Source organism: Thaumasiovibrio subtropicus (assembly GCF_019703835.1).
GTDB classification, from domain to species: domain Bacteria; phylum Pseudomonadota; class Gammaproteobacteria; order Enterobacterales; family Vibrionaceae; genus Thaumasiovibrio; species Thaumasiovibrio subtropicus.
This window is the reverse complement of the sequence record NZ_AP023054.1, coordinates 1844867-1902537: the sequence shown is the minus strand read 5'-3', so window position 1 is coordinate 1902537 and position 57671 is coordinate 1844867. Positions and strand designations below refer to the sequence as shown.

General features: G+C 45.2%; 56 protein-coding genes, 7 pseudogenes and 1 riboswitch (2 of these 64 running past the window's edge). Of the genes and pseudogenes, 38 read left to right on the top strand and 25 right to left on the bottom strand.

From position 1 onward, the window contains the following. The 4 genes from glpK to glpD form a co-directional block, all read left to right on the top strand. On the top strand, positions 1–726 hold the 3' portion of the coding sequence (gene glpK / locus TSUB_RS08615) for a glycerol kinase GlpK (protein WP_414718377.1). Its footprint begins 777 nt before the window's first position; 726 of the gene's 1503 nt are visible here — the last part of the coding sequence; its start codon lies beyond the left edge, outside the window; the stop codon is at positions 724–726. A 71-nt stretch (positions 727–797) separates the two neighbouring features. Then, positions 798–2480, top strand: a complete 1683-nt coding sequence (locus tag TSUB_RS08610) for a VRR-NUC domain-containing protein (protein WP_087024954.1) — start codon at positions 798–800, stop codon at positions 2478–2480. Positions 2481–2913: 433 nt separating this feature from the next. Beyond that, positions 2914–3810 carry a hypothetical protein gene (locus TSUB_RS08605; protein ID WP_087024952.1) on the top strand — a complete coding sequence of 299 codons (897 nt, stop codon included), beginning with the start codon at positions 2914–2916 and terminating at the stop codon, positions 3808–3810. Positions 3811–3818: 8 nt separating this feature from the next. Then, entirely contained in the window at positions 3819–5321 is a 1503-nt protein-coding gene (glpD, locus tag TSUB_RS08600; protein ID WP_087024950.1) for a glycerol-3-phosphate dehydrogenase, read from the top strand. Here glpD and TSUB_RS08595 read toward each other — a convergent pair. Together TSUB_RS08595 and TSUB_RS08590 are read right to left on the bottom strand one after the other, a co-directional pair. Continuing rightward, positions 5318–6388: a DUF3080 family protein gene (locus TSUB_RS08595; protein ID WP_159065011.1), complete on the bottom strand. Its 1071-nt coding sequence runs from the start codon at positions 6386–6388 to the stop codon at positions 5318–5320. The two genes, glpD and TSUB_RS08595, sit on opposite strands and share 4 nt — an antisense overlap. Positions 6389–6573: 185 nt before the next feature. Then, on the bottom strand, positions 6574–8919 hold the full coding sequence (locus TSUB_RS08590) for a YgiQ family radical SAM protein (RefSeq protein WP_414718327.1): 2346 nt from the start codon (positions 8917–8919) through the stop codon (positions 6574–6576). Positions 8920–9126: 207 nt separating this feature from the next. On the opposite strand from TSUB_RS08590, the gene TSUB_RS08585 reads away from it, so the two are divergent. From TSUB_RS08585 to TSUB_RS08570, 4 genes are all read left to right on the top strand, one after another. Continuing rightward, positions 9127–9411, top strand: a complete 285-nt coding sequence (locus tag TSUB_RS08585) for a hypothetical protein (protein WP_087024946.1) — start codon at positions 9127–9129, stop codon at positions 9409–9411. Between the two features lie 4 nt (positions 9412–9415). Beyond that, a complete protein-coding gene (locus tag TSUB_RS08580; protein ID WP_087024944.1) occupies positions 9416–9823 on the top strand; it encodes an ArsR/SmtB family transcription factor in 408 nt (135 codons plus the stop codon). A 420-nt stretch (positions 9824–10243) separates the two neighbouring features. Beyond that, entirely contained in the window at positions 10244–10924 is a 681-nt protein-coding gene (locus TSUB_RS08575) for a Tim44 domain-containing protein (RefSeq protein WP_087024941.1), read from the top strand. Next, complete coding sequence (locus TSUB_RS08570) at positions 10921–11382, top strand: hypothetical protein (protein ID WP_087024939.1); 462 nt, start codon at positions 10921–10923, stop codon at positions 11380–11382. The genes TSUB_RS08575 and TSUB_RS08570 overlap by 4 nt, the downstream gene beginning before the upstream one ends. A gap of 16 nt (positions 11383–11398) precedes the next feature. On the opposite strand, the gene TSUB_RS08565 is transcribed toward TSUB_RS08570, so the two are convergent. Further along, a complete protein-coding gene (locus TSUB_RS08565; protein WP_192867877.1) occupies positions 11399–12277 on the bottom strand; it encodes a LysR family transcriptional regulator in 879 nt (292 codons plus the stop codon). 225 nt (positions 12278–12502) lie between these two features. Between TSUB_RS08565 and TSUB_RS08560 the strand changes: the two genes are divergently transcribed. Next, on the top strand, positions 12503–13708 hold the full coding sequence (locus tag TSUB_RS08560) for an MFS transporter (protein ID WP_087025773.1): 1206 nt from the start codon (positions 12503–12505) through the stop codon (positions 13706–13708). Positions 13709–13762: 54 nt separating this feature from the next. Here TSUB_RS08560 and TSUB_RS08555 read toward each other — a convergent pair whose 3' ends face one another. Then, positions 13763–15649, bottom strand: a complete 1887-nt coding sequence (locus TSUB_RS08555; RefSeq protein ID WP_087025777.1) for a methyl-accepting chemotaxis protein — start codon at positions 15647–15649, stop codon at positions 13763–13765. Positions 15650–16158: 509 nt separating this feature from the next. Here TSUB_RS08555 and TSUB_RS08550 point away from each other — a divergent pair. Together TSUB_RS08550 and TSUB_RS08545 are read left to right on the top strand one after the other, a co-directional pair. Further along, positions 16159–16824 (top strand): hypothetical protein, encoded by a 666-nt coding sequence (locus TSUB_RS08550; RefSeq protein ID WP_087025784.1) that lies wholly within the window; start codon positions 16159–16161, stop codon positions 16822–16824. A 316-nt stretch (positions 16825–17140) separates the two neighbouring features. Then, positions 17141–17329, top strand: a complete 189-nt coding sequence (locus TSUB_RS08545) for a DUF4250 domain-containing protein (protein WP_087025786.1) — start codon at positions 17141–17143, stop codon at positions 17327–17329. Between the two features lie 104 nt (positions 17330–17433). On the opposite strand, the gene TSUB_RS08540 is transcribed toward TSUB_RS08545, so the two are convergent. Beyond that, positions 17434–18345 (bottom strand): LysR substrate-binding domain-containing protein, encoded by a 912-nt coding sequence (locus TSUB_RS08540; RefSeq protein ID WP_087025789.1) that lies wholly within the window; start codon positions 18343–18345, stop codon positions 17434–17436. 105 nt (positions 18346–18450) lie between these two features. On the opposite strand from TSUB_RS08540, the gene metE reads away from it, so the two are divergent. Next, a complete protein-coding gene (gene metE, locus TSUB_RS08535) occupies positions 18451–20709 on the top strand; it encodes a 5-methyltetrahydropteroyltriglutamate--homocysteine S-methyltransferase (RefSeq protein ID WP_087025791.1) in 2259 nt (752 codons plus the stop codon). Between the two features lie 289 nt (positions 20710–20998). Here the strand turns inward: metE and TSUB_RS25270 are convergent, their stop codons facing one another. Continuing rightward, complete coding sequence (locus tag TSUB_RS25270; protein WP_246616452.1) at positions 20999–21142, bottom strand: hypothetical protein; 144 nt, start codon at positions 21140–21142, stop codon at positions 20999–21001. Between the two features lie 441 nt (positions 21143–21583). On the opposite strand from TSUB_RS25270, the gene TSUB_RS08525 reads away from it, so the two are divergent. From TSUB_RS08525 to TSUB_RS08515, 3 genes are all read left to right on the top strand, one after another. Further along, a complete protein-coding gene (locus tag TSUB_RS08525) occupies positions 21584–22066 on the top strand; it encodes a hypothetical protein (RefSeq protein WP_013571667.1) in 483 nt (160 codons plus the stop codon). 336 nt (positions 22067–22402) lie between these two features. Further along, a complete protein-coding gene (locus TSUB_RS08520; RefSeq protein ID WP_221274509.1) occupies positions 22403–23023 on the top strand; it encodes a toll/interleukin-1 receptor domain-containing protein in 621 nt (206 codons plus the stop codon). A gap of 128 nt (positions 23024–23151) precedes the next feature. Next, a complete protein-coding gene (locus TSUB_RS08515) occupies positions 23152–23472 on the top strand; it encodes a hypothetical protein (RefSeq protein WP_087018766.1) in 321 nt (106 codons plus the stop codon). A 269-nt stretch (positions 23473–23741) separates the two neighbouring features. Here the strand turns inward: TSUB_RS08515 and TSUB_RS08510 are convergent. Beyond that, a pseudogene (locus TSUB_RS08510) lies at positions 23742–23909 on the bottom strand (IS110 family transposase); the annotation flags it as partial. A gap of 91 nt (positions 23910–24000) precedes the next feature. Here TSUB_RS08510 and TSUB_RS08505 point away from each other — a divergent pair. The 3 genes from TSUB_RS08505 (at position 24001) to TSUB_RS25265 (ending at position 25093) form a co-directional block, all read left to right on the top strand. Next, complete coding sequence (locus TSUB_RS08505; RefSeq protein WP_087018764.1) at positions 24001–24228, top strand: hypothetical protein; 228 nt, start codon at positions 24001–24003, stop codon at positions 24226–24228. Between the two features lie 82 nt (positions 24229–24310). Then, positions 24311–24646, top strand: coding sequence for a transposase (locus TSUB_RS08500; RefSeq protein ID WP_159064854.1), 336 nt, complete (start codon positions 24311–24313; stop codon positions 24644–24646). A gap of 60 nt (positions 24647–24706) precedes the next feature. After that, entirely contained in the window at positions 24707–25093 is a 387-nt protein-coding gene (locus TSUB_RS25265) for an integrase core domain-containing protein (RefSeq protein WP_414718326.1), read from the top strand. 199 nt (positions 25094–25292) lie between these two features. On the opposite strand, the pseudogene TSUB_RS08490 reads toward TSUB_RS25265, so the two are convergent. Beyond that, positions 25293–26111 (bottom strand): annotated as a pseudogene (locus TSUB_RS08490) (IS110 family RNA-guided transposase); the annotation flags it as partial. Between the two features lie 379 nt (positions 26112–26490). Continuing rightward, positions 26491–26691: pseudogene (locus tag TSUB_RS08485) on the bottom strand (IS110 family transposase); the annotation flags it as partial. A 102-nt stretch (positions 26692–26793) separates the two neighbouring features. On the opposite strand from TSUB_RS08485, the pseudogene TSUB_RS08480 reads away from it, so the two are divergent. Together TSUB_RS08480 and TSUB_RS08475 are read left to right on the top strand one after the other, a co-directional pair. After that, positions 26794–27896, top strand: a pseudogene (locus tag TSUB_RS08480) (ISAs1 family transposase). Between the two features lie 296 nt (positions 27897–28192). Further along, on the top strand, positions 28193–28525 hold the full coding sequence (locus tag TSUB_RS08475) for a hypothetical protein (RefSeq protein ID WP_087025378.1): 333 nt from the start codon (positions 28193–28195) through the stop codon (positions 28523–28525). Positions 28526–28547: 22 nt separating this feature from the next. Here TSUB_RS08475 and TSUB_RS08470 read toward each other — a convergent pair. Then, positions 28548–28748 (bottom strand): annotated as a pseudogene (locus TSUB_RS08470) (IS110 family transposase); the annotation flags it as partial. A 357-nt stretch (positions 28749–29105) separates the two neighbouring features. Between TSUB_RS08470 and TSUB_RS08465 the strand changes: the two are divergent. Beyond that, complete coding sequence (locus TSUB_RS08465) at positions 29106–29363, top strand: type II toxin-antitoxin system Phd/YefM family antitoxin (RefSeq protein WP_087025375.1); 258 nt, start codon at positions 29106–29108, stop codon at positions 29361–29363. Then, entirely contained in the window at positions 29351–29653 is a 303-nt protein-coding gene (locus TSUB_RS08460) for a type II toxin-antitoxin system RelE/ParE family toxin (RefSeq protein ID WP_087025372.1), read from the top strand. Before TSUB_RS08465 ends, TSUB_RS08460 begins: the two co-directional genes overlap by 13 nt. 43 nt (positions 29654–29696) lie before the next feature. On the opposite strand, the pseudogene TSUB_RS25025 reads toward TSUB_RS08460, so the two are convergent. Beyond that, positions 29697–29896: pseudogene (locus TSUB_RS25025) on the bottom strand (IS110 family transposase); the annotation flags it as partial. Positions 29897–30160: 264 nt separating this feature from the next. Between TSUB_RS25025 and TSUB_RS08455 the strand changes: the two are divergent. The 4 genes from TSUB_RS08455 (at position 30161) to TSUB_RS08440 (ending at position 32792) form a co-directional block, all read left to right on the top strand. After that, positions 30161–30655, top strand: a complete 495-nt coding sequence (locus TSUB_RS08455; protein WP_246616337.1) for a hypothetical protein — start codon at positions 30161–30163, stop codon at positions 30653–30655. A 501-nt stretch (positions 30656–31156) separates the two neighbouring features. After that, positions 31157–31477 carry a hypothetical protein gene (locus TSUB_RS08450; RefSeq protein ID WP_087025363.1) on the top strand — a complete coding sequence of 107 codons (321 nt, stop codon included), beginning with the start codon at positions 31157–31159 and terminating at the stop codon, positions 31475–31477. 170 nt (positions 31478–31647) lie between these two features. Beyond that, the gene (locus TSUB_RS08445; protein WP_087025360.1) at positions 31648–31974 is read left to right on the top strand and encodes a DUF2834 domain-containing protein; all 327 of its coding nucleotides are present in this window, start codon (positions 31648–31650) and stop codon (positions 31972–31974) included. A 362-nt stretch (positions 31975–32336) separates the two neighbouring features. Beyond that, on the top strand, positions 32337–32792 hold the full coding sequence (locus TSUB_RS08440) for a macro domain-containing protein (RefSeq protein ID WP_087025356.1): 456 nt from the start codon (positions 32337–32339) through the stop codon (positions 32790–32792). Between the two features lie 99 nt (positions 32793–32891). Here TSUB_RS08440 and TSUB_RS08435 read toward each other — a convergent pair whose 3' ends face one another. Together TSUB_RS08435 and TSUB_RS08430 are read right to left on the bottom strand one after the other, a co-directional pair. Next, positions 32892–33170 carry a type II toxin-antitoxin system RelE/ParE family toxin gene (locus TSUB_RS08435; protein ID WP_087025353.1) on the bottom strand — a complete coding sequence of 93 codons (279 nt, stop codon included), beginning with the start codon at positions 33168–33170 and terminating at the stop codon, positions 32892–32894. Continuing rightward, positions 33167–33451 carry a type II toxin-antitoxin system TacA family antitoxin gene (locus TSUB_RS08430; RefSeq protein ID WP_087025350.1) on the bottom strand — a complete coding sequence of 95 codons (285 nt, stop codon included), beginning with the start codon at positions 33449–33451 and terminating at the stop codon, positions 33167–33169. Before TSUB_RS08430 ends, TSUB_RS08435 begins: the two co-directional genes overlap by 4 nt. Before the next feature lie 380 nt (positions 33452–33831). Here TSUB_RS08430 and TSUB_RS08425 point away from each other — a divergent pair, with 380 nt between their 5' ends. The 11 genes and pseudogenes from TSUB_RS08425 (at position 33832) to TSUB_RS08380 (ending at position 43475) form a co-directional block, all read left to right on the top strand. Next, entirely contained in the window at positions 33832–34527 is a 696-nt protein-coding gene (locus TSUB_RS08425; RefSeq protein WP_087025346.1) for an SDR family NAD(P)-dependent oxidoreductase, read from the top strand. A gap of 302 nt (positions 34528–34829) precedes the next feature. Further along, a complete protein-coding gene (locus tag TSUB_RS08420; RefSeq protein WP_087025343.1) occupies positions 34830–35603 on the top strand; it encodes an NERD domain-containing protein in 774 nt (257 codons plus the stop codon). A 162-nt stretch (positions 35604–35765) separates the two neighbouring features. Further along, positions 35766–36038 carry a nicotinamide mononucleotide transporter gene (locus TSUB_RS08415; RefSeq protein ID WP_087025340.1) on the top strand — a complete coding sequence of 91 codons (273 nt, stop codon included), beginning with the start codon at positions 35766–35768 and terminating at the stop codon, positions 36036–36038. 245 nt (positions 36039–36283) lie between these two features. Next, complete coding sequence (locus TSUB_RS08410) at positions 36284–37306, top strand: hypothetical protein (protein WP_087025337.1); 1023 nt, start codon at positions 36284–36286, stop codon at positions 37304–37306. A 546-nt stretch (positions 37307–37852) separates the two neighbouring features. Further along, positions 37853–38386 carry a hypothetical protein gene (locus TSUB_RS08405; RefSeq protein ID WP_221274507.1) on the top strand — a complete coding sequence of 178 codons (534 nt, stop codon included), beginning with the start codon at positions 37853–37855 and terminating at the stop codon, positions 38384–38386. Positions 38387–39195: 809 nt separating this feature from the next. Next, positions 39196–40297 (top strand): annotated as a pseudogene (locus TSUB_RS08400) (ISAs1 family transposase). Between the two features lie 171 nt (positions 40298–40468). Then, positions 40469–40921: an HIT family protein gene (locus tag TSUB_RS08395; RefSeq protein WP_087022667.1), complete on the top strand. Its 453-nt coding sequence runs from the start codon at positions 40469–40471 to the stop codon at positions 40919–40921. 95 nt (positions 40922–41016) lie between these two features. After that, positions 41017–41391: a hypothetical protein gene (locus TSUB_RS08390; RefSeq protein ID WP_087022672.1), complete on the top strand. Its 375-nt coding sequence runs from the start codon at positions 41017–41019 to the stop codon at positions 41389–41391. 128 nt (positions 41392–41519) lie between these two features. After that, positions 41520–41897 carry a DUF7674 family protein gene (locus TSUB_RS08385; protein WP_087022675.1) on the top strand — a complete coding sequence of 126 codons (378 nt, stop codon included), beginning with the start codon at positions 41520–41522 and terminating at the stop codon, positions 41895–41897. Positions 41898–42197: 300 nt separating this feature from the next. Further along, positions 42198–42326, top strand: coding sequence for a hypothetical protein (locus TSUB_RS25190; protein WP_281422907.1), 129 nt, complete (start codon positions 42198–42200; stop codon positions 42324–42326). Between the two features lie 342 nt (positions 42327–42668). After that, positions 42669–43475, top strand: coding sequence for a BRO-N domain-containing protein (locus TSUB_RS08380; RefSeq protein ID WP_087022681.1), 807 nt, complete (start codon positions 42669–42671; stop codon positions 43473–43475). Between the two features lie 129 nt (positions 43476–43604). Here TSUB_RS08380 and torA read toward each other — a convergent pair whose 3' ends face one another. The 11 genes from torA to TSUB_RS08325 all read right to left on the bottom strand — a co-directional run bounded on the left by torA (position 43605) and on the right by TSUB_RS08325 (position 56215). Continuing rightward, positions 43605–46070 carry a trimethylamine-N-oxide reductase TorA gene (gene torA / locus TSUB_RS08375; protein WP_087022683.1) on the bottom strand — a complete coding sequence of 822 codons (2466 nt, stop codon included), beginning with the start codon at positions 46068–46070 and terminating at the stop codon, positions 43605–43607. Between the two features lie 15 nt (positions 46071–46085). Beyond that, the gene (torC, locus tag TSUB_RS08370) at positions 46086–47273 is read right to left on the bottom strand and encodes a pentaheme c-type cytochrome TorC (protein WP_087022686.1); all 1188 of its coding nucleotides are present in this window, start codon (positions 47271–47273) and stop codon (positions 46086–46088) included. Between the two features lie 61 nt (positions 47274–47334). Next, the gene (gene torE, locus TSUB_RS08365; protein ID WP_087022688.1) at positions 47335–47502 is read right to left on the bottom strand and encodes a trimethylamine N-oxide reductase system protein TorE; all 168 of its coding nucleotides are present in this window, start codon (positions 47500–47502) and stop codon (positions 47335–47337) included. A gap of 136 nt (positions 47503–47638) precedes the next feature. Then, positions 47639–48241, bottom strand: coding sequence for a TfoX/Sxy family DNA transformation protein (locus tag TSUB_RS08360; protein WP_087022691.1), 603 nt, complete (start codon positions 48239–48241; stop codon positions 47639–47641). Positions 48242–48364: 123 nt separating this feature from the next. Then, positions 48365–48464, bottom strand: a riboswitch (cyclic di-GMP riboswitch). A 179-nt stretch (positions 48465–48643) separates the two neighbouring features. Continuing rightward, a complete protein-coding gene (gene purR / locus TSUB_RS08355) occupies positions 48644–49648 on the bottom strand; it encodes an HTH-type transcriptional repressor PurR (protein WP_087016094.1) in 1005 nt (334 codons plus the stop codon). A gap of 337 nt (positions 49649–49985) precedes the next feature. Then, positions 49986–50642, bottom strand: a complete 657-nt coding sequence (torD, locus tag TSUB_RS08350; RefSeq protein ID WP_246616336.1) for a molecular chaperone TorD — start codon at positions 50640–50642, stop codon at positions 49986–49988. A gap of 370 nt (positions 50643–51012) precedes the next feature. Further along, on the bottom strand, positions 51013–52662 hold the full coding sequence (panP, locus tag TSUB_RS08345; RefSeq protein WP_087016092.1) for a pyridoxal-dependent aspartate 1-decarboxylase PanP: 1650 nt from the start codon (positions 52660–52662) through the stop codon (positions 51013–51015). Between the two features lie 261 nt (positions 52663–52923). Beyond that, positions 52924–53922, bottom strand: a complete 999-nt coding sequence (locus tag TSUB_RS08340) for a DUF2860 family protein (RefSeq protein WP_087016090.1) — start codon at positions 53920–53922, stop codon at positions 52924–52926. A 15-nt stretch (positions 53923–53937) separates the two neighbouring features. Then, on the bottom strand, positions 53938–54453 hold the full coding sequence (locus TSUB_RS08335; RefSeq protein WP_087016088.1) for a hypothetical protein: 516 nt from the start codon (positions 54451–54453) through the stop codon (positions 53938–53940). 174 nt (positions 54454–54627) lie between these two features. Further along, positions 54628–54723, bottom strand: a complete 96-nt coding sequence (locus TSUB_RS08330; RefSeq protein ID WP_087016085.1) for a MetS family NSS transporter small subunit — start codon at positions 54721–54723, stop codon at positions 54628–54630. A gap of 1 nt (position 54724) precedes the next feature. Further along, complete coding sequence (locus TSUB_RS08325; protein ID WP_087016083.1) at positions 54725–56215, bottom strand: sodium-dependent transporter; 1491 nt, start codon at positions 56213–56215, stop codon at positions 54725–54727. 694 nt (positions 56216–56909) lie between these two features. Here TSUB_RS08325 and cydH point away from each other — a divergent pair. Then, positions 56910–56999, top strand: coding sequence for a cytochrome bd-I oxidase subunit CydH (gene cydH, locus TSUB_RS08320; protein ID WP_107924937.1), 90 nt, complete (start codon positions 56910–56912; stop codon positions 56997–56999). A gap of 56 nt (positions 57000–57055) precedes the next feature. Here the strand turns inward: cydH and TSUB_RS08315 are convergent, their stop codons facing one another. Further along, on the bottom strand, positions 57056–57671 hold the 3' portion of the coding sequence (locus TSUB_RS08315; protein WP_087016081.1) for a manganese-dependent inorganic pyrophosphatase. The gene runs 290 nt beyond the window's last position; the window shows 616 of its 906 coding nt (coding positions 291–906); the start codon falls outside the window, past its right edge; it ends in the stop codon at positions 57056–57058.

Genomic DNA, 57671 nt, shown 5'->3' with positions numbered 1-57671 from the left:
GCGAAGAATACCTATGGTACTGGGTGTTTCTTATTGATGAATACGGGCAAAACCAAAGTCACTTCAAGTAATGGTCTACTGACAACACTGGCGTGTGATCGTGAAGGAAAGCCTTGCTATGCACTTGAGGGCGCAGTGTTCATGGGTGGCGCGTCGGTACAGTGGCTAAGGGATGAGTTAAAAATCCTTCAGAACGCGTCAGATTCTGAGCGAATGGCAACCGCGGTTGAATCATCCAATGGGGTTTACGTTGTGCCCGCATTTACGGGTTTGGGTGCACCTTATTGGGATGCGTATGCGCGCGGCACAATTGTTGGGCTCACTCGGGGGAGTAACGACCATCACTTAGTACGGGCGACATTGGAAAGCATTGCTTATCAAACCCGAGATGTTCTTGATGCCATGCAAGTCGACTCCGGAATTTCATTGCAATCATTGCGCGTTGATGGGGGCGCAGTCTCCAACCGGTTTTTAATGCAGTTTCAAGCTGATTTATTGAACATTGAGGTATTACGGCCAAAAAACATCGAGGTAACCGGTTTAGGCGCTGCTTACTTAGCGGGGCTTGCTGTGGGGGTTTGGCCAAATATCGAAGCCTTGCGCCATTACATTAGTATTGAAGCGAAATTCGAGCCGGATGATGATGAGTCGAAACGATTGCTGCGTTGTAGAGGATGGCAGCGGGCGGTTAAATGCGCACAAGTTTGGGCTAGCTTAGAGGAGTGATACCAAGACTTCCTCAACAAAAGGGCTGAATCATGCTAGTCTCTCCATACTGTTTATAAATACAGGTTAGCATGATGCCCGTCACCACCACGTCTTCTCCTCGCGTTTTACCCGATCTCCCAGTTGATTATTACCTTAGCAACTTCTTGATATTGCTCGATACCGTCAGCAAAAGAGATCGTGATTTGTTGAGTGATACTGAACTGGCGTGGATCGATGGCTTTTACAAGTTAACCAAGAATGCACAATGTTTGTTAGTTCGGCTCTTAATGCGCAAGGGAGAGTGGTTTCGGGAAGATAAGTTACGTTACGACGAGGTCGACATCCCTGTTGCCATAAGGGTATTAGAAGCGAGTGGCTATGTATCTTGTGCCTCTCGTGTTCCCTGTGAGTTGGTTTTAAGGATGGCAACTAAACCAGAATTACCCAGTCTCTTCCCTGAGATCACCTTGCCAAAATCTGCCAGCAAAGGGCAGTGGGTTGAGGCTGTAGGCATAGCGTATTCGAGGGATCAAGAGATTGCATACCCTTTGATACGCCTGATAAACAGTGAACTGCTCTCCGTCTTGCTGTTGCTATTTTTTGGCAACTCCCGTCAGGACCTCACCCAATTTGTTTTATCCGATCTCGGTATTGAGCGTTTTGAGCGCTATACGCTAGATAAAGCAGGTCGCTTGTTTGAATCGCGTCAACATATTGATGATTGGCTCTCTTTGTCTGAACTTAACGATGCGTATTGGGACTTAGTTGAGTTGAAAAACAGGGCAGGTATTGTTGCGTTGAGCGACTTTTTGCCGCCTCAATTTGATTGGTCGCCATTGGAGCGAAAACGTGCTCGCTTAGCGAATCATATCGCCCGAGAAATGGAACGGCAGGGCTATGTTGATGCGGCCATCGCACTTTTTTCGCAAACAACACGTCCCCCCAGTCGCGAGCGTCGCGCTCGAATGCTGATCAAGCAGCAACGGGAGGCCGATGCGTTGCCACTGTTACGTGAGATGTTGTTGGAAAGCCATGATGAAGACGAGCAAGAAGTGGCACTGCGTATTCTGAAACCTCTGGCGAAGAAATTACCACAAGCAGACCCGCTGGTTCTCGGTTATCCCGAGGCTACGCAGCACTTTACACCGCAGCAAACCGCACTTGAGCTCGACCTCAAATCACAACGTGTTGAACTCGCGGTGGCCGAACACTATCAAGCGCAGGGTTGGCAAGTGTGGTTCAGTGAAAATCTCTTGTTGAATGGTCTGTTTGGTTTAGCTTTCTGGGACATCATTTTCTCTGCTCAGAAGGGGGCATTTCTTAATCCTTTTCAACGAGCGCCTTATGATATGTATCGCCAAGAGTTTATCGATAAACGTCAGTCACACATTGATGAACGACTTGCGGATGTGATCGCGGGCGATGTTGATTACCTAGCAGTATTTGAGGCGAAGCAAGGCATAAGTAACGATTGGGTGGCATGGCAAGCCATTGAGAAGGATCTGATTTCACATGCGATCGATGTGATGCCGCCGGTCCTGTTAGCCAAGCTATTTGAGCGGCTATTGGTCAACGTGAAGCAAAATCGTACGGGAATGCCGGATCTCTTTATGGTGCGCGGTGACGAGTGGTGTTGGGCCGAGGTTAAAGGCCCCGGTGATAAGTTGCAGAACAATCAAATACGCTGGTGTCGCTGGTTTGAGCAGCATCAGGTGCCTTACCAAGTGGTCTATGTGACCGCACAGAACGATAAAAAATCTGAGAGGCTCTAAGCAATTTCCTCAGTAAAAGAATAGCCTAGCAGATTCTACGACTACGCTTTTAGTAAATCCACATCCCCTGATGGGATGTGGATATACTCAAACCACTTCAAGATGCAGGATTCAGAAGCGGCCTAGCGCGTCGAAGTCAAGGCAAAGGTGTGAAGGAATGGATTTCCCTTTCAAACACCTTTAACGCAGAAATCGGGGCGCTAGTCGCTTCCCGAAGGGCGAGTTTTCTAGGCTCGCCACCGTCGTTACTGTTTTTTGATTTAGTCCACTAGATCTTCAAAACAGTGTCTTGTTGACAAGCCTAGAAACTCTCGCTGAACAAACATCTTGAAGTGGCTTGAGTATATATGCGTTGATAGGATATAGACCGGATTTCAAGGCTCGCTTTCTATCCTCTCAAAACGATTGGCAACGTCGATGAAAGAGGCTAAGTATGGGACACCGCAGTCGCGCCACTGCCCAAACACTATTGGTATTCTTCCTACTGTTCTGTTCTTCAAGGGGATACAGCAGTGAACATTATGTTACCTATCACCAAGACGAAGGAGAGTACATTCCTGGTGCAACCTATAGCTATTTCTACATCAGTTCAGAGCATGTCAACTATGCGGAATCGCTAGGCGCAATTCCGGTACGCTCAGATGCCACGGTAAGAAATATGGCCGTGCACACAGGCGGTGTCTACGATATCAATCGACTCTATGCGTTTTCAGTTGATGCCCACAGTACGTTTTATCCCACCGCGTCAGAAGAACAATGGACACGAGATGGCGTCGGTGTCTATCAACGCAACCAGTTTGAGTTCAGTAGTACAACAACCAGTTTGTTGCTCCATTATAAGTTTGATCCAGGATGGCGCATCTTGGCGGGCACATCCTTTATGTACACAGTGTATAAACGGTCTGATGTCTTGCTGCCATCGCAAGCCGGGCCTTTTCAAAGTGGCGTGATCGAAGAAAAATCGAGTGAATTTGTCTTTATCACGGGGGCTGCTTATGAACATGGCACCTTGGGTGACCAATGGCGGTATGGTGGCAAGGCCACTTTCGGGCTGCCAATTTGGTCCATTACAGAGAGCTCACTTTATCCGGGGCTAGAGTTTGATCACCATGGTTATTTACTCGGGCTTGAAGGCAATGTTTCCTATCAAATTGTTTCTAACCTGCATATCGCGATGTTTGGTCAGTTAACCTATCGAATCCGTGATGAAGAGCCGCCACAAGCTTGGCGTGGGGATCTGGGGGACGGGGAAAAGAACTATTTGGTCTCGTTACCGAAAGGTGAGACCAGCACCCTGAATCTGGGTGTTGGCCTGTTGTGGTCGTTTTAGGAGATAGAATGGCAGAGGACGTGCTTGATCTGATTGTGGTGGGGGGAGGAATCAACGGCGCGGGCATTGCTGCTGAGGCGCAAGAGCGCGGGCTCAATGTCGGACTATTTGAAGCGCGGGATTTTGCAGGCGCAACCTCATCGGCAAGTTCAAAGTTGATCCATGGCGGCTTACGTTATCTAGAAAATTATGAGTTTAAGATGGTCGCCGCCGCGTTAGCGGAGCGTGAAGTGTTACTTCGCAAAGCCCCACACATTGCGCGTAGCATGCGTTTTCAATTACCGCACAAATCCCAATTACGTCCGTTCTGGCTAATTCGCTTGGGGTTGTTTCTCTATGACTCTCTCGCGGGGCGTCAGTTACTTGAAGCGAGTAAATCGGTGCAATTTACCGCTGAATCTGGATTGAAACCGCATTTAATCCGAGGCTTTGAGTATTCAGACGGTTGGGTAGACGATGCTAGATTGGTGTTGCTAAACGTCAAGCATGCACAAAACCTTGGCGCTGAAGTGAGAAATTACTGCCGAGTTGAGAATGTCACCCAGCAAAACCAGCAGTGGGTCATCACATTGACTGATCAACGAACGCAACAGGTCTTTCAGCGTCGCTGTCGCGCCTTGATCAATGCGACAGGGCCTTGGGCGGCGCAGTTTTTACGGCAAACTCTCGTTCAACCCAAAGCTGAGTCTCTACGCTTAGTTAAGGGTTCACATATTGTCGTACCTCGTTTGTATCAAGGTGAGCATGCTTACCTTTTGCAAAACAGTGATAAACGCGTTGTTTTTGTCATCCCCTATTTAGAAAGCTATGCATTGATTGGTACCACAGACGTGGATTTTGACGGAGAGCCACAAAATGCGGCGATCACGTCAGAGGAAATCGCGTACCTACTGAATGTGGTGAATAGTCATTTTCAAACGCAAACAACCCCTGAGGATATTGTTTGGCAATATAGTGGTGTCAGGCCATTGCTCGCTGATGCGTCAGCGTCAGCGCAGTCGACCACGCGAGACTATCGTTTGATTCGTGAAATAGAAGGAGCGCCGTTACTTTCTGTTTATGGCGGTAAACTGACAACGTATCGAAAACTCGCGGAAGAGGCGATCACCATGCTGAAGAGCGTTTTCACGCGGCTGGCCCCCTCTATCTCCAAGCAGACTGTTTTACCCGGCGGAGAAGGGTATGACTATTTCGCAATGACAACGCATTTGGCGACAAAGTTTGCGTTTATCGATGAGCGAACCCGGCGTCGTTACCTGCAGCTATATGGTGCTGATGTTAACCAACTACTTAACGGTGTAGAGACACTGGATGACCTAGGTCAGTGCTTTGCTAAAGGTGTGTATCAAAGAGAGATCGATTATTTAATCAACGAGGAATTTGCTTTCACAGTCGAAGACATTCTGTGGCGCAGAACCAAATTGGGTATCACACTCACCAAGGCCGAGATAGCCACATTGAGTTTTTATCTGCAAACGAGCGCAAGTTCTGCAAACGGGCACAAGGGCTAAATACCGACCTTAAATCGGCAGTGTTTAAATAGCGACTGCCAATAAGCAACATGCGTGTCTAGCTTGGTTCGCATTGAGCGATGCGCATCACCGACAATGAGTTGTTGCTGATAGGGTTGAAAGGTGTCAGCAACGTCCGCTGGCGGTTGATAAATCTCCGCCAAAAGCGGTTGCAGATGTCGAAACTCGCTATCTATTCTCGCAAGGTAAGGTTGGAGCTGCGCGACGTAAAACTTATCAAACACATTTCTAAGGTATTCTGCGCGCGTTTGGTTTCTTTTGGGCCCGCAATGGCGCTTAGGATCAAACTGGCTGAGCAGCAGGTTTGCTTTGGTTAACGCAATATCCGCTCGATAAATAGACGTGTACAAGCGACCAATGTAGTCGTTCTGGTAAATCAGCGCCTGTTTTGAGGGAAGGGTGTCTAATAGTTCAGAGTTGATGTTTTGTGGATCGTCCAGTTGTTGACGAATTTCCAACATGATCATGAGTATTTGTTCGGCTTCGATGAAGCCTTCGCTGCTGTTAATCGCGAACGATTTCAAGGTTGGCCGAAGAAAGTTCTGCCACTCTTCATCAAGACTGACTGCGTTCCAATGATGTTGGGAAATTTGTGCCTGCTTTTGCGTGTATATTGGTGCCAGTTGCTGACGTAACTCAATACTGACCGATGGAAGGCACTGTGCAAGTGCGTTTAGCAGTCGAATTTCATACTGGAGTTGGGTAATTTCATTTTGTACTTTACCAAGTACTGAGTTGCGTTCCGCTATCAATTGAAAGGCGCCACATTGTCGCAGCTCGTACGCATCGAGCAGACCAATGGTGATCGGCGCAATGTCTAACTTTAGTTCACGCTTCATGGGCAGAGAAACAGGGGGCACTGGCTTTACTGTTGGCACATCAACGTCGATAACATTGCTGAGTCGATTGAGGTAAGTATCAAAGACATCATCCGCCCTCTCTTCCCCACAGCCTATCAGAGGTAGGAAACAGAAGAGATAAGCGAAAGTACGGCTTTTTGTCAGAAAAGCAATTTGTCCAATCCGATGTGATAAAAAGTGCAGCAAACGCAGGTTGACCTAATGTAATTGTTGTTTACATATTTTACTGAATAGTGCGGCGAAAAGTGCAGTCGGCTAAGAAAGGAATTGTGTGATCTATGACACACCGCTGTGATATGTATGACGCGTTAGCAAGGTAAGGGATACTTGGATAAAGCAAGAGCCAGTCACTGACTGGCTCTTTTGGTTGGTTATCGCGCGTGTTGCTGTCGTTGCTTAGGAGGTCGATTACCTTGTGGGTTTCGACGACTGCCCGGTTGAGACTGCGAACCAGTTTGTTTTCCCTTGTGACTGTTCGGTTTGCCGTTTGGCTTCTTCCCTTTGGCTGTGTTGCTATTGCCTTTGCCGCCAGCATTTGACTGCTTGCTTCCATTGCGGCTGTCGTCACGGCGAATATCTGGCTGCCCTTGCTTTGAGAATGGGGTGTGCTTTGTCGCGAAGCGGTTAGCACCATGGCGGCCACTTTTACGACGCTGCGCCGGCGTTTGTTTTTCCTTATCTTCGGCAGGAATCAAACAATGAGGTTTGTCACCAATTAGGTGCGCTTTACCCATGCGTATAAGGGCTTCACGGATCAGCGGCCAGTTGTTTGGATCATGGTATCGCAATAGTGCTTTATGCAAGCGGCGCTGGCGATCACCTTTGGCGACAGGCACTTCTTCACGCTTCTTATATTTAACCCGCTTAAGTGGATTGGTTTCTGAGTAATACATGGAAGTCGCATTACACATGGGTGATGGATAGAAATTCTGTACCTGATCACACTCGAAGTCGTTTGACTTTAGCCACAGCGCAAGGTTTAGCATGTCTTCATCTTCGGTACCAGGGTGCGCAGAAATGAAGTAAGGAATCAGGTATTGTTTCTTGCCTGCTTCAGCACTGTACTTTTCGAACATCGCTTTGAAGCGATCATAAGTGCCCATCCCGGGCTTCATCATCAGATTAAGAGGCCCCTTCTCAGTGTGCTCTGGCGCAATCTTCAGATATCCACCGACGTGATGCGTCACGAGCTCTTTGACATATTCAGGCGATTCAATCGCGAGATCGTAACGCACGCCAGAAGCAATCATTACCTTCTTGATGCCTTTCACATCACGCGCGGCACGATAAAGATCGATGGTGTGTTTATGGTCGGTATCCAGTTTTTTACAGATGTCTGGGAACACACAAGAAGGACGACGGCAGTTAGCTTCCGCTTTTGGATCACTGCACCCAAGGCGATACATATTGGCAGTAGGGCCACCGAGGTCAGAGATAGTACCGGTAAAGCCGGGCACCTTATCGCGGATTTCTTCAAGTTCTTCAATAATCGACGCTTGAGAGCGGTTTTGGATAATACGGCCTTCGTGCTCGGTAATACTACAGAATGAGCAGCCACCAAAGCAGCCACGCATGATATTGACTGAGGTCTTTATCATATCGTAGGCCGGGATTTTGGCCTTACCATACATAGGGTGGGGGACACGGGCATAAGAAAGGCCGAATACAAAATCCATCTCCTCAGTCGTCAAAGGAATCGGCGCTTGATTCACCAATAGTTCGCGATCGCCATGCTTTTGAATCAAGGCGCGACCAGAATAAGGGTTGGTTTCAAGGTGCATAATTCGGCTAGCGTGCGCATACAGAATACGGTCATTTTGTAGCTTCTCATAAGAAGGCAAACGAACCAGCGTATTGGTTGCATCATGGCGCGAAGGCTGAATATGAATTGGTGTCGGCTCGGCCGCTTTCTCTTCTTTACCCTTAGTATCGCATTGTGTTTCGACTTCATAAGGGTTTGTGGCAACAAACACCGCTTTGCTCGGTTTTTCGATTCGGGATGAATCGACGATTTTGTAGTGCTCAGGGGCATCACTCATGACCACAGCGGTTCCGCGTATGTTGGTCATCGCCTTCACATCCTCGCCACCCGCGAGGCGATGTGCGACTTCAACCAGTGCGCGTTCGGCATTTCCGAAGAGTAAAATATCGGCCTTTGCATCGATCAGTACAGAGCGACGTACTTTATCTGACCAGTAATCATAGTGTGCAATGCGACGCAGACTGGCTTCGATACCGCCCAAGACAATTGGTACACCTTTGAAGGCCTCGCGGCAGCGTTGCGAATAAACCAACACCGCGCGGTCGGGGCGTTTGCCGCCTTCATTGTTGGGGGTATAGGCATCATCATGACGCAGTTTCCGATCAGATGTGTAACGGTTGATCATTGAGTCCATGTTGCCGGCGGTGATGCCAAAAAACAGGTTAGGTTTCCCTAAGGCCATAAAGGCGTCTTTATTTTGCCAGTCAGGTTGGGCAATGATACCCACGCGAAACCCTTGCGCTTCCAGCAAACGGCCAATGATCGCCATACCAAAGCTCGGGTGATCGACATAGGCATCACCGGTCACAATGATGATGTCGCAACTATCCCAACCGAGTTCATCCATCTCCTTGCGACTAGTCGGCAAAAATGGTGCGGTGCCGTAACATTCGGCCCAGTATTTAGGGTACTGGTTGATTTTTGTTAATGAGTCAAAGATGGGTTGATGTTGCATGGATTAGCCCCTGTTTTTTGAAGGCGCAGATTATAGCCGTTTGCCTTTGCACTGACTACTATTGTGGCCGCTTTCTGGTTATTCGGCTGATTAAAGCCGAGTTAAATCGCTAACAAACTCAAATTTTGATACCTGCTTAGTTGCACAAAGGTGCAATCGTGCTATTTTGACCAAGTATTCTAACTTCTCTGACTAGGTAAATTTGATATGGCGAAACAGACATGGCTTTCAAACATCACCAATTTGTGTCCTTACAAGCACATCTTCCAGTTGGTTAAAACCGCAATCAAAGAGAGAAAAATGCCTCAGAGCGCGAGAAGTGGGTTCATGATCGCGATGTTGGGGTTATTTTGCCCACTGTTTTGGATTGCATTGTTTACTGGGGCCAGTGGCAAAGAGTTGTTGTTCCATGCAACGCATTCAGGTCTTGTTATTTCAATTGGGCTGGTAATAATGGTGCAAGGATTATTGAAAGAACACGAAAAAGGGTAGTAGTGTGCAAGAAAGCTATATTGATGCGTTAAAAGCACTCGGAGAGCCAAATCGTTTGAAGCTGTTTTGGCTTTTAGTCCATGTTGATCAGCGGATTTGTGTTGCTGAGGCGATGGATGTCACGGGTGATTCGCAGTACAACGTTTCTAGAAACTTGAAAACGCTACACAAAGCAAAGTTGATTACGCCGCACAAAGAAGGGAAATGGGTGTTTTACGAGTTAGCGAAGTCATACCCACCTTCGTTGTTAGCGCTGATTGAATCGGTGAAAGCACTGCCTTCAGAGGGATTTGTTGATGCGATTCAAAAATGCCAGCTTCGCTTGTCTCTCCGTGAGAATAACGCGTGCGTTCTCGGTGCCAATAGCGACACTTGGCGAGAAAAGGTCGAGACACTGACTGAGGCCGTTTAGACAAACGGCCAGATTAATTTCCTTTCTATTCCCCTTATTGTGCTGCCAATTTGGCAGCTAAACGCCTGTCTCAAACCTGATTGTTCCCTTGGTGCCCCAACCATGTGAAGGTCAAAATGCCAACTGACACAAAGAACAGTGAAAACCATAGTGATGGTCAATATAAAACTGCGTCTTGCCACTCATTTCCTACTTTTTTCAATACAGATCCTTGAATCGTGCTGGGATGCTATGTTGATACCTATAGCGTTCAAGAATGCTTCAGTTGGCTAACTGCACGATCTATTCGTGTGACAAATATACGCATAGGTTGCAACGTCCACTCGCTGTCGTGATGACGCAATGATATGGCTTTTGGGTTAGGTACCTATGTTATTGCTGGTGGGAGTGAAGGGGGCTTGCTGACAATACGAAGAGGCAATGATGAACAAAATAAGCCTATCAATTGCAGCGACAGTGCTGATGACCCTTTCACCTTGGGCTTACGCTCAATCGGATGGGGCGAGTTTGGTCACCGTGATTATCGTGCTCATTGGTATCGTGATGTTACCGGTTGCGATCCTCTACTCGATATTTTTGACGCTGGTCGTGCGCAAGAAAACTGCTGAATGTGAACACCTGATGGAACGGGCTTCTGGACGGGATAAGTTTTGGGACTTCCAGTCAATGAAAGGCCGGATTGAATTGACGTTTTATGCTATTCAAGAAGCGTGGGATCAACGTAACAAAACTATGTTGCGCGCTTATATGAGCGAGCATTTGTATCGACGATTCAAGATGGAAATGCTAGAGAAAGTCGTGCTAGACAAGCGCAAGACCTTTGAGCAAGCCCATCTAGAAGAAGCTAAAATTGTCGAGGTGCTTGATTTTGCTGATGATGCCAAAGATACGTTTTGGGTGTTGATCAGTGGTACGCGCGTCGAATATTCCTTGCATCCTTCTGATGGTAGCCGCAAATTTAACGAGGCCACCAGACATGGATTTGAAGAGCTATGGCGATTTGTACGCGCGGAACATGGCTGGGTGTTGGATGAAATCGATCACAACGTTTCTCTCGGTGATTTAACCCGCTTGAATAGCCAATATGAAGAGGTTGCATGAAGCAAATTGCCCTTTTATCTAATGCTGCTATGGCCGTCTTTTGCAGCGTTTTGGCCGGGGAAATAAGGGCTGATACTGAGCAGAGTTGGTACGATGAACAAGCCGCAGCGCTTGATAGTGCGATCAATGAAACGCACTATTCTGCCGTCGTCGCGCACACGGATTTTCTTGTCGTCGAAGGTGACTACTATGAAGAACGCGTTTACGTGGCGGATGTATTGAAGACCATTCGTGGCCAGCAACAGGCATCCATCGAATATCGCGTGCTCGTGAAGCCGGGTGAAGAAGCGCTGTTTAGATTAGATCCCGTGATTGTCACCCTTTGCTATGAGAATGGCAGCTACTATTTGCCGACGAAGAGTGCGCAACTGGGCTATGAGCCGATGTTTTTGGAACTCGCATTAAGTCAGGTTGCAGACTTTGATGCCGAACAGGAAGTTTTCGCGCAATGCCGTTAGCGTGATTGATTTATACTCAAGATGTTTGATGCGACTGTTTAATGAATTCGATGAAGGTGCGATCTGCAACCGAGAGGTAACTTTCTTTTCGCCAAGCGAGTGCCAAATCGAAGACAATAGGTTGGTCAAACGAGATGGGCGTTATCCCTGCTTCATGCTCAGTGACCAATCTTAACAGCGCGGTCATCGCTTGTTCTTTGCGTACAATTTGTAGAATAAGCGGTAGCAGGTTGGTTTCATAAGCGATATTGGGTTTTACTTGATGTTTATCGATGGCGGCATCGATATAGTCACGGTGAAAATACCCTGATTTAAACAACACTAAAGGCTGGTCAAAGAAGTCAGGAAAGGTAATGCTTTCTTGTTGAGAGATGGGGTGGTTTTCAGCCGCAACGGCAACCATTTCTGCTTTTAGTAATGGATCTGTTGCCAACGTTTCGGGGACATCCTCATCAATAATTACCGCCATATCAATATCACCGTCTATCAACATGGTTTTAAGTGACGCTGCGCCAGCCTCGACAAGGGTGAGTTTCAAATTTGGATAGCGTTGTTTAAAACCAAATAGAATCTCTGGGAAGTAATAAGACCCCAGCATGCCCGGTACACCAAGGCGAACCTCTCCGCTTTCGACTCCCTTTAAATCGGCCATTACCCGTTCAGTATTTGTCATTTGTTGCAAGAGTATTCGGGTCTGTTGACGTAATGCGTTTCCTTCATAGGTGAGGTAGATTTGTTTACCCTGACGATGAAACAGGGTTAAACCAAAGTGGGTTTCAAGATTTTTTATCGCGATGCTTAGCGCGGGTTGCGCGATGTGGAGGCGTTTAGCCGCATTAGTAAAATGCATCTCATCAGCCAATACGTCGAAGTAGTAGAGGTATTTTATATTGATCATTTTCGCTCCTTGAACGCACTCCATCAGCTTGTTTTTAAACGCGATATCTATTGTCTTTAAAGCGCTATCTGGGTGACGTCTTTAAATCCAGTGAAGTCAACCCAGCGCATTGAGTTTAACAGGTTAATATGATAATTATATCGAAATCATATTTTTAATATATTTTTATTATTGCGGGCGCGTTGATAGGCTTATTCTAAATCCCATAACGCACGTTTATCGATGATTGATTTAGGCACTACCGCATATCGAAGACTGACTTTTGCCACGGCATTAGGGTCGTTTATCCTTTTCTGCAATCTCTATCTATTTCAACCGCTACTGCCATTGTTCGCGCAAGAGTGGGCAATGTCTGAAACTGCGGTGAATAGTGTGCTTGCGGTAACCACCATGATGCTGGCTATCTCGTTAGTTCCCTGCGCGGTTATCTCAGAGCGAGTGGGGCGGCGGCCTGTGATGATCACGGGGTTAATGTTGCTTCCTATCCTTGGCGGGTTGATGTCACGCGCTGAAAGTTTTGAGGTGTTAGTGCTCTATCGCGGCCTACTTGGAATTGCTCTCGCCTGTTTCGCCGCGACAGCGGTCGCGTACATGGCAGAAGAACTCAGTCCGTCAGCATTTCGTGTTGCTGTTGGCGGCTATATTAGCGCCAACTCACTGGGTGGCATCGCTGGCCGTATTAGTGGCGGAATGCTTGGCGACTGGTTGAGCTGGCAGCATGCAGCGATAGCGATGGCGGCGGTGACGCTGGTCTCCGTTGTCCTTATCGCGGCATGGTTGCCTAAACAACAACACTTCAGCGCCAGTAAGGGTGGTGTCGGTGCGATCAATCGTCAATTGGTCATGCATCTTCGCAACGGTGCGCTGTTACCCGCCTTTATTGTCGGTGGGGTGAATTTTGCGTTGTTTGTTAACTTGTACTCTGTGATGGGGTTTCGATTAGTAGGCGCACCGTTTTATGTGCCTGTCGGTTTCGCCTCGCTTATCTTCTTGTGTTATTTGGCGGGTACGGTGAGTTCGCGACTTAGCGGACATTGGCGTAAGCATGGCACCGCAAGCCAAGGAATGTTGATGGGTTGTGCAGTGAGTGCAATAGGCATGCTGGTTGCGGTCGTTGATCTTCTGCCTGCGATGTTTATCGGTTTACTGTTGGTGAGTGGCGGGGCATTTTTTACCCACTCTTTGGCGTTGGGTTGGGTCGGTGAGAATGCGCAAACAGGCAAAGCAACGGCCAATGCCCTTTATCTGGTTAGCTATTATACTGGCGGAAGCTTAGGCGGGTATCTCTTGTTGTCTGCTTGGCAATGGCAGGCGTGGTGGGGCGTCATTGCTGCGGGCAGTGTGTTATACCTTGTTCTCGCTTTGGCCATACTCGTCTTAAAGCGCAATGAACACCATTCTTCATCACCGCATCCTCAGCAAATTTAGGTCTGTTTGAACCACGAGCCGACTCATCGGCTCGGGTTCAGCTTATTTGGGGTGTTAATACTTGAACTGCGAGACAAGGCCTTGTAGTTGTTTGGACATGGCCTCGACCTCTTCACTGCGTTCTGACGCGTGCTGGATCACATCCATCGTGCTCATGGCTAAATCTGAAATGTGCATGATACGTTGATTGATATCGTCGGTAGACTGCGCGTGTTCGCCAGAGCCTTGTGCAATGGCATTGTTCATTTCAACGAGCGATTCGATGGTACTAACAATCGTCTGCATGGACGCAATGGCAAGATTGGCTTTTTCAGCACTGCGATCTGCTTGATCTTTGCCATTCAAAATAGTGCTGACACTATCTTGCACACCGACGGTCAACCCTTTGATGGTGGTCTCTATCTCTTGGGTTGAATCATGTGTTCGTGTAGCAAGTTTGCGAACTTCATCAGCAACCACCGCAAAACCGCGCCCTGACTCGCCTGCGCGTGCGGCTTCGATGGCGGCATTAAGTGCTAGCAAGTTAGTTTGTTCGGCGATGTCCTGAATCACAGCGACGACAGCACTGATCGCCTCACTTTGGCTTTCGAGCTGCTTGATCGTTTCTTGAGAACTATGCAAGTAAGTCGCGAGCTCAGAGATATCCTTTCCGGCTTGGTTCAGGGTTTCCAAACTCTGCTGTGCTTCAGTGCGAACGATGTGCGCGCTTTCCGCCGCTTGTTGGGTATGATCATTGATCGACATGTTAGTGACCAACATTTCACTGACTGCCGTAGCGGCATCGGTCGAGTCATGTTGCTGTTGCTGGGCATTTTCACGGCTCGCCTCTGTGGCATGGAACGAACCTTCAGCGGCAGTATGGAGCTGCTCAGAGATGCCACCTATCTGTTGAATGATGTGTTGAAGGCGTCCGATAAAGGTGTTGATCGATGTCGAAAGCTGGGCGAGTTCATCACTGCCGTTGACCGTCATTCGGGAGGTTAAGTCGCCATCGCCGTCAGCAATGTCACGCATCATGGTGTTCACTTCTTTTAGTCGCGATGTGAGTTGCTGTCCAAATGCAACGAAGATGGAAATGATCACCAGGGACAATACGATGATAGCGATAAAAAGCGTTCTTGTTTCATTTGCTTGCAGGGCTTCACTGGTTGCCAACAATAAAGTTTCAACGTCATTGATGTCTTTTTCAACTTGATGAATCAAGCTGCGCATCTCACCCAGCTTGCCTGTTTCATAGGATAAGCCAATCATCTCAATGCCAGCGATTAACGCCATTAAATCGGTGTGATAGCCATCAACCAAGCGTTTTAACGCTGTCTTTTCGCTAGAAGCAACACCGCTATTGTCGATAAGCGCCTTGAGGTTATCGACATTGTTACCAAAATAGGTGGCATGCTGGGTATTGCGCTCTAATAAGAAATCTTTTTCATTCCGCCGTAAGGTTAAAAAACCGTTGTAGAGGTTGTCATCGCTTAAGATGAGAAAGGCTTCTTCGGCAGCATTGGAACTTTCGAACAGCTTGCCTCTCAGCCCCTCTCTGGCAGACAGCCCATTGTTGATGGCAATTTCGGTCAATGCAATGAAGGTATCAACATAAGATTGGGCATGCTCTTTTAAGGTGATGATCCTCGGTTGTACTGAAGCGTCGAAGTGAGCGATTGCGGTGTGTATGTCAGATAAACGCGTCTGGAGTCGATCTGCTCGCGCCGTAAAGTCTTGGATGTATTTGGTATCGCTTCGGGCGAGAAAATCTTTTTCGTAGCGGCGCAGCAGCAAGATATCGACATTGGTTTCTGCCGCCTGAGAGGAGAGATGTTTCAGTTCAGATAAACGTTGTAGTGTGCGCCATTCTGAAAACGCAAAGATGAAAAGACTCACAATGACGAGTACATTGATGATCAGTAATTGCAGTTTTATCGTACCAAACCGTTGAAAAAACATAGTTCACCCTAACTCGTTATCATTTCTATAAAAGCATATGTCAAAATTATGAATTCCCCACAGGAATCTAAGATTTATTTGCTCAATATGCCGACAAACCTGAGTCTGTCGCTTTGTCCGGTGCATACAAAGACTTAACATCAGTTTTCGTGAGGTTTTATTGTCGGTAATTGAGTAAATAGATAAGAAAGTATCGAGATAAAAATATTGCAGTGATGGATTAAAAAAAGGAAACAATTGATGTGGTTAGGTGGTGAGAAGTTGCGCTATCACTTCGATCAGCTTCATGAGGTTGCGTTCGACGGCTGCATCCTAGCGCCACTTGAGTATATAATCGCGGAAAATGTTAAGGCGTTAAAACATCGCAATGAACGGCTGTTTTTACCAACAAACTTCCGAACGCGATGGGTTCTTTCACGGACGGAAGCGTATTAGCGCCACTTTGAGTGCGAGCGCGAGTGCTAACTCACGCAAGCGAAAATATAGATAACAAGATTTAGGTTACTTTAATGGAATCTTTGCTACTTCTCTTTTTGCCAATGGCAGTAGGGGCGCTTTACTTCATTACGTTATGTTTATTTAAGGGCGAGATCTGTCCAGGACAGCGGGGGCGACTACACAAGTGGCTGCCTGCGGTGCTGATTCCATTTGCGTTATCGATACCGGGTAGTGTCATGACACTGATTCCGATGGGCCTTATTGCGGCATTTTGCTTTCAGGTTAAAACGGGCAAAACACGGGTCGAGGGGCCACGAATACTCCTTGTGCTGGCGGCGGCCACTTCTATCGCTGTTTGGATTGCGGTAGCAATGGGTCATGCGTTGCCAGTCATACTTATCTCTGCACTTTGCACGCCATTACTGGGCGCGGCGTTTGCGCATTTATTAATGACCGTCGCAAGAACACGTCTGCAAGCCTTCCATCGTTTATTGCCTGTACTAGGTATAGTGTCAGCAATGGTGATGATGATGTTATGGCTATGGTTTTGGAAGGTCGTTTTGCTTGAAGAGATAGTGGTTGCAAATGCGCTTCTCTGTCTTTTAGCGTTAGTTATCGCCGTGCTGCTATGGGTGCTGCATATGTTTAAAGCGACTGCGCCTTCTAAGCGCCAGCTCTCGGCGGTTAATTTCTTGATCTTGTTCGCGTTACTTAACCATAGTTTTATCACCTTCTAGCAAGGTGTGCGGTGATTCACGGCATTTTTCGCGGTTACAGCTAAGCTTATAGACTCAAACCGCCTCAAGATGCAGGCTTAAGACGCGAGCTAGTGCGTCGAGATCAAGGCAAACGTGTGCAGGAATGGTTTTCTCTTTCAAATACGTTTGACGCATAAATCGGGGGGCTTTGAGCAAAGAGTTAGCCAAGCTATTGAGCGCGGTTGATGGCCAATGTAACCGCGATTGCCTCCTAGAGAGGGATTGCCGAAGTGGGGTTGTCCGCAGGTAGTTTGGGCTTTTCGTTATCAACATCGTTTTAAGATGAGGAGACGTTATGGAAGTACATAACTTACTGCAACTAGATAGCCGAATTGCACTGGGGATTATCAACGAGCGCTTAAGACTCGATTGTGACAGCATGGAAGAGTTGGTTTTGCGTTATGAGCTAGATGTTGAAGCCTTGATCAGCAAAATGGGTGATCTGGGGTATCACTACGACCCGATTACCAATCAATTTAAATAACCTATTTTCTTAACTAATCTATCCTCAAGCAGCAAAACTGCTAGAGGGTATCACTAAAAAACCGCGCTAAGCAGCGCGGTTTCTCTATTCGGTATTTCAGTTGTTTAACACGCCTTTATCCCTTCTAAATGCCCTTGGCACTGCTGCTTGGCGATGGCGAAGAACGATTGTAAGTAACGGCGATCTTTTTCGTTGTTTCTTACCGCAGCAAAAAGTCGTCGGCTTAACCCTTTCCCGAGCGGTCGGGCTTCGATGAGTCCTTGTCGGGCGAAGTCATAGATTGCCCAGTTGGGTAGGGCGGCGACGCCTAATCCAGCCGAGACCATTTGCACCAACATGAGGGTGTTATCGGCTTGCTTCCAATTTTCCGGCTCAACATTGTTGGGGACGAGAAAGTGTTTCACCACATCAAGGCGGGATTTGGGTACGGGGTAGGTTAACAGCGTTTGGTCAGCAAGATCTTCTGGTTTAATTTCTGCTTGCGCGGCAAGCGGGTGATGGGTCGCCATGATGAGCTTCATCTCAAAATCGAATAACGGCTCATAATGGATCTCGTTACGCGGTTGAATATCGGAAGTGATGACGAGATCTAATTCACCATTGCCCAATGCAGGCAAGGGATCAAAGCCAAACCCTGACGAAAAATCAAGCTCGACATCCGGCCAGTGCTTACGATACTCCTGCAGCGCAGGCATCAACCACTGGAAACAGGAGTGACAATCAATAGCCATGTGAAGGCGGCCATTGATCTCTTCTTTCAGCCCGGCTAAATCATTTTCGGCCTTAATCATCAACGGCAACACATCATCAGCAAGTTTCAAAATAATCTCACCTTCTGCGGTGAACTTCACTGGGCGTGTTTTTCTGAGGAACAGTTGACCACCAAGGCGCACTTCGAGCTCTTTGAGTTGATGAGACAGTGCGGACTGCGTGAGGCAGAGACTATTCGCCGTAGCGGTGAGTGATCCGGTTTCACGCAACGTCGTTAATGTACGTAGATGCTTGAGTTCTAACATGAATTTTTCTCAACTTCCATTTGAGTTATTTGAGATTGTTAAATCAACCATACTCTTTGATTATGGAGCTGTAAACATCTAGACGGCCAAATAAGGAAGATAATCATGGCAACGACACATATTCTGGGTTACCCGCGTATTGGTGCGAAACGTGAACTTAAATTTGCACTGGAAGATTACTGGCATGGCAAAATTGATCAAAATGAACTGAAAGCCATCGCGGCTGGGCTACGTCAAACCCATTGGCAGCAACAAGCAGAGGCTGGCCTCAGTACGGTAGTTGCGGGAGACTTTGCTTGGTACGACCATGTGTTGACCACGTCATTGACAGTCGGCAATATCCCATCGCGCCATGGTGAAGGCAACCCTGATCTCGATACCTTATTCCGCATTGCGCGTGGTCGTGCAAAAAATGAGTGTGGTTGCGCTGCATCAGACATGACAAAGTGGTTTAACACCAACTATCACTACATTGTGCCGGAGTTCGAAGCCGATACACAGTTTTCACTTAGCTGGTATCAACTGTTTGAAGACGTTGCGGAAGCGCAAAAAGCGGGTCACAAAGTGAAACCTGTGATCCTCGGCCCGGTTTCTTATCTCTGGTTGGGTAAGGAGAAGGGTGAAGGTTTTGACCGTTTAGATCTGTTGCCTCGCTTACTGGCGGTTTATCAACAAATCATTCAGAAACTGGCTGCCCTAGGCGTTGAATGGGTACAAATCGATGAGCCAGCGCTTGCTTTGGAGCTGCCAAAAGCCTGGAAAGAGAGCTTTAAGCTTGCTTATCAAGTGATTCGCGGCGATGTCAAAGTACTGCTAACTACTTATTTTGATGATGTGGTTGACCATCTAGATACCATTACTGAACTGGCCGTAGATGGCTTGCATGTTGACCTCTCTGCTGCGCCACAACAGCTCAAAGCTGTGGTTGAGAAACTGCCGTCACAGTGGGTGCTTTCTGCCGGTGTGGTTAATGGTCGTAATGTGTGGCGTACTGACTTGCAGAAATGGCAAGAGACCCTTGCGCCACTGAAAGCGGACCTTGGTGATCGTCTCTGGATTGGTTCGTCTTGTTCGTTACTGCATAGTCCGCTTGATCTCGATAGCGAAGAGAAGCTGGATGAGAAAACCAAGAGCTGGTTCGCGTTTGCGAAACAGAAGCTATCTGAAGTCAGCTTGCTAGCTCAAGCACTCGAAGGCGATGCAGCCGCGCAACAAGCGGTGATTGACTATAGCGCACCGATTAAAGCCCGCTTGAGTGATACCGCCGTTAATAATGCTGACGTTCAAGCGCGTTTAGCCAATTGGTCGCCATCTTTGGCTGACCGCGGTGCAGACTATCCAGCACGAGCGAAAGCGCAAAAAGCCGCGCTTAACTTGCCACTGTTCCCAACCACCACCATCGGTTCTTTCCCGCAAACCAATGAAATTCGCGTTCAACGCCGTGACTTCAAGGCCGGGCGTCTATCTGAAGCGGATTATAATACGGCATTGCGTGGTCACATTAAGGATGCCATTGAGCGTCAAGAGCGCCTTGATATTGATGTGTTAGTACACGGTGAAGCCGAGCGAAACGACATGGTGGAGTATTTTGCTGAGTTGTTGGAAGGCTTTGCGGTTACTCAGTTTGGTTGGGTGCAGAGTTATGGCTCACGCTGTGTGAAACCCGCTGTTGTCGTCGGTGATATTTCACGACCAACACCCATGACCATTGATTGGTCAGGCTATGCCCAGTCGTTAACCGATAGAAAAGTGAAGGGGATGCTAACAGGACCCGTTACAATCCTTGGTTGGACATTCCCGCGTGAAGACATCACTCGAGAGCAAATCGCAAACCAAATTGCCTTGGCATTGCGTGATGAAGTCGCTGACTTGCAGGATGCGGGGATCAATGTGATTCAAATTGATGAGCCTGCCATTCGTGAAGGCCTGCCGTTAAAGCGCAGCCAGTGGCAACACTACCTTAATTGGGCAGTGAATGCGTTTAAAGTGTCTGCGGGTAGCGCAGTGCCAGAAACACAGATTCACACCCATATGTGTTATAGCGAGTTTAACGATATTCTCGACTCTATCGCCGCACTTGACGCTGATGTGATTACTATTGAGACGTCACGCTCTGACATGGAACTGCTCAATGCCTTTGAAGAGTTCCACTACCCGAATGAAATTGGCCCAGGTGTGTATGACATCCACTCACCGAACATTCCTTCCGTGGAGCAAATTGTAGATTTACTTGAGAAAGCCAAGCAACGTGTACCTGCAGAACGTTTGTGGGTGAACCCAGACTGCGGCTTGAAAACCCGCACGTGGCAGGAGTCTGAAGCGGCATTAGCTAACTTGGTGACCGCTGCGAAACAGCTGCGTTAATCGCGTGAGGAGGCTCGATTTTTAAAATGGGCCGACTAACCGCCGGATAAATCACAAGCCACTGTGCTCATGCAGTGGCTTTGTTGCGTTTACGGATGGAACAATAGACTTCGTTGATGACTGCTAGGCGTTAATACAGCAGCAAATCAGTATCAGAATTCAAAAAGCGCTCCCCAAAATCCTTATTTCAAACCAGCGAACATATGCGTGGTGATTCACAGAATTTAGTCAATGCGTGTATGAACGCATAACAATCTTTGTTATTGTCGAATGATAGTAATCTGTTGATCTATAAGCATTCTCGCCAATCGTCATGGAGACTAACGTCCATCGCGATGGCGGTAGCGTGCGGTTTTATAGCTTTTCCCTGCCAAACCTTTATCGCAAGGTAGTCAAAGTCGATGTCTGCATACCTTAAACGGAGGCATTCCATCAGGCGTAAACCTGAGCCATACATTAGCTGGGCGACAAGTAAAAAACGCTTCGACCTCTGCACCTCCAAGGTCTTTCGGGTGGCGTTTGTTGTGATAATAGATGAAGTGTTTAATCTAGTATATGTATGAGTCAACAGTGCTTTTAGCATAGTGGCGAGCGTACATATAAGTTTCAATTTTCCGTAAAAATGGAGAACGTTGAATCATGTTGGGCTCCTGTTGTTATATACAGTAGGAGTGTAGAATAATAGATCGCAGGTTATGTGGATTTTTTCCGCATAATGTGACGAGCACGATTGTTGTAATGAGTTGTAACACATTGTTTTTATGTAATAATGTTAGATATACCACACTGAAGATGGAATGTTATACGGAAAAAGATTTTGGGATATTATGCGGAAAAATTCCGTATATAAAGCGTTATAACGTTTGGAGAGACAATGTCACACTTGGAAAATCTCATCATTGAGTACTACGACTGGAAAGGCTACCTAATCAAACGAAATATAAAGGTTGGGCGGTTGAGTCATGGTGGATGGGAAATGGAGCTAGATGTTATAGCATTTAATCCACACACTAATCATCTTGTTCACCTTGAACCATCAATAGATGCTCACTCGTGGGCTAAAAGAGAAGAGCGTTTTAAGAAAAAGTTTGCATCTGCTAAAAAGTACATTTTTAGTGAGGTATTTACTTGGTTAGACGAGAACACTGAAATTGAACAGATTGCAGTCCTAGTTTCTCACCCTAAAGATCGTGACTTCCTTGCCGGTGGAAGGATTATTTCTATAGATGAACTTGTAGCAGAAATTCGGCAACAGGTTATCGAACGAGGTATTGTTGCAAAAGCTGCAATACCGGAACAATACCCTCTTTTGCGTACATTGCAGTTATCTCACAACGGGTACTACAAAACGTTATAACAAAGCGTTTAAGGCGGATTCACAACACTTGGCATTTTTGGTTTGAATCAGCTTTAGTGTTTACGGCACAATGGGTTAGGTTTGGTGGTCGCGTTGTTCACCACTTAACGCGGCGTTATAGCTCAAGGAGAGACTAGTGTTAAATCATAGAGATTTTGTATGGCAATGTGACTATGGAGATAGACAGCCGACCTTAGACATTCTAAAACAACTACTTGATCGGCAAAATCCATATCAACTAGGTATGTGCGCTCTGTTTGTAAATAACAATGTGTACCAGTTAGAATTTTTATTGTTCTTGGATATGAAGAACCAGAAGACTTACAAATAGAATCAATGAAAGAAAAGTTGTCTTCAATCGGGGCGCGTTTGAGAACTGACATTACTTTTAGTCAAATGATCGAACTATCTATGAGGAAGAGATTTAATTCAGTGGAAGTGCCTAGTTCAGAAGAAGTGGATGATTTGGCTAATGTTGTTTTTGAGTTCCCTGACCGCGCGTTTGTTTCTAGTAGAATACCAATGGGTCCAATAGGTTCGGATTTGCCAGTTTTTTTAAGTCACTCTTCTAAAGATAAACCTTTTGTAGAAGATTTGATTCCTTATTTGAGCAGGCATGGGCTGGCAACTTGGTATGATAAAATTGATATTTCGTATGGTGAATCTATAGTCAAGGCTGTTATGAACGGCATTGATGACTCTGGGGCTGTTATTTTTTTCATTACTAAGAATTTTCTATCGTCTAAGTGGTGTGAAGAAGAAATGGAATCTTTTTTGTCTCGAGTTAGTGAGGGAGACAAAGTGCTACCAATCTCGGTTGTGTTCCCAGACGTTGAACATAGCGAGCTTCCCCGTTTCATTAGGAATAAAAAATATCTGCGTTTAGAGAATGACTTGACACCATCGCTGGTTGCTAATGAGCTTATACCAACCTTTAGGGCGTTCTTTGAGCTATAACAAAGCATTTAAGAGTGATTCCCAACGCTTGGCATTTTTCATTCAATCGTTGGGTTTCGTGTTTTCGGTGGTATGGTTAGGTTTCGTGGTAGCGTTGCTCACACCTTAATGCGGCGTTAGGTGACTAAATGGAACTTACATCAATCGATAAAAGTAGGGTTCGCGAGGTCTTGCTGTATTGGCAGAAGCAATGGGATTGGGAATCGCGGATTCTTTTTGGTATTTCGGAAGCTGACTTAAATGAAGTTATTTTGACATGGCCTAATGAACTAGAGCAACGAACTGAACGGATGGCTAGAGCTGTTTTTAACGGTTTCGGGGAAATTCTCCATGGTGCTTCGAGCTTACCTGAGGCAAAGTTTCGAAATGTTCTAGGAGAAAGTCGCAATGAGTTTGAGGTTCTCTTTTCCAGAATCAAAGGTGAACTAAGATACCTCGCCGCGGAGTGATCACCTAACAAATAAGGATAAGTGTCGCGCAGCCGACACTTTATCCGGGTGTTGAACAAGCCCGGACCACTATATCAGGAAATTACTCAGATAGATTTAAAGGGATGTGGCGTGCTGCGCCGAATTTAAAACGAGCGCAGCCGGAAGCGACGATAAGCTTCGTCACTTCAATAGGTTACCTTCTGTTTGCGTGTTCTCTGTTGACCTCCAGTTGCACTGTGCTAATGCCATTCGGCTGACTCCAACTCAGATTGGCAGTATGGGCGATTGCAAGCTTCGAGCCCTATACGCATAGGTGGCATATTTGCTATGTTTGTGAGTAACTTAGCGCGCGAAACCGACTTGTGAAGAAGCGTGACTCCTCGTTTGTCAACCGCGTGCAAACTAAAATGGTGTTTGGCAAGGTCAACACCGCAATAACAGATGGAATGTGACAGGGTTAACTCGAGTATTCTCAAAGCGATCACTTAATTGTGGCGGATATTCATGAGGGAGAATCCATGTCATTCGTTATGTGAAGGAAGAGTAATGGGCAAGGAAGTAACTTTAAACCTTACTGAAGATGAAGCCTGGGTTCTATTTGAACTAACTCGGCGTTTCAGCGATAGCGACTCGCTTACTATTGAAGACCAAGCCGAGCAAAGAGCTTTATGGAATCTATGTTGTTCTTTAGAACGCACATTGCATCAAGAGCCAAGTATTAGTTATAAAGAGTTCATTCAACAGCGTAGAGATGCGCTGAGAGATGAACCTTAACAATCACATAACAAGCCTATTAAGGCTGACCCTGGACTTGAACCGTTTTACCGGACACGCATGACAGACCTAGGAGGTCATCGTGCCCGCTTATAAAGCAGGCAAGAAAACAGCGAATTATTCACTAGAGTTCGAGTTGAAAGTAGTAGAGTGGAGCTATGAGACACTCCGAACAGTAAAGTCAGTAGCCGAAGCGCTAGATATCCACCCATTTATGCTTTCCAAGTGGCGAAAAGCGTATCGAGAGGGGGAGTTTGGCATGGTGAAGTCACAGAAAAAATCGACAAAACCCGGCAAAGCGAATGATGAATTATCGGCGTTAAAACAGCGTATTGCTGAGCTTGAAGAGGAAAACGACATCCTAAAAAAGTGGCAACGCTTTCAAGCCGAACAAAAGCGCAAGCCTACCGATTCATAAAGCGTTATTGCAATGTGTATCCGATAAAGACGCTGTGCTGGCATTTGTCAGTGTCACGCAGTGGTTACTACGATTGGCTTAACCGCTCTTGGTCAACATTGTGTAGACAGAGTGCGACATTTACTGGAAAAGTACGGTATTGAGCGGAGCATGAACCGACCTGGTAAGTGTACTGATATTGCAGAGGTTGAATCGTTCTTTAAGGCGTTGAAGGGGGAACTGATAAAAGATGCCCCTATCGCTGATTTGATGCACTTGAGGGACAAACTGCGGAAGTACATCGAGTACTTCTACAACATCTCGAACTTTTTTTATATGAGCACCAAGAGTATTTCGAGAGAGACGGAAGGCAGCACTTATGGGTTTCCTCTGTTTCCGGAGAAGGCCAATTTATTTTTGATAATCACAACTATATTTATGCTTACGGCAATATTGATTCATTTATAATCACCTTGGATAAGTTGGGATTTTCCGAAGGTGAAATTAGTATTCCTGCTCCGCATACTCATAATTATCACACTGAATTCGATAGTGAAGAAGAGGCAGTAAATAATAAATTTGAGTGGTTATATTCTCCTTTACAAGAGAGTGATGATCCGTAACCACTTAACAGTCCACTGTATCCGATAGCTCATACTCCGCTTGGTCTGTTGTGTTTGTCGCCATGTCTACTCATCCGGCCGAGCCTTGGCCTGACGCCTGTTGAGTATTGTTTGGAGATAAGGCCAATCCATGCGGAGAAGTCACGGCTTTTTTCAAACTGCTCATCTTTTCCAATTGTAGCGATGATAGCGGTTGCAGTTTGAGGCCCAATCCCTCGCGCTTGCATGATTTTGGGTATTGGGGCTCGCGCTGACAAAGAGGTTGAAACTTTGCTCTGTTTCATCAATGTGCTGATTGAGCACCTGAAGATGGTCGTATGCATCAGCAATAATTGCTCGAGCGATACTAGGCAACCCATTTTCAGCGTCTTCTAAACAAAGAGGGATTTGATTTTGAACCGATGTCCGTCCGGTTGGAATGATGATTCCGAATTCAGCAAGTCAGGCACGAATGCGGTTAATCATCGCCGTTCTTTCTCGAACCCAATGCTCTCTCATGCGATGAATAGCTAAAACAGCTTGTCGCTCAGGGGCACAAAGCGAACCCCTGGACGTTGTACTGCTTCACAGATAGCGACAGCATCATTGAGATCTTTTTTGCCTTTGGTTCGATACGGAGCGACATATTTAGCTGCCATTATGCGAGCGTCATGGCCAAGTTTATTAAACTCTCTCGCACAAAAGTTCGCTCCACTACAAGCTTTTAGTCCTATACGCATAGGCGGCATATTTGCTATGGTTGTGAATCACTTAGCACGTGATGCGGACTTGTGAAGAAGCGTGACTCCTCATTCGTCAACCACGTGCAGACTAAAATGGTGTTTGGCAAGGTCAACACCGCAATAATAGATGAAATGTGACATGGTTATCTCCAGTACTCTCACAGCGATCACTTAAATGTGGCAGATCTTCATGAGGGGGAATCCATGTCATTCGTTATATGGCTAAGAAAAATGATTCAGAGTATTTTATTTAAACACAAAGGCTGTCAAAGCGAGGTTACTCTTTGCGGTCAAGACACAAAGCTGTCTGTTGTTGAAAAACTTGGGCCTGCAGATAGCTTGGGAGGATATTTTGGTAAAAGGAAAGTGCCGTTGATATTTGTTTATTCAGAGTATGAATTTCACTTTGAACCATCTGGGAAGTTGATAATGGTTTACCAGGATAGCTCAGATGGTTTAGTTACAACGTGCGTAAGGTTTGATAAAAACACCATATAACAAACGACTATGGTGTCAACAGCTAGATCTTGGCTGTATTTTCATCCCACATGACGCCGTCTCGTAACATTGAATTCAGTATTACAACCATCTTGCGAACGCAGGCAATTAAAGCCACTCTCTTAGGTTTCCCAGCTTCTAAAAGTTGTGAATACGTGGTTTTGAAAACAGGGTTACATTGCGTGGCTGACACCATCGCCATGTATAAAACGGTTCTTACTTGAGCTGTTTTTTGAACTCTCTTGTTCAATAATATACAGGGCGGGATCGCACTTTGATAGCTAATGTGATCTAATTGCGCCAAACCCTCTGAAATATAGCAATTGTGAACCTTATTGAACACTTATCTGTTGTAGAAGATACTCGGTCGAACATCAACCAGAAGCACGATATCATCGACGTGATGTTCCTTGTGATTAGTGCCATTGCATCAGGATGCGAAGGCTGGCAAGACATTGAATTTTATGGAGAAGAAAAGCTCGACTGGCTAAGAAAATACAGACCATTCGAACATGGTATCCCTCGCAGACACACGATAGCTCGTATCTTGCGTTCCGTTGTTGCCGAATCTTTGCTTGAGGCTTTAGCTCTTTGGATAAACGAACAACGAACTGGTCAGGACAGCAGCCCCATTATCGCCTTTGACGGAAAAGTACTTCGAGGCTCCTATCGTAACGATAGAAAAACAGCATTGCAGTTGGTCACGGCGTACGACACCGAGCGTGGTCTCGTTCTGAGTCAAAAGCCGACTGAGACTAAAATGGTGAGATAAGCATTGTCCGCCAAATGCTTGATGTTATTAATGTAAAGGGTAGCGTTGTCACGGTTGATGCACTGCATTGTCAGCGTGAAACATTAGAGAAAATCAAAGAAAAGCAAGCCCATGTTGTTGTCCAGGTTAAGAATAATCAGCCTAAGCTTAGAGCGGCTGTTGTGGCGCAGTTCCAAGCAGTTTTTGATGCAGGCAAGGAGAAAATAGTCACTGAAATCAAAGAGAAAAAACATGGACGCAGCGAGGAGCGATACGTGTTTCAGCTAAAGGCCAAATTGCCTGCCGACCTGTCGGAGAAGTGGCCGACGGTAAGAAGCATTATAGCAGTGGAACGCCATCGTGTGATCAACGGTAAAGGCACTGTAGATACCTCATACTACATAAGTTCTTTATCGCCGAATCACAAACTACTGGGCCACTATATTCGCCAGCATTGGCGGATAGAGAACAGTCAACACTATGTTTTAGATGTTGTTTTTAAAGAAGATAGCTCTCGTATCACTTTAGATGGTGCGGTTGAAAACATTGCGTTATTCAGACGTTTTGTGATGAATATGCTCAAGCAATGCGACTGTGGTGCACCGAGTCAAAAAGTGAAGCTGAAAAAAGCGGGTTGGAACGACGATTATAGGGCAAGAGTTTTCTTTGGGTTATAAATCCATCAAAGTATGCTCCTGCCCTGCAATAATATAAGCTGCGGTGCGCCCTATACGTATAAGTGGCAAATTTACTTGGGTTGTGAATCACTTAGCACGTGATATGGGCTTGCGAAGAAGGGTGGTACCCCGTTCATCAATGACGTGTAAACTGAAGTGGTATTTAGCAAGGCCACACTACAATAACAGATGGAATGTGACATGGTTACCTTCAGTGCTCTCACAGCGATCACCTAAGTGTGGCAGATCTTTATGAGGGGGAATCCATGTCATTCGTTAGGTGTCAGGAGGTCAAATTGTCAGAGAAAGTGATTTTTGCAGACTTTGCAAATAATGATTTGGTTGAGTTTAAGTATAATGTCGACCCTTGGGACTCTACGCTGAGGTCAATTGAACTGGTATCTCACGACAGGAATGGCATTTTCAAAAGCTTCAAGTTTGAAGGTGTGTCTAACTTAGAAATTGAAAAAGGCTTCAGTGGATATCTTGGTGGTACAGCGATTATAGATATCAGTGGCCGTCAATGGGCACATGCTCAAATAGAGGTTCATAACTATGAGTCTGACTCAGGGATTTCCTTTTTGGCTATGAGCTTTTCAGTTTCAGAAGTCTCGGAGGCATACACCTAACAAACGACTATGGCGTCAATAGCTAAATTTTGGCTAAATTTTCATCCCACATGACGCCATCTCGTAACATTGAATTCAGTATTACAACCATCTTGCGAACGCAGGTAATGATAGTCACTTTCTTAGGTTTCCCAGCTTCTAAAAGTCGTGAATACGTGGTTTTGAAAACAGGGTTACATTGCATGGCTGACATCATCGCCATGTATAAAACGGTTCGTATTTGCGCTGCTTGTTGAACTATTTCATCCAATAATCTCCGCCGTTGCAAACTTCTAACTCTATACGCACAGGCGGCATATTTGCTATGGTTGTGAGTCACTTAGCATGCGAAACTAACTTGTGAAGAAGCGTGACTCCTCGTTCGTCAACCGCGTGCAAACTAAAAGGGTGTTTGGCAAGGTCAACACCGCAATAATAGAAGGAATGTGACATGGTTGCCTCCAGTACTCTAACAGCGATCACTTAAGTGTGGTAGCTCTTCATGAGGGGGAATCTATGTCATTCGTTAGCCTTTACGGAGCTTGCTATACTAAAAGTGATAGAATAGTATCACTTTTAGTATTCCTTTGGAGCAGCTCTCATGAAAGTAGAACTAGTTACATCACTTAAACGCCAAGCGACCAAGATTCTCGCTGATCTCCACGACACCAAAGAACCAGTGTTAATTACTGAGCATGGTAAGCCATCCGCGTATCTCGTTGATGTTGATGATTACGAATTTATGCAAAATCGTTTGGCTATTCTTGAGGGGATCGCACGAGGTGAACGCGCACTAGCTGACGGTAAAGTGGTAAGCCATGATGAAGCCAAAGACAGAATGTCAAAATGGCTGAAATAATCTGGACTGAACCAGCGTTATCTGACCTCAACGATATCGCAGAATACATCGCACTTGGAAATATTGCTGCTGCAAAGCAGTTAGTACAAACGATCTTCTCCAAAGTCGAACGTCTACAAACTTTCCCAGAGTCAGGTCGTATTCCACCTGAGCTAGAACATTTAACTTATCGTGAAGTTGTCGTTAATCCATGTCGTGTTTTCTATAAGCAATACGGTGACAAGGTGCTTATTCTGTTTGTTATGCGTGTTGAGAGAGATTTGCGTAAGTTCCTGTTGAGTAAGCAGTAACCTTTGCGAATGATCGATTAATAAACGACTATTGCGTCAACAGTTAGTTTTTAGCGATATTTTCATTCCACACGACGCCATCTCTAGGTATCGAATTTAGGGTCAGGATTTTCTTTCTGGCACACGCAATAATGACAACTCTTTACGTTTTCCAGCGTCGAATAAGCGAGTATAAGTAGCTTTGAAAACAGGATTACATTGCGTGGCAGACATCATTGCAATGTCGAGCACGGTTCGTACTTGATCTGTATTTTGAGCTCTCTAGCTCAATAATGTACACCGCTGCAAGCCCTATACGCATGGGGGGTATATTTGCTATGGTTGTGAATCACTTAGCACGTGATGTGGACTTGTGAAGAAGGGTGGCTCACCGTTCGTCAATGGCGTGCAAACTGAAATGGTGTGTAGCAAGGTCACACTGCAATAACAGATGGAATGAGACAGGGTTATCTCCAGTACTCTCTCAGCGGCCACTTAAGTGTGGTAGATCTTCATGAGGGGGAATCCATGTCATTCGTTAGGAGTTTACGAGACATTATGGGATGCAGGCGGGAACTAGGAAGTATCGCGAGCGGTATCATCGGTTCATTTTGTAGTAGAAACAATGATGTTGATGGTTACTGGGGAATCGGTAAGCTACACAAGCATGTTGATTTGTTCGAGTCTAAAGTAGTTTCAATTGATCTCTTATCTCAAACGATAGCGCCATATGATCCATCTTTTGAACTGATGGTTAAGCATTACTCGGAGATGCTCCAGAAATTAGTTGCTAAAAGGGAACTTCGGCCAAACTGGCTTCGGGCAGTTCACGTAAGAATTGAGTTTGATGTGACCAATGAGCATTATGATCATTATTGGCGAAGTGCATTAGGTAATCCCTGCAAAATGGAATGTATTATCGAGGATGACCTTGGCAAGAGGCATATAGCTTTGTTACATGCCAACTGTTATCCGCATGACCCAAGAAGAGAAGCGAGGAGCACTCGTATCGCCAATGTCTAACAAACGACTATGGCCTCAATGATTAGTTATTGGCATTGTTTATCAATTAAGGCGGTGCTAGGGGATTGGATGGTACTTACATCAGTCGAAAAAGGAAGTTTAAAAGGTCTTGTTTCGTTGGTAAAAGAAATGGGGTTGGGAATCTCAGGCTCTTTTTGGTATTTCGCAAACTGACTAAAATGAAGTGCTTTTGTACCTCGTGGAATCATGTGTTTCGAAAACATGTGTCTGAAACGACAATGGGTGCCATGCCGTCAGGTAAAAGTGACTGTAGTTTATCAAGAAAATATTGATGGGTTTTGGGCGAGTTATATGGCGAGTGCTCGAAGGCTCGCTCGTAAAGCGTCGCTGCACGCGCATTGGCAACTCCTGTTGTTGAAATGTATTTGGGCGAGACTTCTTGGATCAAAAGATACGGTGTGAGTCTTTCTCTTTGTTTAGAAAAGGGATTCTGGGGAGATTCGCTAGTTGCGGGCGTTATATGTGTGTTAGAGCTAGAGTATGAATCAGACTATCAAATGGATGGAGCCTTGGTGGAGTTTAGCTGAAAGTGAGCTGATTAAGGCAGGCATTCAAAAGGAGCTAGGGTGTGAGATTGGACATCTGCACCCATTGTGGGGGCTGAAGCCGGCTGTGATTGCAAAATCTGACGCAAGTGACGATGTGGTTGTTAAGCTCTGTGACGGTCGGTTTGCCTGTGTACATTTAACTTGGAATGGAAGGATTGATCAACAGCCCAGTAAGTTCCCTGTCAGTATAATTTTTGAAAGCGTAGAAAGCTTGCAAACTTACATAAGTGAGATTGCCGATAGGTACACATAACCAGGCGGTTTGATGAGCGTTTAAAACGTTGGCTGGGTTTCGCCTTGCTTCACAAATTTTAGCGAACGTTTCAGCCCGTTAACCGCGGTATTATGCGAGAGAATGAATTATATTATTGACACGTTGGCTCAGCGTTAAGGCTGACTACATGAAATTGCACGGATGGCGAAATGGTAAGGTTTTATCTCGTTCTTACTTTGTTAGGAGTATTGTTGCCTTATGGCGCTTTGGTTCCATGGCTAGTTACTAATGGCTTAAATATCAGTCTTTTGTTCAGTGAAGCGGTGGCAAATCCCATTAGTATAATGGCTTGGCTTGACGTGTTGATTGGTGCGATTGCTCTGATAGGCTTTATCTTAGTGGATGGACAAAAACATAAAGTAAAGTATCGATATTTTGCGGTGTTGGGAACTTTGTCGGTTGGTGTATCGTTTGGGCTGCCAATATATCTCTATTTCAAAGAAAAGCAGTCCCTTCAGTCACTGCCAGAACAATAAATTTTTGAGTGCCTCTGGACTTGATGCGCTTCATTGGACATGTCTCAATGATCTTGTAGGTTTTCTCTCGAATAGCATGTGCCACGGCAAGCTTTTCCTTCTATACGTATCGAGTGCATATTTGCTATGGTTGTGAGTCACTTAGCACGTGATACGGACTTGTAAATAAGATTTGTACTTTGTTCATCAATGGCGTGTAAATTGAACTGGTGTTTAGCAAGGTCAAGAGCATAATAACAGATGGAATGAGATAGGGTTACCTCCATCATCTACTCTCAATGATCACTTAAGTGTGGCTGAACTTTATGAGGGGGAAGCTGACAGAACCCATGTCATTCGTTATGGTTTCAGAGGAATAGCAAATGAAAGAAGTAGAAGGTGATTTAATTCAGATGGCACTTGAAGGCCACTTTGATGTAATCGTTCATGGATGTAATTGCCAATGTCAGATGGGTAAAGGCATAGCTTTGTCGATAAAGAAGCTGTTCCCAGAAGCTTATGAAGCGGACTTAGCAACAGAGAAAGGCTCTCGAGAAAAGCTTGGCTCTTATTCGAGTGCTAACGTATCTCAACTAGATGCCAGTTTTACCATAGTCAACGCGTACACTCAGTTTCATTGGAGAGGTAAGGGCGTTAAGGCAGACTATGAAGCCATTCAAAGTGTATTCGTCCAAATTAAGAACGACTTTCCCGGGAAGAGAATTGGGTATCCTTTAATTGGAGCAGGCTTAGCCGGTGGTGATTGGGACGTCATCTCTAGCATCATAAACAAAGAACTCAAAGGCGAGAATCATACACTTGTTAAGTTCCTGTCATAACAAACGGATTGTTAAACTTACTACTTTTTGAGTTGTTCGCACCAAATCGCCAGTCTCGCCAGCCACTGTGCACGGCATTTATGCTCAGAGGGAGGCTAATCAATTCCTAGGGAATTTCTGTTTCTGGTGGAGCACACGCATAATACGGATGATATCGCCTTCAACCCAGTAAGATACGATCATCGCAATCTCAGGAATGATAAGTAATCGTCCGCGATTGCTATCTCGTTGCACTCCCATTAGAGGTTGCTCAAGCAAGTTTTCTACTTTTGCTTCAATGAGATTGTCAGTTTTCTCTGCCGCATCAGGGTTGAAGTCATAGAGAAACTCGAAGATCTTTTCACGATCATTGAGTGACTCTTCTTCCCACAAAATCATTCCTTCCCTCGATTACGGATTCTGGCTTTGCGCTCTTCCATTCGAGATTTCGCAGTTTGGTGTTCAATGAAAACGGATTTTCCTGAGTCAAGCTTCTCAAATGCTAGGTTTACTTGTTCAGTTAGCCATGCATCGTGAGATAGTGCCTTTTTTTGTTGTTCTGCGAGTTGCTCTGTCAGTTCACGGCAAGCATCACTTAGCGTGCGACCTTGGCTCTCAGCCATCTGTTGAGCTAGGCGCTTTGTTTCTTCATCAACACGAAATTGAATTCTAGTGTCCATGTCGTGCTCCCTTGGTGTTGTGTGTACAAATGTTAGCACTGGCTTTTAAGATGGGCAACTCATAAGCAAATCAAGCAGACTCTGGATTTGCTCCGTTTTATCGCTCTCTCGCGAGTAGCACCCATGACTGCCGTGTAGCTAAGGAAGTGAGTCACTTAGCACGTGATAAGGACTTATGAAGGGGAATTGCTCCTCATTCATGGATGGCGTGAAAACTTAGGTAAAGTTTATCAGGGTCAGTGCCTCAAAAGAACAGGGGCTCATGATTTGAGTTGCAGTGCCAGTGGAGATCACATTATGCGACAAGCAAAACAAGCGCTTGTAGCTGGACGCGGTAAACTACCCCAGTAATACGGGGTGTTAAATTGCCATGGAGCGATATGAAAAACGTACTAATTACAGGAGCAAATCGTGGATTAGGACTAGCTCTAGCTCATGAGTTTGATAAGCATGGCTACGGTTTATACTTGGTTGTGCGCACTAACGCCGCTAAGTCTGAATTGGCAACGACTTTCCCGAACGCTGAATTCTTAATCAGCGATGTGACATGTGATAGCTATGCGTCAAAGTTAAGTGAGTGGTTGGAACTCGTGCCTCTTGACTTGGTTGTAAATAACGCGGGTTCGGGTACAAATGCGCCAACGTTAGAACTTACTCTTCCTGAACATCTGCGAAAAGAATTTGAGACTAACTGTGTTGCTGTTTTGTCTACTGTGAAAGGTAGTTTGAACTCACTGCTGCTTTCAGAAGAGGCATTAATCATAAACATTAGTTCTCGGAGAGGATCACTTAAGATGCAGTCTGAATTGGCTGCGAAAGGATCAGGGTGTTCATATTCATATCGCATAAGTAAAGCAGCACAAAATATGCTGACTCTGTGCCTTGCTGACGATCTCGAAGACAAAGGCATAAAAGTGGTCGCAATACATCCAGGTAGACTATTGACCACTATGGGTTCAAATGATGCTCACATGTCACCAAAAGAATCAGCTGGTCGAATTTTCCATTTGGTAGAAAGCAAGCAATTAAAAAATCGTGACTACGTAAGTGTAGAAACGGGTTTGCTTCCTTGGTAAAGCAATTTAACAAACAACTAAGCCGTCAATGGTGAGTTTAAAGTGATGTTTTCATCCGACTTAACGCTATCTATAAGTCGCTCTGATGCCTCATCTATGTCGTAATTCGTTGATAGTGCGCCAGAAGTTAAGTGTCTACCAAGAGTAAGATTAGTTAAACTGTATCGAAATGCTGAGTATCGCTCATAACAAGCGCGTCAACACACCCGATAAGCTCAGCGGTTTTGTTTTAAAGTGTTGTGTACTTTGCTGATTCGGCAAGAAGCATTTCATTGCAAGGGCTAGTGGAATAAGGACGATTCATGAATATTTTAGGACTACTGCTAGGCGCTTTAGCTCAAGTTTGGTACATCATTCCTCTGCTACTTATTTTATCGATACTCAAGAGTCGGTGGTTTAAAGGTAAGTTTGGCGAGTTCTTGGTAAACAGACTGTTGTCACAGCTCTCTGAGTCTGATTATACGTTGGTTAAAGATGTCACGTTACCCACGAAAGATGGTACAACACAAATCGACCATATTGTTGTCTCTAAGTTTGGTATTTTTGTTGTTGAAACTAAAAATATGAAAGGGTGGATCTTTGGCTCAAAAAGTCAAAAACAATGGACTCAAAAAATATACCGGCATACTTCTAAATTTCAGAATCCGCTTCATCAAAATTATAAACATGTCAAAACTCTAGAGTCTTTGTTGGACATAGATTCATCTAAGTTACACTCGGTCATCGTTTTTATCGGTGACAGTAAGTTTAAAACTGATATGCCTAACAATGTTACTTACGCCCGAGGTTGCGTGGATTACATAAAGCAATTCACGCAGCCAGTATTCTCAGAAGATGAATACGGTGAAATTATTGCCGCTATCTGTGAAGTTAAGCTAAGAAAAGGCGTGGTTACAGATTTAAAGCATAGGCAACATGTTAAAAATCTGGTCGCTTTAAAAGGAAACGTAAAGCATTGCTCACGTTGTGGCTCTGAAATGGTTGTGCGTGAAACAAAGCGTGGTGAAAATAAGGGTAAGCAGTTTTGGGGTTGTTCCTCTTTTCCTAGGTGTAGGTCGGTGGAAGAATTCAACTAACAAACGACTAAAGCGTCCATAGCTAATGCATAGCCATACTTTCGTCCCACATGATGTTGTCTCGAATCATTGGACCAGAGTAGGCGATGTGCATTCATCTCATTGTTCAGAAAAGGATAAATGAGGGGCTCGAGAGCAAAGCGTTATGTGCTAGGAGGATAAATGGAATATTTTCAGTACTATGGAATCGACTGGATTGCTATGGTACTTACGTTTCTTGCTATTTGGCAAATTGGAAATAAGAACAAAATTGGGTTCATTTTAATGATGTGCGGCAATACGAGTTGGATAGCTGTTGGTTATCTTACTGGCAGTGTCGCAATGATAGTTGCAAATATCATCTTTTTTTCAATGAATCTTAGAGCGATCATCAAATGGTCGACGCCAGAGAAAGAGCCTAAAGTAAGCGCATCTGAACAGTCATCGGCAAGCTAAAATTTCTCGTATAATCAACGACTCTGTGGTTGATAGTGCATTGTAGTTTTGTATTCGTTCCAAATGACGCGATCTCAAAACATTGGTAATGTGAATGCTGAACTGATGTTCAGCAAGGTCAACGCCATAATGACTGAGGGAATATGGCATTGTTACCCCTAGAATAGACTCTCAGCGCTTAATCGTTTTTGGCAGATCTTCATGAGAGGGGGAGCCAATGTCATTTGTTGTGAGGATTATAGAGTATGCAAAAATCTCAAGTAGTCGAAGAGAACGTCGTTAAAGCAGTCAAGGACTTTGCATACTCGATAACTTCGGGCAGTAAAGTCGTTGCTGATATGTCTTCGTTGATAGATGTGACCTCCCAACTACCACTTACAAGTTTTGATTATTGGGAGCGATTTATTCGGACTGAATTCTCCCTTGCACTCAGAGAACGTGAGCCTCCCAAATGGAAGTTTTGGTCAAAGCCTAAAGAGCGGTTAACTTGGTTGGATTTGATTAGTTGGGATGGCTACAAGAGAGAAAAAGCTTTGCGAACATTGAGAGGAGCAGCCCCCAATACGTTCTTCTTTTCTCTTGCGGTGCGTCGACTTAATGATTGGGTGCCACAAGTACGTGACGCTGCGAGAGAGTCATTACCGGAATTGGCAAAAGTGACAGCACCGGATTTCGTAATCGATTCCTTGCTAATTGCGCTTTCAAATTGGAACTCTTGGGGCAGGATTGAAGATGCGGACAAGAAAATTCTCTTACTAATCATTTCGCAGAAAGAGATTGCGAACTCCATGAGATCGAGGTTGATATCATCAAGTTCAGGGCCTATGCCATTCTTGTTTTCTCAGCTTGGGCGCACAAATATTCTTGATGACTATTTACCAGAAATTGCAAATCTAGCCGTACAGCCCGCAGTTCGAGCTAAAGCGTACCGAAGCTTGCTTGAAAGGCGTATAGCGTGGGTAGAAGGCTATAAATGGATATGGACTGATATCCGTTACTGTGAGGGAAGAAAGACGCCTATAGTCGCCGAACGTAAGTTAGAGACCAAAGTGCCAGTACTGAGATTACTAGAATGCGCTGCTGAAGATAGGTCATCCGTTGTGAGGAAAGTGTCAGCAGAGGTTTTGATTCGAGATCTAGAAGGGGCTGGAGTTTATGCTAAGGAATTAGCAGAAAAATTTTCATTAGATCAATCCTCTGCAGTGTCGGAAAGGGGACGTTTTGCATTGAGTAAGCTGCGGGAATTGGAGCGTGATAACTCCTCATAACCTACGACGCTGTCGTCGATAGTGCATTTTCGTTTTGTATCCGTTCCACATGACGCGATCTCAAAATATTGATGGCTGTCAGCCTTTTAGAGTTCAGCCAGTAGGGCTTACTAAGACTAATGTGCATATCGCTCTCACCTAATAGTGTGCGCCGCTGCAAGTCCTATGCATATCGGTGGCACATTTGCTTCAGTTGAGAGTCGTTTAACACGTGAGAAGAACTTGTGAAGGAAAGTCGATACTCTTGTCACTTCATGCTTTTAGCTCATAATTTGAATTCGATTATTTTCACGATACTTGGTAAGGAAACTATGAGTATTACATTAAAAATGACAGGTCTGTTTGGTTTTGTTTTTTTGCAGTTTATTTTCTTTGACTTTCATTTCCTATGATAAGTTTGAAGAATCTGCTAAAGACTTTATTAAATTTCAAATAGAGAAGGAAGTGCAGCAGAAACAGCATTCGATGAGCGAATCTACAGTCGCTGAAGCTGCTTTAAACATTGCACAAAAGCTAGGTATCGAAAAAGAGTAAATCCAACATAAATTGGACAACGAACTCCCCGACAAAATTTCTGCTATTGTCGCAGCAATGTGTGACTATGATTGCGAGAAGAAAAAGGCTTTGTCGCAATCGATAGCGTCTAGTTACGTTGAGAAAATCAAGAGTATTCAGATAGCAGAAGGCACCTTGACTGATATAGTCAAGAGCCAATACATCGAAATAGTGGCCAACTTAAAAACAGATCTTCGAATATTTCTTGGTTCTAACCTTTTAGTATTTCTTGCTCTCATAATTGTGTCCTTCGCTAAGCCAAAGGCGAATACACATTTGTTTGTTCCTGGATTACTGCTGGTAGCATCAACAGTAATATCTTCTTCTATTTATATCTTTGGTCAAGACTGGTTTTTCACGATACTATACAACGACTATATAGGATTAGGTTATTTGGCCTATATTTCAGTGATATTTGTATTTCTACTGGATATAATTATTAACAGAGCTAGGTTAACCAGTAAAATAATAAACGGTATTGCTAGTGCAATTGGTTCGACATTTTCAGTAGCGGCATGCAACTAGTTAGGGCTTAATGGTGTCGGACTTGAACCATTTTACCGGACACGTATGAAGGCTCTAGAAGGTCATGGCGCTTCAGCTTGCATAACTTCTTCTTCCAATCGTGGGCGTCGCTGCAAGCTTTTAAGCGTATTCCCGGCCGAGATCTTTGCTATCCTCACAACACCAGGCGGAGTGTGACAGAGTCACCTCCAGCACTGGCTTTCAGCAATCACTTAAGTGCGGTAGATCTTCCTGGCACGAAACTCAAATTATTGTTAATGCGTAAAGGTATCTAGTTGAACATTGGAGATAGGTATAAAACTGCGAATTTCTTATTTGATATTATGAGAGAGGGAGTATTTCGCTCTCTATTTGCATTGGAGTGTGTTGGTGCCATTGACTTAGGTGAGTTACGGCTGGGATACAAAACGGAGCAAGATAAATACACTAAACGATTAAAAAATGACACACTATCAGTCTAGTGCCTTTTGATATGGCCAGTATTGGCAAAACCATAGTTTGGATAATAACAGATGCTTTTAATCGCACTTTGAATACCCTTCGCGTATACAGAGTTATAGATATTTCAAAATGAATAATAAATACCGAGGTGTTGGTAGCGAATATTATGATATTGTTACTACAGTAATAAAGTCATGTATTACTCTGTGGGAAACTGGAGTTGAACGATATAGCGCTACTGGTGAAATTACGGCTTTAGGCTTTGATCGGACGTTGAAAAAGCTAACAAGCAAGTAAGCGCAGGGCGGGATCGCACTTTGATAGCTAATGTGATCTAATTGCGCCAAACCCTCTGAAATATAGCAATTGTGAACCTTATTGAACACTTATCTGTTGTAGAAGATACTCGGTCGAACATCAACCAGAAGCACGATATCATCGACGTGATGTTCCTTGTGATTAGTGCCATTGCATCAGGATGCGAAGGCTGGCAAGACATTGAATTTTATGGAGAAGAAAAGCTCGACTGGCTAAGAAAATACAGACCATTCGAACATGGTATCCCTCGCAGACACACGATAGCTCGTATCTTGCGTTCCGTTGTTGCCGAATCTTTGCTTGAGGCTTTAGCTCTTTGGATAAACGAACAACGAACTGGTCAGGACAGCAGCCCCATTATCGCCTTTGACGGAAAAGTACTTCGAGGCTCCTATCGTAACGATAGAAAAACAGCATTGCAGTTGGTCACGGCGTACGACACCGAGCGTGGTCTCGTTCTGAGTCAAAAGCCGACTGAGACTAAAAATGGTGAGATAAGCATTGTCCGCCAAATGCTTGATGTTATTAATGTAAAGGGTAGCGTTGTCACGGTTGATGCACTGCATTGTCAGCGTGAAACATTAGAGAAAATCAAAGAAAAGCAAGCCCATGTTGTTGTCCAGGTTAAGAATAATCAGCCTAAGCTTAGAGCGGCTGTTGTGGCGCAGTTCCAAGCAGTTTTGATGCAGGCAAGGAGAAAATAGTCACTGAAATCAAAGAGAAAAACATGGACGCAGCGAGGAGCGATACGTGTTTCAGCTAAAGGCCAAATTGCCTGCCGACCTGTCGGAGAAGTGGCCGACGGTAAGAAGCATTATAGCAGTGGAACGCCATCGTGTGATCAACGGTAAAGGCACTGTAGATACCTCATACTACATAAGTTCTTTATCGCCGAATCACAAACTACTGGGCCACTATATTCGCCAGCATTGGCGGATAGAGAACAGTCAACACTATGTTTTAGATGTTGTTTTTAAAGAAGATAGCTCTCGTATCACTTTAGATGGTGCGGTTGAAAACATTGCGTTATTCAGACGTTTTGTGATGAATATGCTCAAGCAATGCGACTGTGGTGCACCGAGTCAAAAAGTGAAGCTGAAAAAAGCGGGTTGGAACGACGATTATAGGGCAAGAGTTTTCTTTGGGTTATAAATCCATCAAAGTATGCTCCTGCCCTGCAAGTAAGCGTGTCGTGCAGTGTTGACTCTCAGCGCTCACTTCAATAAATCCGAAGTTCATTAGGGGAAGTGTATGTTACTCGATTTTGAATCTCGAGGTGAGTTGTGACTGAAATGGAAAACGCTACTCACTTCTGGAGATAGTATGCACAATCATGAGCCTGATGGTTATAACTGCCCTTTCTGTAAAATGGTTTCAGGAAGCCTTAGTAATGATCCCGACGTCATCTATGAGTCTGAACTGGGTTTTGTATGCTTAGGTTTGCGTCACCATGAGAACTCCGGGCCAACGGTATTGGTCGTTCCCAAGGCTTACTATGAAAACATTTACGACTTGCCTAACGAGGTATTAGCGCATTTAGCTGTGCTCTCAAAGAATGTTGCAATAGCGGTACGCCAAATGCCCGGAGTAGAAGGCGTCACTGTTTGGCAAAACAATGAACCGTGTGGTACACAAGATGTTTGGCATTATCATGTTCATGTCAAAGGGCGAATAGCTGGAGACAATGTGTATAAGGCTTCGCCAATTTTAACCCCAGAGTGCACCAAAGTAGAGTGGACGACTATCCTCACACAGCTTTTAGAAAATGTAGAATAGGTATTAAACGAATAGAAATAGGTTGACTAGCCCTGTGCAATGAATGGTAGCTGGTTTAGGACTAACGGTTCATAGCTATAAAAAAGGAAGCATCAATGTACAATCTAAAATTATCTTGCGTAGCGACGGTAGCCGTTATTTTTTCAAGTCTCACTTTTGCTGCCGATTGTGATGCTGTCAGTACACTTGTTATAGAGAGACTGGCAAATACCGCTGATGTGCCAGTTGATGTTGTCGATGTTGATGCAGCGCTTTCTCAGCAAAGCTTTTCTGTCGACCTGCTTTCTATACTGGATGTAGTCATTAATATTGAAGAGACCCTAGATATTAAGCTTAGTGATGAAGACGTTGTGGATCCCGTCGTCGAGCTTGATGAAGAGGGGTATGGTCCAGAGCTGAGAAAAGACATTACAGTGAAAGAGTTCCAAAATATTGTTTATCATACTTGTGTTCAAGGCGTTTCCACATAGAACACTTAACTAGAACTCTGGCATGGTGATTGGCGAAATGGACATTAACATGTGGGTTAATGACTTTATTTTTCTTGGGGATAATAACCTAGATTTGGTGTAGATCACGTTGATTTTAGGCGGATGTCATGACAGTTTTAAGTATGTACAAGAGTTTTAGAACTCAGTTTCCAAAGATTACTAAGAAAGCTGATGTTGAGCACATTCGTCTTTGGGGTGAAGTTAACCCAGAGTGTGCCTACTCTTGGTTTGGTAGTTTGGCAAATGTTTTGAATTACGAAATGGTGGTATCTTCAGCCGAGAACGACTATAAATCTCTCTTTGAGTTTTTTCGTAGTAGCTATTTAAATGGTGAAAGTGAAGTGCGAGACTGCATTGATGTATCTTTTGTGGAAAACTTATTTTTCAACGTTCCTGTAGAGAAAGTAGCACCATTTTGGGATACTTTCCCTGACGTATTGAAACAACTCTATGTACGGTTTCATGGCAGAAAACCTACCTATTAATAACTAGCAAAAGCACTAGCAATTTAGCGATGTGGCAGAGTATTTTACTTGGTCGTTTGGTCGTTTGGTCGTTTGGTTGTTTTGATATTGCTGTTTAAAGAGGTCGTAGAGAATGCGGGATGAACCATGGTTTTGGATGACGTGTCACTTGAGTTACAGTGGCTTGTTATCCTAGTGATAATTTATCCACTTGTACTTAGCCTAATTTACATATTTTTTTATTCAAGCAAGCGAAAAGTGATCAATATTTGCTTTCATCTCATTTGGCTACCGGCCACTAGCTTTCTGATTTACGATACTATGATGATAGAGAAAGAGTATGGCACTGGGTTGGAGGCCATCACTGTTCCGGGTAATACCGTAGCAGATAAAGAGTACCGGATCGAAGATGATCCCGAGTTTCATGCTTGGCTGACGGGTGAGAATTAAGCGATGTTGAGAGTAAGTTTACCTTGCTTTTCAACGCGGACGATTAAACGGGCAAAAACTATACTCAAGCTACCTCAAAGTACTGGATTAAGAAGCCGTCTACTCTATTAGTCATTTTGTCTAACTAGAAGGTGGCTATTCAAATGTAACCTCAGATATAACTGTGGGAGTTATCATCAAGCTTCGAAATCTCCTAGCCGAGAAGTTCGGTAATGAAGCCAAAGCGATACGAACTACTTACCACGTTCTTGATTTGTCTTTGATGAGACTGACCACGTATTGATGTCTGGTTATTAGGCGGTATATTATATAAGCAATGTGTTGAGTAACATTGGTGCGAATATGAATCTATCCGAAACAATATTCTCTTATAATAGTGCCGCATCAGGTAAAGTATCCATACGAACTATAGAAGAGCAAGGTGTTTTGTTCTTTTCTCTTCATGATGTAGTTCAAACAATTTCTGCTGAAAATCAAGTCCTTGAACCAACCTCTCGTCCTTCTGGTTCAATGTTAAGTTTGATGAGAGGGCATGCCACTCATTTGCTTCAAGATGAAATCAGGGTAAGAGATAACGTCCCTGATAATATTTTGGATCCTCTTTTCGAAAGCTATGTCACTCAAGCAGGCTTGCTTCGAGTTGTCCTTCAAGGTAACTCACCTGCTTGTATTAAATTCCAGAAATGGGTATTGGAAGATGTCATTCCGTCAGTATTGGAACGAGGGGCATATACGTACCCATCCACGAATCAAACTGGAACTTCCTTATCTCTTGAGGGAGAGTTTGATGTAGAGACGATGCTTGTACTCCAACTCCAAGAGACCCGTGAACGTAAGGCAGCAGATGCTGCTTTAAAGAAGCAAATGAATACCATAGCTCAAGATATTGGGGAGCTACGAAAACAAATTGAGCAAGTAGAGTATTTATTGGTGGCAGACCATTGGTATGGTGAGAATCTTTCTAAACCAGACCAGTATCTGCTCTTTGCACATTGTTTGAATCTTTCGTCTGATGGTTCTGGTTCATATAAATCTCAGAAAAGAAGTAGCGGTCGTGACATCTGCTCTAAGGCTTTCACTATCGAGACGATTGATAAGGCAGTACTTTTGTTTGAAAGCAGTAAGAGAAATAACGAAGTACAGCAGTAGAGCCATAAAGTCAATCACATACATGACTTCCCCATCAAACGCTGAGAAATAACGAAGTACAGCAGTAGAGCCATAAAGAGCCTCGAATATTCGAGGCTTTTGTGTATTTGAAGGAAAGGAATCGTGCCGTCAACTCACCATAATAGGGCCCCCAAAGGAGGTGACAGGGGGGACTTCGCCGTTGAACTTCTCGATCTCGACCAAGCAAGTATTGGCGCTGGTGGCTTGCGACAGTTCCGATGCACCGATATCGAGTGTCATAGTGTTTGGATCACCATAAGTATCGATAGCGCCGACTTTCTCATTCAAGGGGCCATACCATGCGCCTTCTTGGAGCCGCACTACACCCGGTGGATAGTCATCCGACACCACTGCACCTACTAGAGCTTGGCCGCGATCGTTGTAGATGCGGACTAAATCCCCATCAGCAATACCGCGTGCTTTCGCATCTTCTGGGCTCATGTATAGCGGTTCACGTCCTTGTACGGCATAGGTTGCTCTAAACTCTTCCGACTCGCACATTTGTGAGTGTAAGCGCTTATCTGGATGGCAAGATTGTAACCAAAGCGGGTAGACATCTGATTTTGGACCACCGTGAGAGCGTTCTGCTTTTTCAAACCACATCGGATGGCCACGACACTCTTGATAGCCCATGCGATCGATAGTGCGGCTAAAAATCTCAATAAAGCCTGACGGAGTGCCGAGTGGTGCTATTTCAGGATCTTCACGGAAATCAGCATGGCGAATATAATCAGAACCCTGCCCAAATTCGACCAAGCCAGCTGCCCAGAACTCATCGAATTCGGGCATAGCAAACTTGCCTTTATTGGCTTCACGGCATTCGTTGTAAAGCATCTTGACCCAGTCCATCTCGTCCATGCCGCGGGTATACGCTTTATGTTGTCCCCATCGACGAGTGAGCTCAGTGAAAATTTCGAAGTCTGTCTTTGAGTGATAAAGTGGGTCGACCAGTTTATGCATGGCCAGAATCCCACTGGCTGAATATGCACCGTAGAGATCGATATCGTTGCGCTCAAATTGTGTACATGCAGGCAATACGATGTCTGAGAATCGGCATGTCGCTGTCCAGCAATAGTCGATGCTTACCACCGTATGCAGTTTTTTGAACGCTTCTTTCATCCGGTTACGGTCTTGGTGATGGTGCCAAGGGTTATTGCCACTGAATACCATCATTTTGATATCAGGGTAGGTGACGGTTGCTCCGTTATAGTTGATTTTTTTGCCCGGTTCGAGCAGCGCATCGACCCAACGCGCGACGGGAATTGTGCTGCTGTAGCCGTTGTAGTCTTTATTATCATGTTTAGGCTTCATGCCGGGGTCGAGGTTTCTTGGAAATCCGCCAGGACCTGCTGCGCCCGTGGGAGGGATCCCAATACCGCTGTAGTGGTGTGCATAAGAGACACCGCCGCCGGGTTTACCGATTTGGCCAAGCATAGCGGCGACAACGGCACCCATCCAGTAGGGCTGCTCGCCATGCTGCTGACGTTGTATTGACCAGCCAAAGATAATTTGCGTGCGGTTATTGGCCATTAAGCGTGCATAGTCGCGAATAGTGTCAGCATCTATGCCACAAATAGCGGCCGCCCATTCGGGTGTCTTTTCTGTCTCATCTGCGGCGGTACCCAATAAATAGGGCAGGAAGTCATCAAAACCTAATGCGTAAGTGTTGATAAAGTCCTTGTCGTAAAGGTCTTCTTTGTAAAGTGTATGCGCAACGCCAAGCATGAAGGGCACATCGGTTTGCGGATTAATGTACTGATGCTCGCAGTCTAAGAAGTTCTGTGTTTTGGTCTTTACAGGGTCTATGGAGATAACGCGGATCTTTTTGTCGGCGAGGTTCTGCTTGAGTTGTTCGTAGTAGGCATAGGATTCATGGGTTTCACACTGCCAGCCGACTTGGGTGTTCTTGACTGGGTCATTCGCCCAGAGGATAAGTACATCGGTATGCGCAAAGATTTTAGGCCAAGAAGTTTGTTGGGCATAGACTTCGGTTGAGCCAAGGATGTAGGGGAGAATGGTTTGCCCTGCGCCTGTTGAGTAGTCGCCAACCTTGGTTAAAAAGTGGCCATGCATACCGACTGCACGTTGCATATGGCTTGTGCAACTGTGGAATTGTCCGGTTTGTCGCCAGCCTGTTTGCCCAGCATGTAACGCCCAAGGTCCGAAGTTAGTTTGTACATATTCGAGTTCTCGATAGAAAAGATCGAGTGCTTCATCCCAAGTGACCCGAACGAAACGGTTGTCGCCACGTGTGTCGCTGCTGTAGCGATGTTTCTTGAGCCAATTGAGGCGAACCATTGGGTAACGCACCCTTGAAGGGTTGTAGATCACCCCTTTGATACCGTTGATCATATCAGTGGGGTGTTTATCGAATGCTAATGGTTCAATCTCTTGCACTTTACCTGCGTAAACGCGTGCTCTAAATGCACCGAAGTGAGAACCGGATGTTTTCCATGTGCCTAGCGTGGCGTCTTCCTCTGCGTTGGCAAGTGGCGCAACTAAGCTAGGGCCGATAGCAGCTGCAACGCCTGTGGTCGCTAAGCCTCTGAGAAACTCACGTCGACTTACTGTCATCATTTCCTACCTTACTCAGTGATGATCTGAGAAATCTGAAGAATGTTTTTGTAGATATTTCAGTACTAATGCTTCACTGTCCGCGTCAAGATTGACGAACGACAACATGCCATTAAACATGCCAGGCCATGCATTGGTACTAAAGTGAGCGGGTGCGGGCTGCGTGTGACAGATACTGCAGTTGGTCACATAAGATTCATCGGCTTTTGCCCACAGTGCATCAGGCGATGAGAGGAAAGAGTCTTTCTCTGCCCAAAGTGTTGCTGTGACGCGTTCCCAACCAAGGCCTGTGAGGTCATCTTCTTTTTGCTCGAAGACTTGGATAATGTCGTCGTTGGCCGCTGCTTCTTTGGTGAGTGCGGCTGAGGGTATGTTTAACCCAAAATCTTCGTTTATCACACGACCAAAACCTTTGGTTTTTCGCCACCCTTCTATATTGAACTGAATCGCATTGCCTTGTTCAGCAATGACGGTAATTTTGGTTGCGGGATTGAGTAGGCCACCTTCTGTGGTTAGATTGGCGTCTTCATAAATGTTGAGGTGACGGACACTGTAGTAACTTTCACCCACGCTGTAGCGGGTGCTATGTGATTGCTGCACTAGTTCGCCTATCATACCGCCAGAGCTTTCCATCCCTTCCGGCAGCTTGTGAGCAATGCCTTTATGGCAATCGATACAGCTTTGGTCTCTTTCCGCGGCTTGCTCCATTTGAATGCGCGCGGTATCCGACATTTGGTCCCAATTCATACTGGCGTAACTGTGGCAATTTTTACACTCTAACGAACCGTTAGCCGAAAGGCGTTCCCATTCATGTTGGGCGAGTACTAAGCGGCGGTCTTCAAATTTTTCCACTGTGCTGATGCTGCCCGCAAACCAAGCGAAGACTTCTTTGCTGGCTTGTACTTTACGGGCGATTTTATCTGTCCAATTGTGCGGAACATGGCAATCGGGACAGGTGGCTCTGACACCAGAATGATTTGACCAGTGAACGGTTTGCTGCAATTCAGTGTATACAAGATCATTCTCAGGTTTGTTATGGCATGAGATGCAAAATTCTTCGGTATTGGTTGCTTCTAGCGCAGTATTAAAGCCGCCCCAGAAAATAATGCCGGCAACGAATCCGCCTAAGCAAAGCACGCCTAGGCTAATGCTTGTCGCAGGGCGTCGAAATGTCCGCCACATCGCGGAGAGAAGCTTTTTCATAGTGGCCTCGCTGATAAAAAAGCGTGGTTATAGAAAGTCAGTAAGCGTTTGAGATGGTTTGTTAGCCGTGGCCGGGCGGACCCCAGAAAAAGATCTGCATCATCCAGATGAAGAAGCCGTATCCGCCAACGATGATGACCGAAAGGATAGGGAAGAGAAAAATGACAATGAATAGAAAGGTTTTCCACTCATCACTGCGTTGCGACGTTGTTGTTGTATTGTTGTCCATGACATTGCCCACCTGAGTGCCATGAATGGAGTATAGACCCTGTACTTGGTCATGGCGGGCTGAAAAGTAAAAAGGCCGACTTTCAATAGAAAGTCAGCCTTCTCAGAATTTGTTGGCATTTAGCCTTATAAAGTCGTCATCCACCGAGCTTTGACAGGAGCTCTTGACGTCGGTCTTCGGTAACGACAGACCAATGTTTCCCTGTGATTGCGCCCTCCAATGCCCAAAGTAATTCGACGTTTAGCGATTCGCCTTGCGTGTCTTGCAGTTGTCTGAATGCCTGTAAAGCGCCTTTTTCTACGAGCTCTTCAACAGTGGTAATACCCGCTTTTTTCAGCATTCGTTCGTTTGCCAATCTCAGATTGGGTAAATCTTTGATTCGGTCAGGCAACTTCGCCTTTTTTGCCTCTTGATCCTTTTTATCCTCTTGCGCTGCGGTGAGTGCGAGGGATGCTTGAGAGATGATCTGATCTTCGTCATCCCACCAGGTGTCAGGTATTGCATAATACTTAGTGACAACCGGGAACCCACGCTTTTTGTAAACGTAAGGCTGGAATTGACTCTCCTTGAACTGACGCTCGTTACTGGCGTTAGCACGTAGGTGAAGTTTATCGTTTACAACAAGTGCGAACATGGTTTCGCCTAAGAAAAGGCCAAAACCGCCAAACATTGAACGCGACTTAATTGTCCCAAAACGACTGAGTAACTTTATTGAAGTTTTTAGTACTGGTTTGTCCATGCTACATCTCGGTGATTATGTGAATAGGTCACCACTAATCAGAGCTAGGAACCAAGAATAGACCAGCTGCAGTTCCTGAATGTCAACGCTCTGTCAACTTCCGTGTGTACAACTAGTTTTTCCATCGGCAACCCCGCTACCATTTACCAGATTCGTTAAAAATCTTGTATTTAGGCCGGAAGCTTTGCGTCCCAATCTTTCGAATGGTTTGCCCTGTTCGTGACAATATTTAGCTTATATCAATATAGGTTTTGATCTTCGTCCCAATAAAAACGTGATATTGGTACCATAATTTTGACGGGAAATTTGATAAGTGCAGAACAGAATATTGGCGTATTTGCATAAAAGGCAAAAAAATGCCCGCTTGTTCTCAAAGCAGGCATTTATAAAAAGATGATGAATTTATTTCATACGTTTTACAGACTTACGTACTACCAATTCGGGCTCCATGACGAATAATTGGCTATCGTGTTCTTTATCTTTAATTCTCGCCATCAGTAACTCGACTGCCTTTTTACCTAAACGGTGCTTAGGCTGGTGAATTGTCGTTAAAGGTGGTGAAAAGTAAGGAGATAAATCAATGTTGTCATAGCCAATCACCGAAATATCGTCTGGTACACTAATACCTGCCTGCTCAAACGTACTGATTAACGCCATCGCCATAATGTCATTGAAGCAGAAGATAGCAGTAGGGCGTTGATCCATTGCGATGAAATCTTGCGCCGCTTTCACTGCCGTTTCGCACTCAAAGTCGCCTTCGATAATCCAATCTTGATTGATAGGCAAGTTCGCCTCTTGCATCGCGGCACTGAATCCTTTCATGCGCTCGACACAGGTATTGCGCTGCAAATGGCCTGACACACAACCAATCTCTTGGTGGCCATTGTCGATGAAGTGACGCGTGGCGAGATACGCCCCTTTCTCTGCGTTATCGCGAATCTTATCTGTGGTAACAGATTCTGGTCCCCAGTCCATAATGACCATCGGTAGATCTTTTTGACGATTGAGAATGGCAAGTAGTTCGTCATCAAGATCTGAGCACATGACGAGAAGACCATCGACGCGTTTTTCAGCTAACATGCGTAGGTAATCACGCTGTTTGTTAAAGTTGCCTTCGGTATTACATAGAATCAGTGTGTAGCCGGCTTTGTAGCAATACTCTTCAACGCCGTGAACCACCTCGGCAAAGAAAGGGTTGTTAGATTTGGTTACTAACATGCCAATAGTGCGGGTAGAGTTACACTTCAAACTACGCGCAACGGCACTTGGCGCATAGTTGAGTTCGTCGATTGCTTCCCACACTTTTTTCTGCGTAGCTTCTGCGACGAATCGAGTTTTGTTGATTACGTGCGAGACAGTCGTCGTTGAGACGCCAGCCATGCGCGCAACATCTTTAATGGTTGCCATTTTTTTCTTCTAATATCGTATCTGCCAGCAGTACGCATCGCTGGCTATTATTGAGTGGTTGCGTGTAAACGGTCACAGCAACATTTCATTATGTAATCGCTTGCGTTCACATTCTACTGAGTAAGGACGATAGTGCAATCTTTATGAAATGATATACGGAATTTTAGCGCGACATTGTGATATCAGGGGTACCACTTGCGGCATTTCTCACCACTTGTCTACGTGTTTATCACTATTCAGCACTATGGGTTTACGAATTGCTTGGGTAGTTTATACGCTCGATGCAATCCCATCTCGAGTTACTGGCCGTATTTGCAGTCTGTGTCATTAAATAACATCATGGTGTAGTGTGGTGCCTTTGATACTGTTCAATACAGTAACTTAAGTCGTATATCAAAAAAGCTTGAAGCAGTTCTGCACTGGTTGCATAAAAACCAAAGCGGTCATTTTGACTAACGCGATCGACAAACTGGGGGACCCATTTGACGAGGTAACGCTGGATAATGTCGATTTGATCATTGAGGTGTCTCGCAATTTGCTGGTCGCTTTCATGTTTATTCATATTAATGATTAAGTTACCAACAAAGTCGAGAATAATCGCAATGTGATCTGCGGGTTCATTATGTTGCGCATCTAAACCGATTTGATGTTCTATCAGTAGTGCGCGAATTTCTTGTGCGGTTTCGCCGTGGGTTAATTTATCTTGGCTTAAATAGACTGAGGCATAAGGTATTGCACTGGCGCGATCACCTGTTAGAAATAAACTACAAAAATCTGCGGCAAGCTCTAATTGTACATCTTCTCGGGAATTTAACCGGGTGAGGGCATGAGAGAAATGTTCTGAGGCATCTTGTAGCTCTTCTGCTTCTGACAACTGCTGAATAAAAGCAAGAAACTGTGGACTCATATAATGCTGCAGTTGTTTCTCTGTTAGTTCAGTAAAAAACAAAGAAGAAAACCACCAGTACATTTGGGCACGGTTTTCATTAATCAATGGGTCGTTCATAGCCACATCTACACTCTGCATAACACACTGAAAGTATAGATGCTTTTTAAGGAGAGCAAAAAGAAGATGCTTATTTGAATATACTCAAGTCACCTCAAGATGCTTGTTCAGCGCGAGTTTCTAGGTTTGCCATCGCGGCACTGCTTTGAAGGTCTAGTCGACTACATCAAAAAGCAGTAACAAAGGTGGCGAGCCAAAAAACTCGCGCTTTGGGAAGCGACTAGCGCCCCGATTTCTGCGTTAAATGTGTTCGAAAGGGGAAAGCCATTCCGTTACCCCTTTGCCTTGAACTCGCCGCGTTAGTCTGCTTCCTGTTGCTTGCTTCTTAAGCTTTGCCTGTTGAGGCGGCGGTAGTTGATTACTGTCGTGCGTTTATCTGTCTCGCAAGCTCGAGCAATTTAGGCAGGCTAATGATGCTCTGCTTAGCGATATCACTTTGCTCATCAAGGACACATTCAAGAATTTCTTCTGTGGTGAGCGGGTTAGCCAGTACAACCCGGAATACCGTGGTGATGCGACGATCCCAGCGCGCGGGATTGATACGCGTACGAGAGACAAAAGACTTACCAGACTCACGTTGGCGCTTTTGAATGAACTTGGTTAGGTCATTGAGAAGCTCATGTAGGCGAGTCACTTCTTCTTGTGTCCCTTTATCCAGCGCGTGTTGCACCTCGACAGGGACATAGCGATAGGTCAGCAAGCAGAGTTCAGGTCGGGTAACGAGTTCAAACTCAGGACGGCTATCAATTAAGTGAGCAAAATTGTCCGCCATGGTGATACCACGGTCGATCAACATTTCGTAGCCTTGGCGGCTAATAACGTTAAGGCATGCAAAGAGCAGCATAGCCATCCCGCTTCGCGATCCTTCAAGGGTATGGCTACCGAGATCTTTAGAGCCTTTACGCAGAATATACTCGGCGTGATGCTCAATCGAAGCCATGGACGCCGGGTTTTTGAAAATCACCATACCGGCACCCATAGGGACATAAAGCTGTTTGTGAGCATCAATGGTGACGGAATCTGCGCGTTCAATGCCTTTTAACAGGTGGCGATGGTTGTCAGACATTAAGGTAGCGCCACCCCAAGCGGCATCAACGTGAAAATGGCAATCGTGCGCTTGCGCAATATCGGCGAGGGCGTCAAGTGGGTCTATGTTGCCCGTTTCTGTGGTGCCAGCAACCCCGACAATCGCAAAAGGCTTAATATTGTTGGCTTTGAGCTCCGCCAGTTTCTCATTCAGTGCGTCTAGGTCGATACGATTATCGTCATCGGTTTTGACAGGGATAAGGCTGCGACGGCCAATGCCGAGGACATCTGCCGCCTTTTTCAATGAATAGTGACCACGTTCAGAGACCAATACGGCGATATCGTCATAGCCATAGTGGCGCATGGCACGGAACAACCCTTCTTGAGCGACGCCTTGAAAATCGCCGTCAGCCTTTAAGAGGTTATTTCTTGCAACCCAGAGTGCGGTGATGTTCGCAATGGTACCACCAGAACAAAATGCGCCGAGTGAATGTTCCGCGCTGTGCATCCAAGTGTCGTAGAAGTCACTCTGTTGCTGATAGATCAGATTATGTAACATGCCTAACACTTGACGCTCTAGGGGCGTAAAGGCTTTCGAGGTCTCAATCTTCACCAAGTTCTGGTTGAGACCGATCATGATTTTAGATAACGGCATCAGGAAGTAGGGAAGGGCTGATGTCATGTGGCCGATAAAACTGGGCGCAGAGGTATGCACAGATTGCGCCACCAGTTTTTCTAGCAAAAATTCGGTGTGCTCTGAAACGTAGCTCGGGTGTTCAGGAATATCTGCACCACTGAAGTCTTTTTCGATCTCGGCGAGGGGCTTCTCTTTTGCGGCAATGTGGGTGCGCAGAAAGTCGTTAAGGTTCGCAGAGATTTGAGTCTCTATGGAACTGAGTGTTGAGCCCGGCGCTTCTGGTATGGTGAAAATGCGAAACAGATTTTCTAGCGTCGCTTCAGCAGGTTTTGTGAAAGTTGACATTTTTTGTCCAGCGTCCCTTTTGGCTTTATTTGTCGTTTTTCTTCTAAGTGCCAACGCAAATGGTGATTCAAAAAACAGAGGGTATCTGAATTATATGAGAAAAAAAACCGCTTTGACCGTAAGGAAAAGTAAGAAGCGAGTGCAATTGGTGATAAAACGGGCATTCACCATTATTTGATGTGGAAAGTGATGTTGGTTCAGCGAAAGGTAGGAAATATTTAATGACAAAGAGGTGACGCTGTCACCCCTTTATCGAACGGACTAGAAACGATAGTTCATGCCCACTGAAGTGAGTAGACTGTCTTCGTCGTAGAAATCGATATTCGAATCTGTCTCATTGTAGCCAATCAAACTGATCACCGACCAGTTCTTCCAACCGAGGGGCTCACGATACTCATAAGCGACGAAAATGCTGTAGTCGCTGTCATCGCGCGTTTTATTGTAAATAGGATGGGATTGATCAAACGAAGATGACCCAAAACCGAATGTGGTAACAATTGAGCTGCGGCGCGTGTTCAGAATGACCGATGCTTCCGCACCAATGCGCTGATAGGCCATGGCATCACCTTTAGCACCATAATCGAGATAATCGATCGCAGCGCGCAGAATCAAACCACGATTGACCATATAGGCATAACCGAGCTCGGAAAAGAGCACGTCTGCGTTGCGGTCTAATTGGGATTTGTTGATAGCCGCAAAGCTAGGGTCTGTGGTGCCGCTTTTTTCATTTTCAATCTCAATCTCACCCGCGGCGATTTCCCAACTAACGCCACTGCCTACGATATTGTTAGCCTGAAAGCGAAACGCTTTTGAGTTGGTATCTGAAATGACACGCGTTTGATTGGCGACATAGGGGTCCTGCCAAGTTTCACTGTCGACGATGCCGGGAATCACGCTAAAAGAGAGCTGTGTGCTGTTTGCTAGCCAATGACGATAGCCAAACTCAAGGTGTAAGCGACCAACCGCCACATCGGCGCGGCTTGCACCGAGAAAGAGTTGGCTCTGCTTATTGTTGAAGGTGTAATTGAGGTTGCCGAGTGGGGCAATGGTTGAATCAGACTCTTTTTCTCCCTTTTCATAGATACTGTCGGTGACAGCGCCGTCGTCCATGTTGAACTGTGAATGACCGGAGGTGTAAAACACACTGACACCTATATCGCCGGAAAAGCCATTGTCTTTCGGGGGCATCACATTTGCCGAGACCGAAGCGGAAGTTAAAAGTGTTGCGGTGATCAGTGTTGCCAGTGTGTTTCTTTGCATAGCGCCTACCGTAAGTTATTGTTGGCAGTTCATCTCCGCCAACTGAGTCATTTTTTCGTTATAGGACTTTAGCGGACCATCAATTTTGTCTGGGTGACTTAACAGGTCAGCAAAAGCACTGCGTAATTGGTAATTCTGTTTATGGGGTTTCGCTTGTCGCAGTTCATACATTGCTTTGGCATCATCAGAAAGTGCGTGTTGACTCTCAGAAAGTGCACGAATCTCGGCTTGGTCTAGTGTTAACCAAGACTCAACAGATAATGCTAACTGCAATTTTTCAGGTTCATTGCTGAGGTACCAATCGACTGCGGTGCGATTAAACAAGAAGTGAGTGCGACGGCCATTGAGGAACCATTCTGCTACATCGGTGAGCGATTCATCTTGTTCTACAGCAACGCTGACGAGGTCTTGATACCACTCAAGGCTTGCGTCTACGTAGTTGTGGTACATCTCACTTTGACACTCTTTTTCACCAGCCTTCACGGTTAAAGCAGTGAGTGCCAATGTTATTGCTAGGGTCATGCGCTTCATACTACTTCCTATATATTTCGTTGATATTGAAGATGAAGTTTACCCTGAAGAGTGTAACGCGAACGTTATGAAACTGAAAATCAATTATGCGTACATGATACCTTTTAAGAGGAAAAAAACAACACCCGAAGGTGCTGTTTTTCGTCTTTGGAACGGTTTGTCTTCGTTGGATGACTATTTACTGTTCATCGCACGGCGAATACACAGTGCTGCGCCACCCCAAGTACAACCGAAGCCAATGATCATCATTATAATTGCGCTTATGTCCATCTTAAGCCTCCGTGACGTCAGTAACTGGTTTGCTTGCTACATTGACAATAGCAGCGACAATAAACATGGCAGCGACCAGTCCCCAACCGAAGATATTTTGATCAAATTGTGGGTAACCGCCGTAGCCTTCTTTTAGCGTCGTCAACAGATTGTTACCCAAGATGATCGCCAGCAACACGGGGCTAATAAACTTCAGGCAGAAATCAAACCATTGACCAACAGAGAGCTCAGAAACACTGTTAGCGTGTGTGCGTAGTTCAGGTAGTTTGTTTACAACCCAGCCGATAAGGATAAGCTCAATCAAGCAGCTACCAAGCAGAGCAACGTTGTTCATGAAGTAGTCGACCAAGTCGAGTAGTAGTAGACCACCATTGGTCGCAAATGCCATTGAAAGTCCAGCACCGATACCACACACCAAGATAGCCGCCACTTTACGTGATAGTTTGGTCTTATCGATCACCGCAGAAGTCACCGCTTCAATGATAGAAATCATTGAGCTTAGGCCTGCGACAGTCAAAGCGAAGAAGAAGAGTGGGCCAAGAATGTGCGGCGCTGGTAACAAGTTAATTGCGGTTGGTAGTGTAACAAACGCTAGGCCAACACCGCTTTCAACTACATCAGTAACTGGGACACCTTGTTGGTGCGCCATGTAACCTAAGATGCTGAAGATCATCACACCAGCCATGATAGAGAAACCACAGTTGATGAAGACTGTCATCATGGCGTTGTTGTTGATGTCAGACTTCTCTGGCAAATAGCTTGAATAGGCCAACATGATGGCAAAGCCCACACTCAGTGTGAAGAAGATTTGACCGTATGCTGCAGACCAGACGGTAGGATCAAGGATACGGCTGAAGTCAGGCTTAAACATAAAGTTAAGGCCATCTGTCGCACCCGGCAAGAAGCCGACACGTACAATCAGGGCAAGCACCATAATGAACAGCAATGGCATCATGATCTTACTTGCGCGTTCAATGCCACCTTTAACGCCACCAAAGATAGCGGCAAAGGTAATGCCCCACGCGAGTAGCATTGGTCCCGCGATATGCGATTGGATAGCACCTAGGCTACTAGGTGTATTGTCGCCACCGAGTTTCAGGTATTCGCTAAAGAAGAAGCCATTAGGATCCGTACCCCAACTTTGCTTAAACGCGAAGCCTATATAAGAGATTGCCCAACCGATGACGGCAACGTAGTAAATTGCGATAACCGCTGCAATAAAGACTTGGAACCAGCCTAGCCACTCAAGTTTGGCATTAATTTTACCGAATACACGAGGTGCAGCGCCACGAAGACGGCTACCCATGGTGAATTCCATGATCATGAATGGGATACCTGCGGTGAGCATGGCAAAAAGGTAAGGAATAAAGAAGGCGCCACCACCGTTTTCGTAAGCCATATAAGGGAATCGCCAGATGTTGCCCAAGCCTATCGCTGAGCCAACAGCAGCTAATATGAATCCTACGCGGGATCCCCACTGTTCTCGTTGCATTTTAAACTCCTAGTAGTTATATGCCCTAACTATTTCCTTTAGTTTAGGGGATACTTCTTATTTGATTTATGTTGTGTTTGCGAATTCGGGATGATTCGCTAAATGTGACCTGTGCAGATTATCGTTTGATAGATGATAACTCAATAGATGATGTTTCTGCTTTGTTACGTTTTAGTAATGTAATAAACCGACATTTATCTCGTTAGTGGTAATATGTAAGCGTGTTACTGGGGTGATTCTCGTCACATTCTCTATTTATTGTCGAGATGGCAGAATATTATTTTTATTTCTGTTTATAGTGTTTAATCTGATTTGTGGTTGAAAATTACACAGTGGCACTAAAAAGTTGCGGCATAGCGATATTTAAATGTTGTTAACTCGCTGTTGATTGGTGTTTGGTGCTGTAATGTGTGTTTTTATTCACACGGTAAGATCGCGGTGCACGGTTTTTCGTGCTTTAGTAAATAGAGTTGCATTGCATGTGAATGTTTAGTCGTGGATGCTTGTTGGTAAAATGTTGCAATAGAACAAAAAATAAACGCCACCCAAGTTGTCACGATAAAACCTTTCTAAAATTAAGGCTAAGTTTCAGTGTTGTGAATTTGTTAACACTTTGTATTTTTAAAGTGTTTTATACTCATCGTGTTGGGGTTGCATATTGAATTAAAGACAGCATGCTTAGGGGAGAAGAGTCATGGATACAGAATTGAAACTTGCGTTGACCTTTGCGGGCGGCATCTTGCTGATGATTTTAGCGTTTGGTCTTATGGCGATCAGTTTTTAATTTAAACGCGTGTGATGAAAGAGAGAGGTAGCCAACTGGCTACCTCTTTGCGTTTATCAAGCAAGCACACCTTGAAGCCAAGGCCAGCCTTGTTTTTTGCGGCTTAGGGTGTTTTCCATGATTAGCACTCCGCTTTCTGCGTGTGCATCAATCTTGCTGCTCCATTCGCCTTTGTAGAGTAAACGCGTGGTGCTGGTGGTGATATCGGTAAGCATCAGGGCAGCAAACGCGAGGCTTTCTTCTGAACAGCGACGCTCGAGATCCGCCTCAAGTGCGTCGATCTGATCAGCGACTTGATCCATAGTCGCTAGCTCTACTTGACCGACAATCACTTGACGATCGTTGAATGGGTATGCTTTTAAGTCTTTCTCGACAAGCTCTGCAGGGGTTAGACCTTCAATGTCCGTTTTTGCAATGAGCAGGTTTTTAATGAAAGCATCAAGATCTTCCACGCCTGCTAGTGGCGCGAGCTCCGCAACGGCTTGCTTATCTTTATCGGTACAGGTAGGAGAGGCAAAACCGACCGTATCGCTGAGAATGGCGGATAGCATCAATGTCGCGATAGGGCGAGTGATCTCAGCATTCTCCATTTTAAACAGGTTGAACAGAATCGTTGAGGTACAACCTACTGGCCAAATCCATGCTTCGAGTGGATTTGTTGTGGTCACGTCA

Bases quoted from the DNA above. Each gene is read 5' to 3' on its own strand.
- TSUB_RS08610 (WP_087024954.1), top strand. From the start codon at position 798: ATGATGCCCGTCACCACCACGTCTTCTCCTCGCGTTTTACCCGATCTC.
- TSUB_RS08605 (WP_087024952.1), top strand. From the start codon at position 2,914: ATGGGACACCGCAGTCGCGCCACTGCCCAAACACTATTGGTATTCTTC.
- glpD (WP_087024950.1), top strand. From the start codon at position 3,819: ATGGCAGAGGACGTGCTTGATCTGATTGTGGTGGGGGGAGGAATCAAC.
- TSUB_RS08590 (WP_414718327.1), bottom strand. From the start codon at position 8,919: ATGCAACATCAACCCATCTTTGACTCATTAACAAAAATCAACCAGTAC.
- TSUB_RS08585 (WP_087024946.1), top strand. From the start codon at position 9,127: ATGGCGAAACAGACATGGCTTTCAAACATCACCAATTTGTGTCCTTAC.
- TSUB_RS08575 (WP_087024941.1), top strand. From the start codon at position 10,244: ATGATGAACAAAATAAGCCTATCAATTGCAGCGACAGTGCTGATGACC.
- TSUB_RS08570 (WP_087024939.1), top strand. From the start codon at position 10,921: ATGAAGCAAATTGCCCTTTTATCTAATGCTGCTATGGCCGTCTTTTGC.
- TSUB_RS08560 (WP_087025773.1), top strand. From the start codon at position 12,503: ATGATTGATTTAGGCACTACCGCATATCGAAGACTGACTTTTGCCACG.
- TSUB_RS08555 (WP_087025777.1), bottom strand. From the start codon at position 15,649: ATGTTTTTTCAACGGTTTGGTACGATAAAACTGCAATTACTGATCATC.
- TSUB_RS08550 (WP_087025784.1), top strand. From the start codon at position 16,159: ATGGAATCTTTGCTACTTCTCTTTTTGCCAATGGCAGTAGGGGCGCTT.
- TSUB_RS08545 (WP_087025786.1), top strand. From the start codon at position 17,141: ATGGAAGTACATAACTTACTGCAACTAGATAGCCGAATTGCACTGGGG.
- TSUB_RS08540 (WP_087025789.1), bottom strand. From the start codon at position 18,345: ATGTTAGAACTCAAGCATCTACGTACATTAACGACGTTGCGTGAAACC.
- metE (WP_087025791.1), top strand. From the start codon at position 18,451: ATGGCAACGACACATATTCTGGGTTACCCGCGTATTGGTGCGAAACGT.
- TSUB_RS25270 (WP_246616452.1), bottom strand. From the start codon at position 21,142: ATGGAATGCCTCCGTTTAAGGTATGCAGACATCGACTTTGACTACCTT.
- TSUB_RS08525 (WP_013571667.1), top strand. From the start codon at position 21,584: ATGTCACACTTGGAAAATCTCATCATTGAGTACTACGACTGGAAAGGC.
- TSUB_RS08520 (WP_221274509.1), top strand. From the start codon at position 22,403: ATGAAAGAAAAGTTGTCTTCAATCGGGGCGCGTTTGAGAACTGACATT.
- TSUB_RS08515 (WP_087018766.1), top strand. From the start codon at position 23,152: ATGGAACTTACATCAATCGATAAAAGTAGGGTTCGCGAGGTCTTGCTG.
- TSUB_RS08505 (WP_087018764.1), top strand. From the start codon at position 24,001: ATGGGCAAGGAAGTAACTTTAAACCTTACTGAAGATGAAGCCTGGGTT.
- TSUB_RS08465 (WP_087025375.1), top strand. From the start codon at position 29,106: ATGAAAGTAGAACTAGTTACATCACTTAAACGCCAAGCGACCAAGATT.
- TSUB_RS08460 (WP_087025372.1), top strand. From the start codon at position 29,351: ATGGCTGAAATAATCTGGACTGAACCAGCGTTATCTGACCTCAACGAT.
- TSUB_RS08455 (WP_246616337.1), top strand. From the start codon at position 30,161: ATGTCATTCGTTAGGAGTTTACGAGACATTATGGGATGCAGGCGGGAA.
- TSUB_RS08450 (WP_087025363.1), top strand. From the start codon at position 31,157: ATGAATCAGACTATCAAATGGATGGAGCCTTGGTGGAGTTTAGCTGAA.
- TSUB_RS08445 (WP_087025360.1), top strand. From the start codon at position 31,648: ATGGTAAGGTTTTATCTCGTTCTTACTTTGTTAGGAGTATTGTTGCCT.
- TSUB_RS08440 (WP_087025356.1), top strand. From the start codon at position 32,337: ATGAAAGAAGTAGAAGGTGATTTAATTCAGATGGCACTTGAAGGCCAC.
- TSUB_RS08435 (WP_087025353.1), bottom strand. From the start codon at position 33,170: ATGATTTTGTGGGAAGAAGAGTCACTCAATGATCGTGAAAAGATCTTC.
- TSUB_RS08430 (WP_087025350.1), bottom strand. From the start codon at position 33,451: ATGGACACTAGAATTCAATTTCGTGTTGATGAAGAAACAAAGCGCCTA.
- TSUB_RS08425 (WP_087025346.1), top strand. From the start codon at position 33,832: ATGAAAAACGTACTAATTACAGGAGCAAATCGTGGATTAGGACTAGCT.
- TSUB_RS08420 (WP_087025343.1), top strand. From the start codon at position 34,830: ATGAATATTTTAGGACTACTGCTAGGCGCTTTAGCTCAAGTTTGGTAC.
- TSUB_RS08415 (WP_087025340.1), top strand. From the start codon at position 35,766: ATGGAATATTTTCAGTACTATGGAATCGACTGGATTGCTATGGTACTT.
- TSUB_RS08410 (WP_087025337.1), top strand. From the start codon at position 36,284: ATGCAAAAATCTCAAGTAGTCGAAGAGAACGTCGTTAAAGCAGTCAAG.
- TSUB_RS08395 (WP_087022667.1), top strand. From the start codon at position 40,469: ATGCACAATCATGAGCCTGATGGTTATAACTGCCCTTTCTGTAAAATG.
- TSUB_RS08390 (WP_087022672.1), top strand. From the start codon at position 41,017: ATGTACAATCTAAAATTATCTTGCGTAGCGACGGTAGCCGTTATTTTT.
- TSUB_RS08385 (WP_087022675.1), top strand. From the start codon at position 41,520: ATGACAGTTTTAAGTATGTACAAGAGTTTTAGAACTCAGTTTCCAAAG.
- TSUB_RS25190 (WP_281422907.1), top strand. From the start codon at position 42,198: ATGATGATAGAGAAAGAGTATGGCACTGGGTTGGAGGCCATCACTGTT.
- TSUB_RS08380 (WP_087022681.1), top strand. From the start codon at position 42,669: ATGAATCTATCCGAAACAATATTCTCTTATAATAGTGCCGCATCAGGT.
- torA (WP_087022683.1), bottom strand. From the start codon at position 46,070: ATGACAGTAAGTCGACGTGAGTTTCTCAGAGGCTTAGCGACCACAGGC.
- torC (WP_087022686.1), bottom strand. From the start codon at position 47,273: ATGAAAAAGCTTCTCTCCGCGATGTGGCGGACATTTCGACGCCCTGCG.
- torE (WP_087022688.1), bottom strand. From the start codon at position 47,502: ATGGACAACAATACAACAACAACGTCGCAACGCAGTGATGAGTGGAAA.
- TSUB_RS08360 (WP_087022691.1), bottom strand. From the start codon at position 48,241: ATGGACAAACCAGTACTAAAAACTTCAATAAAGTTACTCAGTCGTTTT.
- purR (WP_087016094.1), bottom strand. From the start codon at position 49,648: ATGGCAACCATTAAAGATGTTGCGCGCATGGCTGGCGTCTCAACGACG.
- panP (WP_087016092.1), bottom strand. From the start codon at position 52,662: ATGTCAACTTTCACAAAACCTGCTGAAGCGACGCTAGAAAATCTGTTT.
- TSUB_RS08340 (WP_087016090.1), bottom strand. From the start codon at position 53,922: ATGCAAAGAAACACACTGGCAACACTGATCACCGCAACACTTTTAACT.
- TSUB_RS08335 (WP_087016088.1), bottom strand. From the start codon at position 54,453: ATGAAGCGCATGACCCTAGCAATAACATTGGCACTCACTGCTTTAACC.
- TSUB_RS08330 (WP_087016085.1), bottom strand. From the start codon at position 54,723: ATGGACATAAGCGCAATTATAATGATGATCATTGGCTTCGGTTGTACT.
- TSUB_RS08325 (WP_087016083.1), bottom strand. From the start codon at position 56,215: ATGCAACGAGAACAGTGGGGATCCCGCGTAGGATTCATATTAGCTGCT.
- cydH (WP_107924937.1), top strand. From the start codon at position 56,910: ATGGATACAGAATTGAAACTTGCGTTGACCTTTGCGGGCGGCATCTTG.